General features: G+C 70.6%; 52 protein-coding genes and 2 tRNA genes (1 of these 54 running past the window's edge). 45 read left to right on the top strand and 9 right to left on the bottom strand.

Features of this window, described 5'->3' with window-relative positions; all coding sequences use genetic code 11:
• Positions 1–249: 249 nt before the first annotated feature.
• The 18 genes from AB0B90_RS37780 to AB0B90_RS37865 all read left to right on the top strand — a co-directional run bounded on the left by AB0B90_RS37780 (position 250) and on the right by AB0B90_RS37865 (position 23,389).
• Positions 250–1,542, top strand: coding sequence for a folylpolyglutamate synthase/dihydrofolate synthase family protein (locus AB0B90_RS37780; RefSeq protein WP_350946103.1), 1,293 nt, complete (start codon positions 250–252; stop codon positions 1,540–1,542).
• A 179-nt stretch (positions 1,543–1,721) separates the two neighbouring features.
• On the top strand, positions 1,722–2,060 hold the full coding sequence (locus AB0B90_RS37785) for a DUF4233 domain-containing protein (RefSeq protein ID WP_350945804.1): 339 nt from the start codon (positions 1,722–1,724) through the stop codon (positions 2,058–2,060).
• Positions 2,061–2,071: 11 nt separating this feature from the next.
• Positions 2,072–4,012, top strand: a complete 1,941-nt coding sequence (locus tag AB0B90_RS37790; protein ID WP_350945805.1) for a hypothetical protein — start codon at positions 2,072–2,074, stop codon at positions 4,010–4,012.
• A 91-nt stretch (positions 4,013–4,103) separates the two neighbouring features.
• Positions 4,104–4,514, top strand: coding sequence for a nucleoside-diphosphate kinase (ndk, locus tag AB0B90_RS37795; protein WP_350945806.1), 411 nt, complete (start codon positions 4,104–4,106; stop codon positions 4,512–4,514).
• Positions 4,515–4,706: 192 nt separating this feature from the next.
• Complete coding sequence (locus tag AB0B90_RS37800) at positions 4,707–5,738, top strand: rod shape-determining protein (RefSeq protein ID WP_350945807.1); 1,032 nt, start codon at positions 4,707–4,709, stop codon at positions 5,736–5,738.
• Positions 5,738–6,772 (top strand): rod shape-determining protein MreC, encoded by a 1,035-nt coding sequence (gene mreC, locus AB0B90_RS37805; RefSeq protein ID WP_362926685.1) that lies wholly within the window; start codon positions 5,738–5,740, stop codon positions 6,770–6,772. The genes AB0B90_RS37800 and mreC overlap by 1 nt, the downstream gene beginning before the upstream one ends.
• Before the next feature lie 4 nt (positions 6,773–6,776).
• Positions 6,777–7,304 carry a rod shape-determining protein MreD gene (gene mreD, locus AB0B90_RS37810; RefSeq protein WP_362926687.1) on the top strand — a complete coding sequence of 176 codons (528 nt, stop codon included), beginning with the start codon at positions 6,777–6,779 and terminating at the stop codon, positions 7,302–7,304.
• A 109-nt stretch (positions 7,305–7,413) separates the two neighbouring features.
• Positions 7,414–9,477, top strand: coding sequence for a penicillin-binding protein 2 (gene mrdA / locus AB0B90_RS37815; protein WP_350945810.1), 2,064 nt, complete (start codon positions 7,414–7,416; stop codon positions 9,475–9,477).
• Between the two features lie 112 nt (positions 9,478–9,589).
• On the top strand, positions 9,590–10,681 hold the full coding sequence (gene rodA, locus AB0B90_RS37820; protein ID WP_350945811.1) for a rod shape-determining protein RodA: 1,092 nt from the start codon (positions 9,590–9,592) through the stop codon (positions 10,679–10,681).
• A gap of 78 nt (positions 10,682–10,759) precedes the next feature.
• Complete coding sequence (locus AB0B90_RS37825; protein ID WP_350945812.1) at positions 10,760–12,670, top strand: TIGR03960 family B12-binding radical SAM protein; 1,911 nt, start codon at positions 10,760–10,762, stop codon at positions 12,668–12,670.
• A 101-nt stretch (positions 12,671–12,771) separates the two neighbouring features.
• The gene (locus AB0B90_RS37830) at positions 12,772–13,551 is read left to right on the top strand and encodes a TIGR03936 family radical SAM-associated protein (RefSeq protein ID WP_350945813.1); all 780 of its coding nucleotides are present in this window, start codon (positions 12,772–12,774) and stop codon (positions 13,549–13,551) included.
• 97 nt (positions 13,552–13,648) lie between these two features.
• Positions 13,649–16,450, top strand: coding sequence for an Rne/Rng family ribonuclease (locus AB0B90_RS37835; protein ID WP_350945814.1), 2,802 nt, complete (start codon positions 13,649–13,651; stop codon positions 16,448–16,450).
• A gap of 208 nt (positions 16,451–16,658) precedes the next feature.
• Positions 16,659–16,961 (top strand): 50S ribosomal protein L21, encoded by a 303-nt coding sequence (gene rplU / locus AB0B90_RS37840; RefSeq protein ID WP_030924785.1) that lies wholly within the window; start codon positions 16,659–16,661, stop codon positions 16,959–16,961.
• Positions 16,962–16,980: 19 nt separating this feature from the next.
• Entirely contained in the window at positions 16,981–17,238 is a 258-nt protein-coding gene (gene rpmA, locus AB0B90_RS37845; protein WP_030924780.1) for a 50S ribosomal protein L27, read from the top strand.
• 105 nt (positions 17,239–17,343) lie between these two features.
• On the top strand, positions 17,344–18,696 hold the full coding sequence (obgE, locus tag AB0B90_RS37850; protein ID WP_350945815.1) for a GTPase ObgE: 1,353 nt from the start codon (positions 17,344–17,346) through the stop codon (positions 18,694–18,696).
• A gap of 109 nt (positions 18,697–18,805) precedes the next feature.
• Positions 18,806–19,930 (top strand): glutamate 5-kinase, encoded by a 1,125-nt coding sequence (gene proB, locus AB0B90_RS37855; protein WP_350945816.1) that lies wholly within the window; start codon positions 18,806–18,808, stop codon positions 19,928–19,930.
• A 16-nt stretch (positions 19,931–19,946) separates the two neighbouring features.
• The gene (locus tag AB0B90_RS37860) at positions 19,947–21,236 is read left to right on the top strand and encodes a glutamate-5-semialdehyde dehydrogenase (protein WP_350945817.1); all 1,290 of its coding nucleotides are present in this window, start codon (positions 19,947–19,949) and stop codon (positions 21,234–21,236) included.
• 281 nt (positions 21,237–21,517) lie between these two features.
• The gene (locus AB0B90_RS37865; RefSeq protein WP_350945818.1) at positions 21,518–23,389 is read left to right on the top strand and encodes a protein kinase; all 1,872 of its coding nucleotides are present in this window, start codon (positions 21,518–21,520) and stop codon (positions 23,387–23,389) included.
• Between the two features lie 91 nt (positions 23,390–23,480).
• Here the strand turns inward: AB0B90_RS37865 and AB0B90_RS37870 are convergent, their stop codons facing one another.
• Positions 23,481–24,506 (bottom strand): M48 family metallopeptidase, encoded by a 1,026-nt coding sequence (locus AB0B90_RS37870; protein WP_350945819.1) that lies wholly within the window; start codon positions 24,504–24,506, stop codon positions 23,481–23,483.
• A 74-nt stretch (positions 24,507–24,580) separates the two neighbouring features.
• On the opposite strand from AB0B90_RS37870, the gene nadD reads away from it, so the two are divergent.
• The 6 genes from nadD to AB0B90_RS37900 all read left to right on the top strand — a co-directional run bounded on the left by nadD (position 24,581) and on the right by AB0B90_RS37900 (position 28,174).
• Positions 24,581–25,219 (top strand): nicotinate-nucleotide adenylyltransferase, encoded by a 639-nt coding sequence (gene nadD / locus AB0B90_RS37875; RefSeq protein ID WP_350945820.1) that lies wholly within the window; start codon positions 24,581–24,583, stop codon positions 25,217–25,219.
• Positions 25,220–25,511: 292 nt separating this feature from the next.
• Complete coding sequence (rsfS, locus tag AB0B90_RS37880; RefSeq protein WP_350945821.1) at positions 25,512–25,919, top strand: ribosome silencing factor; 408 nt, start codon at positions 25,512–25,514, stop codon at positions 25,917–25,919.
• Positions 25,916–26,548 (top strand): histidine phosphatase family protein, encoded by a 633-nt coding sequence (locus tag AB0B90_RS37885; RefSeq protein ID WP_350945822.1) that lies wholly within the window; start codon positions 25,916–25,918, stop codon positions 26,546–26,548. The genes rsfS and AB0B90_RS37885 overlap by 4 nt, the downstream gene beginning before the upstream one ends.
• A 126-nt stretch (positions 26,549–26,674) precedes the next feature.
• Positions 26,675–26,747 (top strand) — tRNA-Ala (locus tag AB0B90_RS37890).
• Between the two features lie 154 nt (positions 26,748–26,901).
• Complete coding sequence (locus AB0B90_RS37895) at positions 26,902–27,477, top strand: helix-turn-helix domain-containing protein (protein WP_350945823.1); 576 nt, start codon at positions 26,902–26,904, stop codon at positions 27,475–27,477.
• A 334-nt stretch (positions 27,478–27,811) separates the two neighbouring features.
• Positions 27,812–28,174, top strand: coding sequence for a DoxX family protein (locus AB0B90_RS37900; protein WP_350945824.1), 363 nt, complete (start codon positions 27,812–27,814; stop codon positions 28,172–28,174).
• A 531-nt stretch (positions 28,175–28,705) separates the two neighbouring features.
• Here the strand turns inward: AB0B90_RS37900 and AB0B90_RS37905 are convergent.
• The 3 genes from AB0B90_RS37905 to AB0B90_RS37915 are packed head-to-tail and all read right to left on the bottom strand — an operon-like array spanning position 28,706 to position 31,264.
• Positions 28,706–30,046 carry an ATP-binding protein gene (locus tag AB0B90_RS37905; RefSeq protein ID WP_350945825.1) on the bottom strand — a complete coding sequence of 447 codons (1,341 nt, stop codon included), beginning with the start codon at positions 30,044–30,046 and terminating at the stop codon, positions 28,706–28,708.
• Positions 30,043–30,720, bottom strand: coding sequence for a response regulator transcription factor (locus AB0B90_RS37910; protein ID WP_350945826.1), 678 nt, complete (start codon positions 30,718–30,720; stop codon positions 30,043–30,045). The genes AB0B90_RS37905 and AB0B90_RS37910 overlap by 4 nt, the downstream gene beginning before the upstream one ends.
• Positions 30,721–30,763: 43 nt before the next feature.
• Positions 30,764–31,264 carry a hypothetical protein gene (locus AB0B90_RS37915; protein ID WP_350945827.1) on the bottom strand — a complete coding sequence of 167 codons (501 nt, stop codon included), beginning with the start codon at positions 31,262–31,264 and terminating at the stop codon, positions 30,764–30,766.
• Between AB0B90_RS37915 and AB0B90_RS37920 the strand changes: the two genes are divergently transcribed.
• Positions 31,254–31,454 carry a hypothetical protein gene (locus AB0B90_RS37920; RefSeq protein ID WP_350945828.1) on the top strand — a complete coding sequence of 67 codons (201 nt, stop codon included), beginning with the start codon at positions 31,254–31,256 and terminating at the stop codon, positions 31,452–31,454. The two genes, AB0B90_RS37915 and AB0B90_RS37920, sit on opposite strands and share 11 nt — an antisense overlap.
• A gap of 40 nt (positions 31,455–31,494) precedes the next feature.
• Here the strand turns inward: AB0B90_RS37920 and AB0B90_RS37925 are convergent, their stop codons facing one another.
• The gene (locus tag AB0B90_RS37925; protein ID WP_350945829.1) at positions 31,495–32,007 is read right to left on the bottom strand and encodes a DUF523 domain-containing protein; all 513 of its coding nucleotides are present in this window, start codon (positions 32,005–32,007) and stop codon (positions 31,495–31,497) included.
• Between the two features lie 86 nt (positions 32,008–32,093).
• Here AB0B90_RS37925 and AB0B90_RS37930 point away from each other — a divergent pair, with 86 nt between their 5' ends.
• From AB0B90_RS37930 to AB0B90_RS37975, 10 genes are all read left to right on the top strand, one after another.
• Positions 32,094–32,456: a hypothetical protein gene (locus AB0B90_RS37930; RefSeq protein ID WP_350945830.1), complete on the top strand. Its 363-nt coding sequence runs from the start codon at positions 32,094–32,096 to the stop codon at positions 32,454–32,456.
• Positions 32,453–32,833 carry a hypothetical protein gene (locus AB0B90_RS37935; RefSeq protein ID WP_350945831.1) on the top strand — a complete coding sequence of 127 codons (381 nt, stop codon included), beginning with the start codon at positions 32,453–32,455 and terminating at the stop codon, positions 32,831–32,833. The genes AB0B90_RS37930 and AB0B90_RS37935 overlap by 4 nt, the downstream gene beginning before the upstream one ends.
• A gap of 66 nt (positions 32,834–32,899) precedes the next feature.
• Positions 32,900–33,604, top strand: coding sequence for an SRPBCC family protein (locus AB0B90_RS37940; protein ID WP_350945832.1), 705 nt, complete (start codon positions 32,900–32,902; stop codon positions 33,602–33,604).
• Between the two features lie 380 nt (positions 33,605–33,984).
• The gene (locus AB0B90_RS37945) at positions 33,985–35,214 is read left to right on the top strand and encodes an MFS transporter (protein ID WP_350945833.1); all 1,230 of its coding nucleotides are present in this window, start codon (positions 33,985–33,987) and stop codon (positions 35,212–35,214) included.
• A gap of 224 nt (positions 35,215–35,438) precedes the next feature.
• Positions 35,439–36,869, top strand: coding sequence for an MFS transporter (locus AB0B90_RS37950; protein WP_350945834.1), 1,431 nt, complete (start codon positions 35,439–35,441; stop codon positions 36,867–36,869).
• Between the two features lie 19 nt (positions 36,870–36,888).
• Positions 36,889–36,961 (top strand) — tRNA-Ala (locus AB0B90_RS37955).
• A 252-nt stretch (positions 36,962–37,213) separates the two neighbouring features.
• Entirely contained in the window at positions 37,214–38,425 is a 1,212-nt protein-coding gene (locus AB0B90_RS37960) for a cytochrome P450 (RefSeq protein ID WP_362905348.1), read from the top strand.
• A 17-nt stretch (positions 38,426–38,442) separates the two neighbouring features.
• Entirely contained in the window at positions 38,443–38,637 is a 195-nt protein-coding gene (locus AB0B90_RS37965) for a ferredoxin (RefSeq protein WP_362926697.1), read from the top strand.
• 202 nt (positions 38,638–38,839) lie between these two features.
• Complete coding sequence (gene sigJ, locus AB0B90_RS37970; RefSeq protein WP_362926699.1) at positions 38,840–39,784, top strand: RNA polymerase sigma factor SigJ; 945 nt, start codon at positions 38,840–38,842, stop codon at positions 39,782–39,784.
• 103 nt (positions 39,785–39,887) lie between these two features.
• A complete protein-coding gene (locus AB0B90_RS37975; protein WP_362926701.1) occupies positions 39,888–41,069 on the top strand; it encodes an FAD-dependent oxidoreductase in 1,182 nt (393 codons plus the stop codon).
• A 179-nt stretch (positions 41,070–41,248) separates the two neighbouring features.
• Here the strand turns inward: AB0B90_RS37975 and AB0B90_RS37980 are convergent, their stop codons facing one another.
• The gene (locus AB0B90_RS37980) at positions 41,249–42,475 is read right to left on the bottom strand and encodes a serine hydrolase domain-containing protein (RefSeq protein WP_362926703.1); all 1,227 of its coding nucleotides are present in this window, start codon (positions 42,473–42,475) and stop codon (positions 41,249–41,251) included.
• 339 nt (positions 42,476–42,814) lie between these two features.
• On the opposite strand from AB0B90_RS37980, the gene AB0B90_RS37985 reads away from it, so the two are divergent.
• The 10 genes from AB0B90_RS37985 (at position 42,815) to AB0B90_RS38030 (ending at position 54,557) form a co-directional block, all read left to right on the top strand.
• Positions 42,815–45,538, top strand: a complete 2,724-nt coding sequence (locus AB0B90_RS37985; protein ID WP_362926705.1) for a family 78 glycoside hydrolase catalytic domain — start codon at positions 42,815–42,817, stop codon at positions 45,536–45,538.
• Between the two features lie 11 nt (positions 45,539–45,549).
• The gene (locus AB0B90_RS37990) at positions 45,550–46,530 is read left to right on the top strand and encodes an ABC transporter permease (protein ID WP_362926707.1); all 981 of its coding nucleotides are present in this window, start codon (positions 45,550–45,552) and stop codon (positions 46,528–46,530) included.
• Positions 46,527–47,399, top strand: coding sequence for an ABC transporter permease (locus AB0B90_RS37995; RefSeq protein ID WP_350945842.1), 873 nt, complete (start codon positions 46,527–46,529; stop codon positions 47,397–47,399). Before AB0B90_RS37990 ends, AB0B90_RS37995 begins: the two co-directional genes overlap by 4 nt.
• A complete protein-coding gene (locus AB0B90_RS38000; RefSeq protein ID WP_362926709.1) occupies positions 47,396–48,430 on the top strand; it encodes an ABC transporter ATP-binding protein in 1,035 nt (344 codons plus the stop codon). The genes AB0B90_RS37995 and AB0B90_RS38000 overlap by 4 nt, the downstream gene beginning before the upstream one ends.
• Positions 48,427–49,383: an ABC transporter ATP-binding protein gene (locus tag AB0B90_RS38005; RefSeq protein WP_350945844.1), complete on the top strand. Its 957-nt coding sequence runs from the start codon at positions 48,427–48,429 to the stop codon at positions 49,381–49,383. Before AB0B90_RS38000 ends, AB0B90_RS38005 begins: the two co-directional genes overlap by 4 nt.
• Before the next feature lie 64 nt (positions 49,384–49,447).
• Positions 49,448–51,025 carry an ABC transporter substrate-binding protein gene (locus tag AB0B90_RS38010; protein ID WP_350945845.1) on the top strand — a complete coding sequence of 526 codons (1,578 nt, stop codon included), beginning with the start codon at positions 49,448–49,450 and terminating at the stop codon, positions 51,023–51,025.
• Positions 51,026–51,063: 38 nt separating this feature from the next.
• Positions 51,064–51,900 carry an SDR family oxidoreductase gene (locus tag AB0B90_RS38015; RefSeq protein WP_362905328.1) on the top strand — a complete coding sequence of 279 codons (837 nt, stop codon included), beginning with the start codon at positions 51,064–51,066 and terminating at the stop codon, positions 51,898–51,900.
• Complete coding sequence (locus AB0B90_RS38020; RefSeq protein WP_350945847.1) at positions 51,897–52,823, top strand: NAD(P)-dependent oxidoreductase; 927 nt, start codon at positions 51,897–51,899, stop codon at positions 52,821–52,823. The genes AB0B90_RS38015 and AB0B90_RS38020 overlap by 4 nt, the downstream gene beginning before the upstream one ends.
• Positions 52,824–52,828: 5 nt before the next feature.
• On the top strand, positions 52,829–53,773 hold the full coding sequence (locus AB0B90_RS38025) for an alcohol dehydrogenase catalytic domain-containing protein (RefSeq protein WP_350945848.1): 945 nt from the start codon (positions 52,829–52,831) through the stop codon (positions 53,771–53,773).
• Between the two features lies 1 nt (position 53,774).
• On the top strand, positions 53,775–54,557 hold the full coding sequence (locus tag AB0B90_RS38030) for a hypothetical protein (RefSeq protein ID WP_362926712.1): 783 nt from the start codon (positions 53,775–53,777) through the stop codon (positions 54,555–54,557).
• A gap of 121 nt (positions 54,558–54,678) precedes the next feature.
• Here the strand turns inward: AB0B90_RS38030 and AB0B90_RS38035 are convergent, their stop codons facing one another.
• From AB0B90_RS38035 to AB0B90_RS38045, 3 genes are all read right to left on the bottom strand, one after another.
• Positions 54,679–55,536, bottom strand: coding sequence for a fumarylacetoacetate hydrolase family protein (locus tag AB0B90_RS38035; protein ID WP_350945850.1), 858 nt, complete (start codon positions 55,534–55,536; stop codon positions 54,679–54,681).
• Between the two features lie 8 nt (positions 55,537–55,544).
• Positions 55,545–56,324, bottom strand: coding sequence for an IclR family transcriptional regulator (locus tag AB0B90_RS38040; RefSeq protein ID WP_350945851.1), 780 nt, complete (start codon positions 56,322–56,324; stop codon positions 55,545–55,547).
• A 175-nt stretch (positions 56,325–56,499) separates the two neighbouring features.
• Positions 56,500–57,671 carry the 3' portion of an acyl--CoA ligase family protein gene (locus AB0B90_RS38045; RefSeq protein ID WP_362926715.1) on the bottom strand. It continues 403 nt past the right edge of the window, so 1,172 of the gene's 1,575 nt are visible here — the last part of the coding sequence; its start codon lies off the right edge, out of view — the gene reads right to left on this strand; the stop codon is at positions 56,500–56,502.

Here is a 57,671-nt window from a genome sequence, read left to right on the forward strand (position 1 = left end):
GGGACGGTGTGGGAGAGTAGGTCACCGCCGGACAATCTTTCACGTAGGGCCCTCACCGTTGGTGGGGGCCTTTCGTGCTTTCCAGGGGTCCTTTCCTTTTACGGGGAATTTCCCCTCGTGGCTTTTCCGGCGTTCCTGGCCATGGGCAGGAACGCGGCCTGCCCTGGACTCTTCATGGGCCCGTCCGGGACCAGCCCAGGACGTCAGTAGGCTGGAGACGTGGACTATCGAGCGGTTGAACAAGCGATCATGCAGCGTGGCGTCGAGTGGAGCTTCGAGCCCAGCCTCGACAGGATCGCCGCGCTCGTGGACCTGCTCGGTTCCCCGCAGCACTCCTATCCCGTCGTGCATGTGGCCGGTACGAACGGCAAGTCGAGTACGACCCGGATGATCGAAGCACTTCTGCGTGAGCGCAACCTGCGTGTCGGCCGGTTCACCAGCCCTCACCTCGTTTCCATGCGCGAGCGCATCAGCGTGGACGGCGTCCCGCTGAGCGAGGAGCGCTTCATCGAGGTGTACGAGGACATCGCGCCCTACCTGGAGATGGTCGACTCACAGGGGCGGAGGCTCTCCTTCTTCGAGACCCTCACCGCGATGGCGTTCGCCGCCTTCGCCGATGCTCCCGTGGATGTGGCGGTGATCGAGACGGGGATGGGGGGCGTCACCGACGCCACCAACGTCGCCGACGGCACCGTGGCGGTCATCACGCCCATCTCCCTCGACCATGTCGACTACCTAGGGCCCGACGTCGAGACGATCGCAGGGGAGAAGGCCGGCATCATCAAGCCCGGGGCGACCGCCGTGCTCGCGCAGCAGGAGCTTCCCGCCGCCTCGGTGCTGATGAGGCGGGCCGCCGAGGTCGGTGCCACCGTGGCACGCGAGGGGCTGGAGTTCGGCGTGCTGAGCAGGGAACTCGCCATCGGTGGGCAGTTGGTCCGGCTCAAAGGGCTCAAGGGAACCTACGAGGACATCCTGCTTCCCCTCTACGGGGCTCACCAGGCGGGCAACGCGGCCTGCGCACTTGCCGCGGTGGAGGCGCTGACCGGTGGGGATGAGCCTCTCGACGCGGAGTTGGTGCGGCAGGCGTTCCTGGGGGTGCGCTCGCCCGGCAGGCTTGAGGTGGTCCGCAGAGGGCCCACGGTGGTCGTCGACGCCGCGCACAATCCGGCGGGGATCCGGGCCAGTCTGGACGCCGTGCAGGAGTCCTTCGACTTCGCGAAGCTCATCGGAGTGGTGGCGGTGTTCGAGGACAAGGACGTCCAGGGCATCCTGGAGCTGCTGGAACCGATGATGGACGAGATCGTGGTGACCAGGAACTCCTCGCCGAGGTCCATGGATGTGGACGATCTCGCCGCGCTGGCCGAGGAGATCTTCGGCCTTGACCGGGTGCATCAGGTCGAGAGGCTGGACAGCGCGATCGACCGGGCGATCGGCATCGTCGACGCTCTGGGAGAGTTCAGCGGGGCCGGGGTTCTGATCACCGGGTCGGTGGTGACCGCCGGTGACGCGCGACTTCTGCTCAAGGCGGACGAGGCACAGTGAGCGAGCAGGACACCGCGAACGGCCAAGAGCGTGATAAGCCGAAAAACGCTCTTATTGGACAAGTCGGGCGGACGGGGCGCAGTGAGTAGACAGGTCACAGTGAGCGGGCGAGGCGGGATGAGCCGGTCGGGCGTGGCGGGTCGTCGGGCGCGGTCGTGGCGACTCCGGAAGGACAGAAGATGATCACGGTCACTCCCGGGATGAGGCGTCTCTGCGCCAGCGTGCTCGGCATGCAGGCCATAGTCGTCGGTCTGTTCACGCCGGTCGCGATCAACATCCAAGGCGTCGAACCGACCCTCGCGTTCACCGTCGGCCTCGGCCTGGCGCTCCTCTGCGTGGTGGTGATCGGCCTGCTCAGGCGGCCTTTCGCCTACCTCGCGGGAAGCGTCATCCAGGTGCTCACCATCGCCTCCGGCTTCATGGTCCCGGCGATGTTCTTCCTCGGGGTGATCTTCGCCGCGCTGTGGATCACGGCGATATTCGTCGCTCGCCGTGTCGAGGGCGTGACTTCTCGCTAAAGTCGGCCAACATGGCCGTCCCTCCCATCCAGCCGACTCGGGCGGTGCCCGCCGGGCCCACCGGCCTGGTGCGCGTGCTCCGGGTCTCCCTGATGATCGACGTTGTCCTCGGACTGCTCGTCGCGGTAGTGCTGCCGCTGGCGATCGTCGCCATTCCCAACACCATCTCGGTGGTCGCCGCCCTCCTGCCGCCGGACATCTCGCAGATAGCGATGATCAGAGCGCACGGGCTGGCGCTTCCCGCGATGGTCCTGACCGTGCCGGTGGCGGCGGTGGCCGTGCACCGGATGAGGGCGGCCCCGATGATGGTCGCCGGGCTGACCTTGCTCGCCTTCGCCGACGTCGCCGGCGGGTACGCCGGGTCAACGGCGCTGGTAGGGGTCCTGCGGGTCCTGCACGGGGTCGGAGCGGGCCTGCTGGTCCCCGCCACCCTGATGGCCGTCCGGGGGCGTTCGACGCTCCTGCGGGCCGTGTGGGCGGCCGTGTTGACGGGTAGCCTGCTGGCCGCTCAGGCGCTCGCGCTGTGGCCCCTCGACCAGGTCGACTCCTGGCGCGTCACCCTCCAGCCGTACCCGATGCTCACCGGGGTCGCGCTCGCCCTCGCCGCGCTCCATCTGGTGCTGTGGTTGAAGGAGGGCGAGGGCGGCACGGGCCCCGTTCCGGTCGTCGCCGAACGCGGACGCACGCTGTGGGTGGTCGTGCCCGCCGCGGGCGTCGCGGCCCTGGCTCTGGGCAGCACGTTCGACTGGTCACCGAATCTGGTGATCCGTGCGGCGCTGGTGTCCATCCTCGTCCTGCTCGCCCTGGCCTCCTCCGGTGTCTCGAAGGGGGCCGCCGGTAGGGCGCCGGCCTACGCGATGATCGCGGTCGGCGTCGTCGCCCTGCCCACCGCAGCCCAGATCACCTACGTCGAACTCGGAGGGCTGGGAGGACCGGGGCTGTCCGGCCTGTGGCCGGCCTTCGTGATCGCCGCGTTGGTGGGCCTCCTGTCCGCGCTGTCGGCGAACCGGCTGGGCGACGCGGCCATGCCCATGGTCACCGCGGGTGGGCTCGTGGTGATGGTCGCGGGCCTGTGCGCCGTGCGGCTGTTTCTTCCCGCCCCGGGCGGGCTCCCGCTGATCCTCCCGTTCGCGCTGCTCGCGGGCGGTGCCTCGGTGGCGCTCACCGGTGCGTTGCGATCCTGCGGCGAGGGGGCGGCGCTTCTGGCGCTGTCGCTGTTCTTCCCCGCGGTACTCGTGGGCTTTCTGCTGGGCAGTGGCGTCCAGGTCAACCGCCTGAAGGACGCCACGACCCCGCAGGCGCTGGTCGACGGGTTCGTGGACGCCCTGCACCTGTGGGCACTGCTCGGGGGCGGACTGGTGCTCGTGGTGATCGTGCTCGGCGCCGTTCTGGCTCGCCTCCTGCCAGGCACCCCGGTGAGCCCGGGGGACACCCGGGACACTCCGGCAGGTGCGGGCGGCTTCTCGCCCGCGGCGCGATCCACTTCCGGGCTGGTGCCTCCTCCCGCCGGGGAGGCCGATTCCGCCGGTGGCGCGTGGCCGGCCGCCACGGCGTCGGGACCTCCCGGAAGGGTCGGTTTTTCCAGGCAGGTCAAGCCGTCCGAGCGGGCCGGGCAGCCCGGGCGGTCCGAACAGGACGGGCAGGTGGGACACGGGGTGGTGCGGCCACGGTCCGAGGCCGCACCGAGGCCGCAGGGCCGTCCGAATCCCGAGGCGGGACCTATGGCCGCGACCGGATCCAAGGGCGGGTCCGCGGCCGTCACCGGGGGAGGGCAGGGGGTGGGCAAGGGCGGGAGACCCAGGCCCCGGCACGAGCCCGACCGTGTTCCCGAGCGCGACCCCGAGCCGGAGACGGAGGCCGAGCCGGAGAAGGTCGTCGCGCCGCCCGTGGTGGTGCCCCCGCCCGCGCCCTCGCCCGAGGACGGTCCGGGAAGTGGGCCTGCCCTCCAGTGACCTCGCCGACCACGGGTAATCGCGCGAAGGACGGTAAACTTCGCGCGATTACCGCAGTCCGCGACCCATACATGTTCAAAGGAGAACTCCAGTGTCCGAGCGCACTCTTGTCCTGATCAAGCCCGATGGTGTGGCGCGTGGTCTCATCGGCGATGTGATCGCCCGTGTCGAGCGCAAGGGGCTGAAGGTCGTGGCGCTGGAGCTGCGCACCCTGGACGTCGAGACCGCCAAGACGCACTACGCGGAGCACTCCGAGCGGCCGTTCTTCGGCGAGCTGGTGGAGTTCATCACCTCCGGCCCGCTGGTCGCGCTGGTGCTTGAGGGGCCGCGGGCCATCGAGGCCTTCCGCGGTCTCGCGGGCCTCACCGACCCCGTCAAGTCCGCGCCCGGCACCATCCGCGGCGACCACGCCCTGGAGATCGGCGAGAACGTCGTGCACGGCTCCGACTCTCCCGAGTCCGCCGCGAGGGAGATCAAGATCTTCTTCCCGGATCGCTTCTAGAACACGCGCTTTCGCCGCGATTGCCGGGCCCCGCCGTCCTTGTGGACGGCGGGGCCCGCCTTGTTCGGTTAACCCAAGATTTTGCTGCGGCAGGCCGCCTCATTGCGCTCAACGGTGGGTACGTCACGTTACGATTCGAGTGCGTTCCGTAGTTTTCGCCGACGACCTGACGGAAGGAGGCCGGCCTTCCTCATGGGCAGCAATCTTGCTTTTCTGGGCCGTGACATGGCGGTCGACCTCGGCACCGCGAACACCCTCGTGTATGTGCGGGGCCGCGGGATCGTGCTCAACGAGCCGTCCGTCGTAGCGATCAACACCGCGACGGGGAAGATCGTGGCCGTTGGTATCGAGGCCAAGCGGATGATAGGCCGCACTCCCGGCAACATCGTGGCCATCCGCCCGCTCAAGGACGGCGTCATCGCCGACTTCGACGTCACCGAGCGCATGCTGCGCTACTTCATCCAGCGGGTGCACAAGCGCCGCCACTTCGCCAAGCCGCGCATCATCATCGCCGTGCCGAGCGGGATCACCGGTGTCGAGCAGCGAGCGGTCAAGGAGGCCGGTTACCAGGCGGGTGCGCGCAGGGTCTACATCGTCGAGGAGCCCATGGCGGCCGCGATCGGCGCCGGGCTTCCCGTGCACGAGCCCACCGGCAACATGGTGATCGACATAGGCGGCGGGACCACCGAGGTGGCGATCATCTCGATGGGCGGTGTGGTCACCAGCCAGTCGATCAGGGTGGGCGGCGACGAGCTCGATCAGGCGATCATCACCTTCGCGAAGAAGGAATACTCGCTGATGCTCGGTGAGCGCACCTCCGAGGAGATCAAGATGGCGATCGGTTCCGCGTGCACGCTCCCCGAGGAGAGCCACGCCGAGATCCGGGGCCGCGACCTGGTCAGCGGCCTGCCCAAGACGATCGTGGTATCGGCCGCGGAGATCCGCAAGGCCATCGAGGAGCCGCTGAACGTGATCGTCGACGCGGTCAAGACCACGCTCGACAAATGCCCGCCCGAGCTTTCCGGAGACCTGATGGACCGCGGGATCGCCCTCACCGGGGGCGGTGCGCTTCTCAAGGGCATGGACGAGCGGCTGAAGGCGGAGACGGGCATGCCGATTCACCTCGTCGACAACGCCCTCGACTCCGTCGCGCTCGGCTCGGGCAAGTGTGTCGAGGACTTCGACGCCCTGCAGCAGGTCCTGGTCCCCGAGCCGCGGCACTGATGAAGGACACCCGCAGGGCACGGGTCAACCTGGGGCTGCTGCTCGCCTCCGCACTCGTGCTCGTGACCATCGACCACCGTTCGGTCACGGAGTCGCCGTTCGGTCCGCTCAGGACGGTCGGCACGACGTTGTTCGGCGCCGCGGAGAGCGCGGGGGCGGGACTCGTACGACCGGTCGGCGAGTTCTTCGAGGCGATGGCCGAGGCTCCCTCGGCGCGGAGCCGGATCGAGAGGCTGCACGCGGAGAACCAGCGACTCAGGCACGATCTGGCGACGCAGAGCCTCGACCGGGAGCGCTCCAGGGAGCTTCGCAGGCTGCTCGGTGTGGCGGGGACCGGCGGATACAAGATCCTGACCACCCAGGTGATCGCTCGGCGCGGCGCTCCCGGGTTCGAGGAGGCCGTCGAGCTCGACGTGGGGCGCGCCGACGGAGTGCGTCCGGAGATGACCGTTTTGAATGCCGATGGCCTGGTCGGCAGGGTGGTTCAGGTGGGTCCGTCCACCTCGACGGTGGTTCTGCTCAGTGACCCCGCCTCGGCGGCCGGGGCCAGGCTGGAGGGCAGCAACGAGATCGGGGTGGTGCACGGCGTGGGGGAGAACGGTCGCCTGGTCCGCTTCCGGCTGCTCGACTCGACCGCGCCGATCACCCCGGGGCATCGCATCGTGAGCTTTGGTTCCCAGCGCGGCGCACCGTATGTGGCGGGGGTGCCGATCGGGGTGGTGGAGCGGGTGGAGGCCACGCCGGGTGAGCTGACCCGCATCGCGTACGCGCGGCCGTCCGCGGATCTCACCTCGCTGGACGTGGTCGGGGTGGTGGTGCAGGCGCCGCAGCGCGACCCGCGTGACACGGTGCTTCCGCCGGCCCCGCGCAAGGCGAAGGTCTCGGCACCGGGGCGGTCCACGCCGCGCTCACCCGAGTCCGACGCCGAGTCCGGGCCCGGCTCCGAGGACGGCTCCGACTCCGAGGTCGACTCCACCTCTGAGTCCGGTCGGCGAGAGGCGGGGGTTCCCCGTGGCCGGCGAGAGGGGGCCTGAGGGGATGGGGCGCAACGCGATGTTCGTGGCGCTGCTTTTGGGGATCATGATCCTCCAGGTGACCGTCGTCAACAGGCTGCCGCTGCCGGGGCATGCCGCGCCGGATCTGGTGTTGCTCGCCGTGGTGGGGTACGCGCTGGCACGCGGGGCCGCAGCGGGGGCCGTCATGGGCTTCGCCGCCGGCCTCGTCAGCGACCTGCTGCCGCCCGCGGCGCATCTGCTCGGGCACAACGCGCTCGTGTTCTGCCTCATCGGCTTCATGGCGGGACGGGGGGTGGAGAGCCGGCCGGCCGCGGGGCCGCTCGCGGCGCTGGCCTGCGCGATCGCCGGTCCCGTGGTCGCCCTGGTGACCGGCGCCCTGGTGGGGGATCCGCGGGCCGGTGTGTCCATGCTCACGGCGGTGCTGCCACAGGCGATGATCTACAACCTGCTCGCCGCGCCACCGGTGGTGTGGATGGTGCGAAGGGTCGTCAAGGGGCCGGAGCCGCGCCCCATCCAGATGCCCCGCTCGGCCATGCGGAGTCGTGCATGAGATCACGTACGCGGCATCGTGCGCGGTGGGGTTCCCGGTGCGTGCGCCGCGAGGGGTTCGGCGGGGCGTGGACGGGGGGTTTCCGCGAGGTGTGCGGGGAGGAGCGGTCATGGGCCTGATGCGAGGGCGCCTGGTCGTGGTGCAGGTGATCGTGGTGTCGATGCTGGCGTTGCTCGCGGTGCGGCTCTGGCAGGTGCAGGTGGTGAGTGGCCGGGAGTACGTGGAGGCAGCGACCGAGACGCGTACGCGTGATGTCGTCGTCCCGGCGGTGCGCGGACAGATCCTCGACGCGACGGGCCGTCCACTGGTGCGCAACCGGACCACCCTGGTGGTCTCGGTCGACCGCACCCGCCTGAACCGGATGGCGGGCAACGGCGAGGAGGTGATCAAGAGGCTCGCCGCCGTGCTCGACCGCCGTCCCGGCGAGTTGCGGGAGCGGATCAGGGCGTGCGGGCCCGGGGTCGCCCGTCCGTGCTGGCCGGGATCCCCGTACCAGCCGATCCCCATCGACGTCGACGTGACCACGCGCGAGGCCCTGCAGATCCTGGAACGGCAGGAGGAGTTCCCCGGCGTCACGGCCGAGGTGCAGGCCGTGCGGGAGTATCCGCGCAAGGGCGCGGGCGCGCAGGCGCTCGGCTACCTGCAGCCGATCACGCAGGAGGAGCTGGACAAGCGCGACGGGCTCAGGGCGGCGTTCTCCGGGGTCGACCTGGTGGGCAGGGACGGACTGGAGTCGGTCTACGACGTGCCGCTGCGGGGGACGCCCGGGATGAGGCGGGTGCAGGTCGACCGGCTGGGCAAGGTCATCGGGGTGGAGCGGCACGTGCCGCCGATCCCGGGCGACACGCTCATCACCAGCATCGACGCCAGGGTGCAGACCTTGGCGGAAAAGGCGCTGGCCGAGGCGATGAAGGGCGCGCCCAAGGCAGACGGGGCGGCGGCGGTGGTGCTGGACGCGAAGACCAGCCGGGTGATCGCGCTGGCCAGCGCGCCGACGTATGATCCGGCGGTCTGGACCGGAGGCATCTCGGAGGCGGAGTACCAGCGGTTGCTGTCGGGCAAGACCGGCAAGCCACTGGTGTCGCGGGCGATCAAGGGCGAGTTCGCGCCCGGTTCGACGTTCAAGGTGTCGTCGGTGTCGGCGATGCTCAGGGACGGCTATCCACTGCACGGCAAGTACGACTGCCCGGGGTCCTACATGGTGGGCGACCGGCCGTTCAACAACTTCCGCGGCATCGGACTGGGCACCCTCGACCTGCACACGGCGCTGGTGAAGTCGTGCGACACGATCTTCTATCGGGCGGCGTACGAGCAGTGGCTGCGCGACGGCGGTCTCGATCCCAAGGGGAGGCCCAAGGAGCCGATGGCGAACATGGCGCGTGCCTACGGGTTCGGCCGCCCCACCGGCGTCGACCTGCCGGGCGAGTCGCCGGGCAGGATTCCCGACCGGGCATGGAAGAAGGCGCTCTGGGCGGTGACGAAGGAGGACAACTGCCGGCGGGCCAAGACCGGTTATCCGGAGGTGGCCAAGAGCAGCCCCAGCAGGGCGGCCTTCCTCAAACGGCTGGCGTACGAGAACTGCCTGGAGGGATTCCAGTGGCGGCCGGGTGACGCCGCCAACTTCTCCATCGGGCAGGGCGACGTGCTGGTGACGCCGCTGCAGTTGGCGGCGGCCTACGCGGCACTGGTCGGGGACGGCAGGCTGCGCAGTCCCAGGGTGGCCTGGGCGCTGGTGCGTCCCGACGGGACCAAGGTCAAGGAGATCAAGGTGCCGGTGGTGGGCAAGTTGCCGATCACGCGGGAGGAGCGGGACTACATCAAGGGGGCGTTGAGCGAGGTCGCCTCCGACGGCACCGCCGCCGGGGCCTTCGCGGGGTTTCCCATGGACAAGGTCAAGATCGGTGGGAAGACCGGCACCGCCGAGGTCTACGGCAAGGCCGACACGTCGTGGTTCGCCTCGTTCGCCCCGACGAACAACCCGCGGTTCGTGATCGTCGCCATGGTGTCCCAGGGCGGGATGGGCGGTCAGACCGCGGCTCCGGCGGTACGGAAGATCTACGAGGGCATCTACGGGTTCAAGCCTGACGGGAAACCGTCCTCCTCCATCCTGCCGGGTGGGCGCCCCGCGAGGGCTCTTCCGGTGATCGCCAAGGATGGGACGGTGTCGCGATGACCCCCGTATCGGCGGCGGTGACGTCCGCGAGTGAGGCCGCGTGAGTCGGGCGGCGCCGCCGAGGACGTCCCTCACCGGCCGGACGGTGGCGGCGGTCTCCACGGTGGGCCGGATGGACGGATTGATGCTGGTCGCCGTGGTCGCGCTCGCGGTGATCGGCACGATGCTCGTCTGGTCGTCGACCAGGACCTGGGCGCCCGGCTCCACCGGGCTGGTCAAGAAGCACATCCTCAACCTCGTCATCGGGGCCGTGCTGGCCGGCACGGCCGCGATGGTGGACCATCGCGCGCTGCGGATCTTCGCGCCGCTGATCTACGGGGTGACGCTGATCGGGCTGATCCTGGTGATCACACCGCTTGGCAGCACCGTGAACGGCGCCCACTCATGGATCATGCTGGGGGGCGGTTTCGCGTTCCAGCCCTCCGAGTTCGCCAAACTGGGGCTGGTGCTGATGCTCGCCATGCTGCTGGCCCAGCAGGCCAGGGGCACCGACCGGCCGCGCAACCTCGATGTCGTGATCGCGCTGGCGGTGTCCTCCTTCACCATGGGCCTGGTGATGCTCCAGCCCGACCTGGGCACCACGATGGTCATCGGGGTGATCACGGCCGGCACGATGGTGGTGGCGGGGGTCCGCAAGCGCTGGATCGCCGGGCTCACCCTCAGCGTGATCGGTGCTGGGGTGGCCGTGTGGCTCCTCGATGTCCTGGAGCCGTACCAGATCGCCCGGTTCACCGCGTTCCTCAACCCGGCCAGTGACCCGCGTGGCGTCGGCTACAACAGCACCCAGTCGCTGATCGCGATCGGATCGGGGGAGGTGTTCGGCAAGGGATTGTTCGGGGGTGGCCAGACCACCGGCCGTTTCGTGCCCGAGCAGCACACCGACTTCGTCTTCACGGTGGCGGGGGAGGAGTTCGGATTCCTCGGCTCGGTCACGGTGGTGGCGCTGATCGGGGTGATCCTGCTGCGGGGGGTGCGGATCGCGCGCGAGTGCGACGACCGGTTCGGCGCGCTGATGGCCGGTTCGATCGTGTGCTGGCTGGCCTTCCAGTCGTTCGTCAACATCGGGATGACGATCGGGATCATGCCGATCACGGGCCTTCCCCTGCCGTTCGTCTCCTACGGCGGTACCGCCACCTTCGCCAACATGATCGCCTTCGGGCTGCTCCAGGCGATCCATATGCGCAGGCAACCGTCGTTCAGCTGAGGAGTCCGGTGCCCGCTCCGGCCCCGGTGCGGAGTGGCCCGCCTGTGGCACCCTCTCCAGGCGGATATTCTTGACGGCATGTCTGTCGAGTCGTTGTTTCCCCGCCTGGAAGCGCTCCTGCCCAGAGTGCAGAAGCCGATCCAGTATGTGGGAGGTGAGCTCAACTCGACCGTCAAGGACTGGGACGAGAGCACGGTCCGCTGGGCGCTGATGTATCCGGACGCCTACGAGGTGGGCCTGCCCAACCAGGGTGTCCAGATCCTCTACGAGATCCTCAACGAGCTGCCGGAGACGCTGGCCGAGCGGACCTACGCGGTCTGGCCCGACCTCGAGGCGCTCATGCGTTCCGAGGGCGTGCCGCAGTTCACGGTCGACGCGCACCGGCCGGTGAGGGCGTTCGACGTGCTCGGACTCTCCTTCTCGACCGAGCTCGGCTACACCAACATGCTGACCGCGCTGGATCTGGCGGGCATCCCGCTGGAGGCGGCCGACCGGGGCGACGACGACCCGATCGTGCTGGCCGGTGGGCACGCGGCGTTCAATCCCGAGCCGATCGCCGACTTCCTCGACGCCGCCGTGCTGGGCGACGGGGAGCAGGTCGCCATCGCGATCACCGAGGTGATCCGCGAGTGGAAGAGCGAGGGCTCGCCCGGAGGGCGCGACGAGCTGCTGATGCGGCTGGCCGAGTCCGGCGGGGTCTACGTGCCGAAGTTCTACGACGTCGACTACCACGCCGACGGCCGGATCCAGCGGGTCACGCCCAACAGGTCGGGGGTGCCGTGGCGGATCCACAAGCACACCGTGATGGATCTGGACGAGTGGCCCTATCCCAAGAAGCCGCTGGTCCCGCTGGCCGAGACCGTGCACGAGCGGTTCAGTGTGGAGATCTTCCGCGGCTGCACCCGTGGGTGCCGGTTCTGCCAGGCCGGCATGATCACCCGTCCGGTGCGCGAGCGCTCGATCACCACGATCGGCGACATGGTCGAGGCGGGCGTCAAGGCCTCCGGGTTCAACGAGGTCGGCCTGTTGTCGCTCTCCTCGGCCGACCACTCCGAGATCGGCGAGGTCGCCAAGGGGCTGGCCGACCGCTACGAGGGCACCAACACCTCCCTGTCGCTGCCCTCGACCCGGGTCGACGCCTTCAACATCGACCTGGCGAACGAGTTCTCCCGCAACGGCCGCCGCTCCGGTCTGACGTTCGCCCCGGAGGGCGGCTCGGAGCGGATGCGTAAGGTGATCAACAAGATGGTCACCGAGGAAGACCTGATCAGGACCGTCACCACCGCGTACACCCAGGGTTGGCGGCAGGTGAAGCTCTACTTCATGTGTGGCCTGCCCACCGAGGAGGACGCCGACGTCCTGGGCATCGCCGATCTGGCCAAGAAGGTCATCAAGGCGGGCCGGGAGGCCACCGGGTCGCGCGACGTCCGCTGCACGGTCTCCATCGGCGGTTTCGTTCCCAAGCCGCACACTCCGTTCCAGTGGGCGGGCCAGGCCGACCACGAGACGGTCGACCGCAGGCTGAAGGCGCTGAAGGAGGCTCTGCGGGGCGACAGGGAGTACGGCCGCGCCATCGGCCTGCGCTACCACGACGGCAAGCCGTCGATCGTGGAGGGCCTGCTCTCTCGGGGTGACCGCCGGGTCGGCAAGGTCATCCGCGCGGTGTGGGCCGAGGGGGGCCGCTTCGACGGCTGGAGCGAGCACTTCTCCTACCAGCGCTGGATGGACGCCGCCGCCGCGGTGGGCGTCGACGTCGACTGGTACACCACGCGTGAGCGCGAGGAGAACGAGGTCCTGCCCTGGGACCATCTCGACGCCGGGCTCGACCGCGAGTGGCTCTGGCAGGACTGGCAGGACGCGGTCAACGACGTCGAGGTCGAGGACTGCCGCTGGACCCCGTGCTACGACTGCGGCGTCTGCCCCACGATGGGCACCGAGATCCAGATCGGGCCCACCGGGAAGAAGCTGCTGCCACTCACGGTTGTCTGAGGTGGGCGGCGCGTGAGCACCGCCTCCGGAAACGACGACCACGATTCGGGAAGGACGACACCACCCTGAAACCCGCTCCTGACGGGCCGCCGCCCGCGCCCGTGGTGCAGCGCCTGCGCGTTCGCTACGCCAAGCGCGGCCGCCTGCGCTTCACCAGTCACCGTGACATCACCCGGGCCCTCGAACGGGCGGTCCGGAGAGCCGACGTCCCGGTGGCGTTCAGCGCGGGCTTCTCGCCCCACCCGAAGATCTCCTATGTGGGAGCGGCCGCCCCCACCGGGGTCGCCAGCGAGGCCGAATACTTCGAGATCAGTGTGACGCGTGAGTGTGATCCCGGCAGGCTGCGAGCCGCTCTGGACACCTCACTGCCTCCCGGTCTCGACGTGCTCGACGTCGTCGAGGCGGGCTCCGCGAGCCTGGCCGACCGGATGGAGTGCTCGGCGTGGGAGCTGCGGCTTCGAGGAGCCGATTCCGCCCTCGCCGGGGCCGCGGTCGAGAAATTCCTCGCCACGGAACACGTCGAGGTCGAACGCCTTACGAAGAAGGGGATGCGGCGCTTCGACGCACGTGAAGCGGTGCTGAGCCTCACGGTATTTGAGGTAACAGAGACAACAGCAGGTCAGGCGTCCAGTCAGCCATGTGTCATACTTCGCATGGTTGTACGGCACGAAACTCCTGCCGTTCGACCCGACGACGTTCTCACTGGACTGCGTCTTGTGGCTGACTTCGCGCCGCCGGTGCCCCCCGAGGTGACCAGGCTGGCGCAGGGCCCGCTGGACGTTCACACCGGTGAGCCCGCCGATCCGTTCGGCCTGGACCGCGACATCACGCGCGGCGGCGAAGCGGAACCGGTGGGCAGGCACGTCGGCGGCGACATATAGGACTTGGCGCCGGGCCCCAGGCCTGGCGGACAGTGAGAGACGAGAGCTCCCGCGCGGCGCGGAGACGCGCCCGGGAGCTGAACGGGAGAGCGCCCGCATGCTCGACAACGAGCCCAACGCCGGGGTCAACAGCCCTGACGGGGACACGACAACAGAAGAGACACGACCGCCGACGACCCGTCGCAGGGCCGCGAGCAGGCCGGCCGGACCTCCACCGGAGCCGCCGGAGCCGGCCCCGGTGGTCACGGCACCGCCCGCACCGGTCGCGCAGACCGTGACGCCCGAGGTCCCCGAGACCTCCACGGTGGAGCCCACCGCGCCCGCGCCCAAGCGCGCCACCAGGCGCAAGACGGCGGTGGCGGACGGTGCGACCACCACCACGCGTCGTAGCCGTGCGAAGAAGCCGGTCGAGCCGGTCGCGGAGCCGGTCGCGGAGGTTATGACCCCTGCGACCCCCGAGACCCCTGCGATCCCCGATGCACCCGTGACGGTCTCCCCGGCGCACCCCGTGGCGCCCGTCGCCGTACCGGATCCCTTCGCCGAGGCCGAGCCCCAGGAGGCGCCCGCGGCCCCCGCCAAGCGCACCCGTACGCGCAAGAAGGCCACGCCGCGCGAGGCGCCGCCGGTCGAGGCCGAGCAGAGCGTCCACGTGCCTCCCGCCGAGGTGGAGGAGGCCGAGGCGGAGCTCCTGCCGGCCGACGAGCCGCTCGACGACGAACCCGCGGGCGAGGACATCATCGAGGAGCGTCCCGGCCTGTTCGCCGATCCCTTCGGCCTGGCCGCCAGGGAACGTTCCGAGGTGCCCTCGGTGACCTTCCAGGCGCCCGCCGCGGTGTTCCAGCCGCTGTTCCAGGCCCCCGACCCGCAGCGGGCCGCACAGCCCGCCACGCGTCCCGCGCCGGTCCAGCCCGCCACTCCCGAGCCCGAGCCCGTCGAGGCGAGGGCCGACAAGGCCGACCGGGTCGAGAAGACCGAGAGGGCCGAGCTCGCCGAGGAGCCCGAGGACGACGACTCGGAAGGCGAGGGCGACGACGACGCGGGAGGTCGCCGGCGTCGGCGCCGCAGGGGCGGCCGGGGCCGCGGCAAGGCGCGCGACCTCGACGAGACCGAGGAGACCGAGGCCGAGCAGGACGACGAGGAGCAGGCTGAGGCCGAGCAGGACGACGAGGCCGAGAGCGGCAGCTCGCGCCGCCGTCGACGCAGGCGGCGCAGGGGCACGGACGAGTCCGGCGACGTCCCCGACGACCCGCCGAACACGGTGGTGCGCATCCGCGCGCCCCGTGCCGGCCGCGGCACCTCGGTGGACGAGGTGCAGAGCGTGCGCGGCTCGACCCGCCTGGAGGCGAAGAAGCAGCGCCGCCGCGAGGGCCGTGAGCTCGGCCGCAGGCGTCCGCCGATCATCACCGAGTCGGAGTTCCTGGCCCGCAGGGAGTCCGTCGAGCGCGTGATGGTGGTCCGCCGCACCGGCGGGCGCACCCAGATCGCGGTGCTGGAGGACGGCGTCCTCGTCGAGCACTACGTCAACCGCGAGGCGAGCCAGTCGTACGTGGGCAACGTCTATCTCGGCAAGGTGCAGAACGTGCTGCCGAGCATGGAGGCCGCGTTCGTCGACATCGGCAAGGGCCGCAACGCGGTCCTGTACGCCGGAGAGGTGAACTTCGACACCGCGGGGCTGGAAGGACAGCCCAAGCGGATCGAGGTGGCGCTGAAGTCGGGCCAGTCGGTGCTGGTGCAGGTCACCAAGGACCCGATGGGCCACAAGGGCGCCCGCCTGACGAGCCAGATCAGCCTGCCGGGACGTTACCTGGTCTACGTGCCCGACGGTTCGATGACCGGTATCAGCCGCAAGCTCCCCGACAAGGAGCGCACCCGTCTCAAGAGCATCCTGAAGAAGGTCATGCCGGAGAACGCGGGGGTCATCGTCCGTACGGCCGCCGAGGGCGCCTCGGAGGACGAGCTGGCTCGCGACGTGGCCAGGCTGTCGGCGCAGTGGGAGAACATCCAGCGCAAGGCCAAGTCGGCCAGCGCGCCCGAGCTGCTCTCCTCCGAGCCCGACCTGACCGTCCGGGTGGTCCGCGACGTGTTCAACGAGGACTTCGCCTCGCTGGTCGTCGCGGGGGACGTGTGGGAGACGGTCGACGAGTACGTCCGCTACGTCGCCCCGCATCTGGCCGACCGCCTCAGCAGGTGGGAGGAGGGCGGTGACGTCTTCGCCGCGTACCGGATCGACGAGCAGATCGCCAAGGCGATGGAGCGCAAGGTCTGGCTGCCCAGCGGCGGCTCGCTGGTGATCGACAGGACCGAGGCCATGACCGTGGTCGACGTCAACACCGGCAAGTTCACCGGTCAGGGCGGCAACCTCGAGGAGACCGTCACCCGCAACAACCTGGAGGCGGCCGAGGAGATCGTCCGCCAGCTCAGGTTGCGCGACATCGGCGGCATCATCGTCATCGACTTCATCGACATGGTGCTGGAGAACAACCGTGATCTGGTGCTGCGGCGGCTGCTGGAGTGCCTGGCCCGTGACCGTACCAAGCACCAGGTGGCCGAGGTGACCTCCCTCGGTCTGGTCCAGATGACGCGCAAGCGGGTCGGCCAGGGCCTCCTGGAGGCCTTCTCGACCACCTGTGAGTGCTGCAACGGCCGCGGCCTGCACGTCTCGTCGGAACCGGTCGAGGGCAAGCCCGAGCCGCGCGGCACCCAGGGCAAGATGGCCGTGGAGAAGGCCGTCGCGGAAAAGCTGGGCAAGGACGGTAACCACGCGGTGGCGGCCGGTGACCAGTCTGGGCGTGATACGGTGACCGATGCGCTTGATGGAGTCCAGCATGAGGACGGTCAGGCAGCACAGGCTTCTGGCCGGGGGCGGCGACGCTCCCGCAAGGCCAGGTCGGCCGATTAGACCCCGTCCCGCACAGGGACGGGGCCGAAGGCCGGCACCCCCGACGTTCCGCCCGGTTCGACCAGGACACCGTCAATCCGGTACCCTGGTGAACCGGTGCGCTCATGGCGCGCCCTGTTCGCGCGCCTACCCGGTACGTCATCAATGACCACAGCCGGATGCGGGGCGCAGCATCCAGCGAGCAAGCAGTCAGAAGAAGGGTTCCGCGGTGTACGCGATCGTTCGTTGCGGCGGCAGGCAGCAGAAGGTCTCCGTCGGTGACGTCCTTGAAGTGGACAAGGTCGCCGGCGAGGTCGGTTCCACGGTTTCGCTGCCGACGGTCCTCGTCGTCAACGACGGCGACGTGACCACCGAGGCGGGCAAGTTCACGGTTGCCGCCGAGATTCTCGGTGAGACCAAGGGTCCGAAGATCCGGATTCTGAAGTACAAGAACAAGTCGGGGTACAAGAAGCGCCAGGGTCACCGTCAGCGGTACACCCAGGTGAAGATCACCGGCATCGACCAGGCCTGAGTTTCGGGAGTTTTGCGAGATGGCACACAAGAAGGGCGCGTCGTCCACTCGGAACGGCCGCGACTCCAACGCCCAGCGGCTCGGTGTGAAGCGCTTCGGCGGTCAGCTGGTCAACGCCGGCGAGATCATCGTTCGTCAGCGCGGCACCCACTTCCACCCCGGCGACAACGTCGGCCGTGGCAGTGACGACACGCTGTTCGCGCTGGCCGCGGGCCACGTTCTGTTCGGTGTCAAGCGCGGACGCCGCGCGGTGAGCATCGTTCCGGTCGCGGAGTAGATTCGCGCCGACAGACGTTGAGGGCAGGGGTGGATCGCATTCAGCGGTCCACCCCTGTTCGCGTTTTCACCGGAATTTCCCGTAGATAGAGGTAGGAAAGTAGATATGCCGGACTTTGTGGACCAGGTGGTCCTGCACATCAAGGCCGGTGACGGGGGAAACGGCTGTGCCTCTGTCCATCGGGAGAAGTTCAAGCCGCTGGGCGGTCCCGACGGGGGCAACGGAGGCCGGGGCGGTGACGTGATCCTGGAGGTCGACGCCAACACGGCGACCCTGCTGGAGTATCACCGCCGCCCGCACCGCAAGGCCGACAACGGCAAGCAGGGGCAGGGCGCCAACCGCGACGGCGCCAACGGCGGCGACATCATCATCTCGGTGCCCGACGGCACCGTGGTCAAGAACGCCGCCACCGGCGAGGTCCTGATCGACCTGATCGGCGCGGGTACCCGCTACGTGATCGCCGAGGGCGGGCACGGCGGGCTCGGCAACGCCGCACTCGCCTCCGCCAAGCGCAAGGCCCCCGGATTCGCACTGCTCGGTGAGCCGGGCGACGAGCTCGACGTCATGCTGGAGATGAAGAGCGTCGCCGACGTGGCGCTCGTCGGATTCCCCAGTGCGGGCAAGTCCTCCCTCATCGCCGCGCTCTCCGCCGCCCGCCCGAAGATCGCCGACTACCCGTTCACCACCCTGGTCCCCAACCTCGGGGTGGTCACCGCGGGCGAGACCGTCTTCACCGTCGCGGACGTGCCGGGACTGATCCCCGGCGCCTCGGAGGGCAAGGGGCTGGGGCACGAGTTCCTGCGCCACGTCGAGCGCTGCAACACGCTCGTGCACGTGATCGACTGCGCCACGATGGAGCCGGGCCGTGACCCGATCAGCGACTACGAGGCGATCGAGGCCGAGCTGGCCGCGTACGGCAAGCTGGAGGACCGGCCGCGCCTGGCGGTGCTCAACAAGTCCGACGTGCCCGACGCCCGCGAGCTGGCGGAGATCGTGACGCCGATGCTCCAGGAGCGGGGACTGCGGGTCTTCTCGATCTCCGCGGCCACCCATGACGGCCTCAAGGAACTGACCTACGCCATGGGGGAGATGGTCGCCGCCGCGAGGGCCGCCGCTCCGATCCCGGAGCCGACCCGCCTGGTCATCAGGCCCAAGCAGCACGGTGACGCGGGATTCGCCGTCCGCAGGATCGACGACCACACCTTCCAGGTCACCGGGGTGAGGCCGGAGCGGTGGATCCGCCAGACCGACTTCACCAACGACGAGGCCGTGGGCTACCTGGCCGACCGGCTGGAGCGGCTCGGTGTCGAGGAGGAGCTCACCAAGGCCGGGGCGAAGGCCGGAGCCGAGGTGATCATCGGCTCCATGGAGAGCGGACACATCTTCGACTGGCAGCCGACGCTCAACGCCGAGGCCGTACGTCAGGGGCCGCGCGGATCGGACAACCGGCTCGGCTAGCGGGGGCCTCGCGAGGGCGCCTCGGCGCGCGTCCCGTGTGCTTCCCGCCCCGTCCGGGCGGCTCGGATAACCTGATCTTCCAAGTGATCATCTTTGAGAGGTGCGTGTCGTGGACTCTGCGCGCGAACGGATCCGTACGGCTTCGCGCCTTGTCGTGAAGGTGGGTTCGTCCTCGCTCACCACCCCGCGGGGGATGATCGACGTCGACCGGGTGGACGCCCTGGTCGACGTGCTCGCCGCCCGGCGCAAGGCCGGCACCCAGATCGTGCTGGTCTCCTCCGGCGCGATCGCGGCGGGTCTCGGTCCGCTGGGCCTGCCCGCCAGGCCGCGCGACCTCGCCACCCAGCAGGCCGCCGCCTCGGTCGGCCAGGGCGTGCTGGTGGCCCGATACACCTCCTCCTTCGCCCGGTACGGCCTGCGGGTCGGCCAGGTTCTGCTGACCGCCGACGACATGATGCGCCGCTCGCATCACGTCAACGCCGAGCGCACGCTGGCCCGGCTGCTGGAGCTGGGCATCGTCCCCGTGGTCAACGAGAACGACACCGTGGCCACCGACGAGATCCGCTTCGGCGACAACGACCGGCTCGCCGCGCTGGTCGCCCACCTGACCAGGGCCGATGCGCTGGTGCTGCTGTCGGATGTGGACGCGCTCTACGACGGCGACCCCCGTCGTCCCGGCGCCCGCAGGCTCGCCGACGTACGCGGGCCCGAGGACCTCGTCGGGGTGGAGCTCGGCAAGGGCGGGGCGGTCGGCACCGGAGGCATGATCACCAAGGTGCAGGCCGCCAAGATCGCCACAGGGGCGGGTGTGCCCGTGGTGCTCACCGCCGCCGCGCACGCCGCCCAGGCGCTCGCGGGAACCGACGTCGGCACCTACTTCCACCCCGGCGGGCGTCACCCGGGCACCCGCCTGCTCTGGCTGGCCCACGCCACCACGGGTCGTGGACGCCTCCACCTGGACCCCGGCGCCGTCGAGGCGGTGGTGAGCCGCCGCAAGTCGCTGCTCCCGGCGGGGGTCACCTCCGTCGAGGGCGAGTTCGCGGCGGGCGATCCGGTGGACCTGTGCGGGCCGCTCGGCCGGGTGGTCGCGCGTGGCCTGGTCAACTTCGACGCGGGGGAGATTCCGGGGCTGCTCGGGCGCTCCACCCGGGAGCTGGCGGCGAGCCTGGGGCCCGAGTACGAACGAGAGCTGATCCACCGCGACGACATCGTCATACTGGAATCCCACAACTAGTTTTTTGGAGCGCGAGATGTCCGAGGACTTCCTGAAGGTGGCCTTGGCGGCCAAAGAGGCCGCCGCGGAGCTGGCCCCGCTGCCGAGGGCGCCGAAGGACGCCGCGCTCCGGGTGATGGCCGACGCGCTGGTGGCCGCGTCCGCCGAGATCGTCGCGGCCAACGCGCTCGATGTGGAGAGGGCGCGGGAGAGCGGGATCTCCGAGTACATGATCGACCGTCTTCGTCTCGACGAGGCCAGGATCGAGGCGATCGCCGAGGCGGTCCGTCAGGTCGCCGACCTGCCCGACCCCGTCGGCGAGGTGATCCGGGGCAACACGCTGCCCAACGGGCTGGAGCTGCGCCAGCTCCGGGTTCCGCTCGGCGTGATCGGCATCATCTACGAGGGCCGCCCCAATGTGACCGTGGACGCCGCGGCGCTCTGCCTCAAGAGCGGCAACGCCACCCTGCTGCGCGGCTCGTCCAGCGCGTACGAGTCGAACACGGTCCTCGTCAGGATCATGCAGGAGGCGCTGGCGGGCACCCGGGTGCCCGCCGGAGCCGTCCAGCTGGTCCCCGGGCAGAGCCGCGACTCGGCCAAGGAACTCATGAGGGCCCGCGGCCTGGTCGATGTGCTGATTCCGCGCGGCGGCGCCTCGCTGATCAACTCGGTGGTGGAGGAGTCCACCGTCCCGGTGATCGAGACCGGCGTGGGCAACTGCCACGTCTACGTCGACGCCGACGCCGATCTGGACCTCGCGATCCAGATCCTGATCAACGCCAAGGTTCAGCGGCCCTCGGTGTGCAACTCCGCCGAGACGCTCCTGGTGCACGCGGCCGTGGCCGACACCTTCGTGCCGCGAGCGCTGGCCGCGCTGGCGGCGGAGGGCGTCACGGTGCACGGTGATGCGCGCGTCGCGGCGTACGGCGACGTGGTGCCCGCCGGGGAGGAGGACTTCCGGATGGAGTACCTCTCGCTGGACATCGCCGCCGCCGTGGTCGACTCGCTGGAGGAGGCGGTCGCGCACATCAGGAAGTACGGCTCGGCGCACACCGACGCGATCGTCACGCGCTCGGTCAGCGCCTCCCGCAGGTTCGTCGCGCTGGTCGACTCCGCGGCCGTGGCGGTCAACGCCTCGACCAGGTTCACCGACGGCGGGGAGTTCGGCTTCGGCGCGGAGATCGGCATCTCCACCCAGAAGCTGCACGCGCGCGGCCCCATGGGCCTGCCGGAGCTGACCTCGACCAAGTGGGTCTACACCGGTGAAGGTCATCTGCGCACGGCCGAGGGTACGGTCCTCGCCTCACCCGAGTCCGCGTCCCGATAAGTCGCTCCCGCGGGGCCCCGGACGTCGCGACGCGGCCTTCCGGGTGCCCCGTGAGCCGTTCCTCGGGCCCGGGGCGCACCGCCCGGACCCGGCGAATCCCGCAGCCGCAGGGCCTTTCGCTCTTCCGGATCTTTCTGGGAGTCCGGCGTGCCGCCGGGAAAACGTCACACTCGCCCGCTATGGTGTGGTCTCCTATGGCTGGAGAGCAGGGAAGCGAGCGGGAGTGAGCGACCCGATAGGCGCGGCGGTCCCTGACCCATGTGGCCGACGCAGGAGGTCACGTGGGTCGTCTCGGGCGGGTCGGTCCCTATACGTTGCTGGAACGTCTTGGCCGGGGGGGAATGGGCGAGGTCTACCTCGCCTCCAGCCGCCGGGGTGACAGGGTCGCGCTCAAGGTGCTCCACGACGTCCACGACCCGGGCTCGGAGGCCCGGGTGCGTCTGGAGCGAGAGGTCCGTGCCCTGCGCAGGGTCGAGAGCCCCTACGTCGCCCGCGTCGTCGACGCCGATCTCGACGGTGACCGGCCCTACCTGGTCATGGAGCACATCGAGGGAGACACCCTCCTGGATCGGGTGCGCCGCGACGGTTGCCTGGAGGGCGCCGGCCTGCTCAGTGTCGCGCAGGGCCTCGCCATCGCCCTGTCGATCATCCACGCGGCCGGGGTCGTGCACCGCGACCTCAAACCCGCCAACGTGGTGGTCAACGGGGACGACGAGCCCGTCCTCATCGACTTCGGCATCGCCCACGTCCTGGACGCCACCCGGCTCACCCTGACCGGCACCTTCCTGGGCACCCCCGGCTACGCCGCCCCCGAACTGTTCGCGGACGAGCACGTGGGCGAGCCCGCGGACGTGCACGCCTGGGCGGCCACCGTCGCCTTCGCCGCGACCGGCCGTCCCACCTTCGGTGGAGGCACCGTCGAGGCACAGATGTACGCGATCCTCAACGGCCAGGCCGACCTTGAGGGCGTCCCGGCGGCTCTGCTGCCGTTGATCCGCGCGGCCCTGCACCGCGAGCCGGCCAAGCGCCCCACCGCGGCACTCCTCACCAGCCGCCTGGGCCGCCTGGTGAGGACGATCCCGTCCGGGGCGGGGGCGGCCAGGAAACCGGGCACCCTCGCGGGGGAGAAGCCCGGCCAGGGCAGGAAGCAGGAAGGCCGCTCCAGGTCCGGCACCAAGGGTGAGGAGCCCGTCAAGGGCGGGCGGGCGGCCAGGGCGGAGACCGGCAGAGGAAGGTCGTCCGTTCCCACGGACGGAGCGGTGCGTCCGCCCCGGTCCCCGGCCGACACGGACGGCGCGCCGCGCGGGGGGAGGGCGGTGCCCGCCGGTGAGACGGCCCGTGCGGCCCGGGTGCTCCCGGCGCCCGGTGAGACGTCCCGTGGCGGGCGCCCGGCCGCCGCGGTCGGCGAGGCGCCCCGTGGCCGCTCTGCCCCCGCGAGCGGTGAGACACCTCGCGGGGCACGCGCGGCCGCCACGACAGGTGAGACGTCCAGGACCGGGCGGGCCCCCGCGGCCGCGGAGACGTCGCGTGGCGGGCGGCCCGCCGCCGCGGCGGGCAGAGCCGTCCGGCGGCGCCAAACCGGTAAGGGGCGGGGCGGGGCGGCCGGAGAACTCCAGGGCGGGGGCAGGGCGGGGCCGTTGCCCGCGGGCAACGCGGCGCTGCTACTGCTGGCGGTGCTGGCCGTGCCGTGCGTCGTGGCCACGGTCATCTGGCCGCCGGCCACCTTCGCCGTCACCGGGCTGTTCGCCACGCTGGCCCGTACGCTGTGGGCCGGGCACTGGCTGGTCAGGAAGCGTAAGTCGGCCAGGACCCGGGCGGTCCTGCGTGTCCTGGGCTTTCCACTGACCTTCGTCGTCTCGCTGCTGACCGCCCTCGCGTGGCCGGGGCTGCCGGCGGCGGCCCTCGCCGGGGGCGCGCTCTGGCTGAGCCTCGGCGGCTCGCTGCCCCCCGACTGGTGGGCGCATCCCGCCCCGGTCGCCGTCGCCGGCGTCGTGTTCGGCGTCGTCTGCGGGGGCATCCTCGGCCGGGAGATCGAGCGGATCGGTGCCGAGCTCGTCGAACTCCGCAAGGAGGGCCTGCGCGCGCTCGCCGTACTGGGCGGGTTCGTCGCCCTGTGCTCCGCGGCCGTACGCGCGATCGCCCTCCTCGTGTAGATCTCGCTCCTGTTCGAGTATGGACTTCATGTGTGGCCGGCATGGAAAAGGGCCCGGAGCGGTCCCCGGGCCCTTTCGGTGGAGCTTCTGATTAATTTCCATCGCGGCGGGAGAAGCGGTTGAAGATGCGCTCTCCGGCGTTGACGGCGCCTTCCGCGACGTCGCGCAGGACGCCGATGAACGGGTCCTGGGACTGCGACCAGGATTCACGGTAGGAGCGGGCGGCCGCCTTGACCTCTTCGGAGATCTTCGCGTTGGCGTCGTCGGTGCGGCGGGGGTATTCACCGGCGAGGATCGTCTCGTACTCGCCGCTGCGGCGCCACTTGTCGAGCTCGGCGACACGCGAGACGGCGAACGGGTGGGTGGTGCCCAGCAGGTTGAGGACCTTGAGCAGGCCGTCACGGACGTCGCCCGCCGTGTCGTACTCCCTGGCCTGGTCGAGGAAGGCCTCGATGTTCATCTCGTGCAGGCGCGAGCCGCCGGCGAGCTTCATCAGGGCGCGCAGTGCCGCGTCGGAGTCCTGGCCGCAGAGCAGGCCGCCTCGGTCGGCGGAGAGCTCGGACTTGCGGTGCCACTCCTCCAGGCCGGCCACGATCGCGCGCAGGCCGATGTAGCCGAGCGGGATCCAGGCCACACGGGTGGCGAGACGGGTCAGGATGTCGAGCATGGTCCGGTAGACCGCGTGGCCCGACAGGATGTGGGCGGTCTCGTGGCCGATGACGAAGCGCTGCTCCTCTGAGTCCATCAGGTCGAGGAGACCGGTCGTGACGACGATGAACGGGTCGTCGAAACCGATCGCCTTCGCCTGCACCAGAGGGCTCTGCTGCACGTAGACCTCGGGAATGCGGTGGAGGTCGAGCGTGTAGGCGGCGTCGCGGCCCATGTCGTGCAGCGAGCGGAACTGGGTCTCGCTGGTGCGCACGGCCGAGGCGAGGTAGATCAGGCGCAGGCGGCGCTCGCTGACCAGGCCGGACATCTGCTTGAGCACCGTGTCGAACCCGCTGAGCGACCGGAGGGCGACCAGCGCGGACCGATCGGCAGGATGTTCGTAGGCGCGCGAGCTGATGCCGGGAAGCTGCACGCGGTTGCGATCCGGGGTGGTGGTCATGTCCGGCATGCTACGTCGGGTCCGCCTGCCACGCGCGGGGGGTGATTAAAAGCTGTGTACGGCTTGCACGTATGGTCCGTTTCATGATGAACGTGCCTACGGGCAAGGGGAAGCGACGTCTGGGCGTCATGGGCGGGACCTTCGACCCGATCCATCACGGTCACCTGGTCGCGGCCAGTGAGGTCGCTCACCATTTCGATCTTGACGAGGTGGTCTTCGTGCCGACGGGACAGCCGTGGCAGAAGGCCGACAAGATCGTCTCGGCCGCCGAGGACCGCTATCTCATGACGGTCATCGCCACCGCCTCCAACCCCAGGTTCTCGGTGAGCCGCGTCGACATCGACCGCCCGGGTCCCACCTTCACCATCGACACGCTCAGAGAGATCTCCGCCGCCTGGGGGCCCGATGTGGATCTCTACTTCATCACCGGGGCCGACGCGCTCGCCCAGATCCTGAGCTGGCGCGACGTCGACGAGCTGTTCACCATCGCGCACTTCGTGGGTGCCACCAGGCCCGGCCACGTCCTGCACGACCCCGGCCTGCCCGACGGCAAGGTGAGCCTGGTGGAGATCCCGGCACTGGCCATCTCGTCGTCGGAGTGTCGCCAGCGGGTGGCCTCCGGGGAGCCCATCTGGTATCTCGTCCCCGACGGCATCGTCCAGTACATCAACAAGCGCGGTCTGTACGGCGACACGGCGGCCAGACCTTCCGGTGGCCGGTGAGCGGGGGCCGATTTTGATGAAATTCGCTATGATTCGAGAAATTTGCGTGGGACGAGTATCCGCGGCTCATCCGGCATGATCGCCGACCGCGCGGGCCGTGCCCGTCCCGCCCGAGATCGACGAACGCGGCCGCGCCCGCCGAGGACGCCCCTGATCAGGGCGGCAATTCGTTTGCGGTGCGGAATCGGGTGACACACGATAGGCGTTGTCCAACAGGCGGCTCTTCAACAAGCGCCGAATCGGGCACCCTGATAGGTGACAGCGCCGACTAGCAGGAGGACTGACCCACACCGTGACAGCAACAGAAAGATCCATCCAGCTCGTCAGGCTCGCCGCCGAGGCGGCGGCGGACAAACTGGCCGACGACATTCTCGCCTACGACGTGAGCGACCAGCTCGTCATCACCGACGCGTTCGTGCTCTGCTCCGCCACCAACGACCGTCAGGTCCGCGCCATCGTCGACGAGATCGAGGACCGGCTGCGGATCGGGGCCGACGCCAAGCCCGTCCGTCGCGAGGGTGAGCGCGAGGGCCGCTGGGTCCTGCTGGACTACATCGACATCGTCGTGCACGTCCAGCACGAGGAGGACCGCACCTTCTACGCGCTGGAGCGCCTGTGGAAGGACTGCCCCTCCATCTCGCTGCCGGACAGTGTGACCCAGGTCGCCGCCCAGCGCGCCCGCGGGACGGTAGCTGAGTGAGTCGCCGCGTCGTCTGCCTCAGGCATGGCCAGACGCTGTGGAACGTCGAGCACCGCTTCCAGGGCCACAGCGACATCCCCCTTGACGAGACCGGGATCGCGCAGGCCACCCGCGCGGCCTCGCTGCTCGCCGCTCTCCGCCCGAGCAGGATTGTCTCCTCCGATCTCCAGCGCGCCTTCGACACCGCCTCGGCGCTGGGCCGCGTCACGCGCCTGGACGTCAGTGTCGACAAGGATCTGCGAGAGCGGGGCGGAGGCCAGTGGGAAGGGCTCACCCGGGAGGAGATCTCCAAGAGGTGGCCCCGGGAGTTCGCCGACTGGGAGGCGCCGGGCGGTGAGGCGGTCACCGACGTCGCCGACAGGGTCTCCTCGGCCATCCGCCGCTGGGCGGCGGAGATCGACTCCGACGGCCTGCTGGTCGTCGCCTCCCACGGGGCGGCGATCCGGCTCGGTATCGCCAAGCTCATGAACCTGCCGCAGGAGCTCTGGCCCGCCCTGGGAGGTCTCGGAAACTGCTCGTGGTCGGTGCTGGAGGAGGGGCGTAAGGGCTGGCGTCTGCTGGAGCACAACGCGGGGACCCTCCCCGAGCCGGTCAGCAGCGACGACAACCCCGAGGTCACCCAGGATTGACCTTCGGGCGGCGCGGCTTGCGCCCCGGTGGCGGGCGCGGGCCGTGTGGTCGTCGATTAGGTGAACACGCCGGTGTCCTTATATGCTTCCCGAGCGCCGCAACGAGAGCACTCGAAGCGGTGACCAGGGGCTATGGCGCAGCTGGTAGCGCGCCTCCATGGCATGGAGGAGGTCTGGGGTTCGAATCCCCATAGCTCCACCCACGGACGGGTGATCGGATCGTCGGCGCGATGAGCGCCGGTGGGAGGTCGCCCGCGATCTCCTTGACAAGGCCACCCTCCGGGTGGCCTTGTTTCGTTCAGGGGCGTGTCGCGGGCACGTCCGGGCACCGTACCTCCTGGTATGGTCGGGGCGTGAGTGCGGCGCGTGACCGTTGGTTGGACGAGGGCATCCGGGTGCTGGCCGCCGAGGGGGCCTCGGGGGTGCGCATCGACCGGATCGCCGCCCGCCTGGGATTGTCCAAGGGGTCCTTTCACCACCATTTCGATGGTGCCGAGGGATACAAGCGCGACCTGCTGGCGTACTTCGAGCGGTTGTCCGTCGAGGCGTTCGACCGGGCGATCGCCGAGGTCGAGACGCAGGGTGACGCGCGCGCCGTCCTCGGGAGGCTGACCGAGCTGATCCGGTCGCGGGATACGGGGCTCTACCGACCCCAACTGGAGGCGGCGGTACGTGCCTGGTCGATGTCGGATCCCGGTGTGCGCGCCGTGCAGGCGCGCATCGACCAGGTCAGGCTGTCGGCGTTGCAGCGCGTCTGGCGGCCCCATGTCGCGACGGACGCGGAGGCGAGACGAGCCGCGCTGCTTCCGTATCTCCTGGCCGTGGGGGCCACCGTGCTGGTCCCGCCCGTCGGTGCCGAGGAGTTGAGGGACGTCGTCGAGATGCTTCTGCCCCTGGTGCCGGAGAAGTCGATCACCGCCGCCGACTGAGACGCGACATCGATTCGCGCTCCGCGACATGGGCCGGCCGGTTTGCCGGGCCCTCCACGGCATCGCCGGTCGGGTTTCTGTGCGGTTCACGGCATCGGTCGGCTGCTTTCCCGCGCGGCTCATGACGTCGGTCGGCTGCTTTCCCGCGCGGTCCGCGCCGTTGTTCGACCGGATTTCCGGGCGGCCCACGTTCTTCTTCACCTGGGCGTTCAGCTGAGCGGGAGGAGGGACGGTGACCCGCCCGCACGGCCCGGCGTCGGAGGATCCTTGTCATCTTTCCATACCATGCCGTATGGTACGGTTCGAGTCGAGAGCGTACGAAGGGAGGACGACCTTGACGCACCTTCCTGATCCGGTGTGGCCCGTCGTGGTGCTGGCTTTCATACAGGTGGTCGACGCGATCCTGTGTGTCAGGCCGGTGGCTTTCGTCGCTCGGTGCCTGGAGGACGTGAAGTGGCCGAGAAGACACTGGTGGGTGATGTCGCCGATCAAGTTCGCGGCGGCGGCCGGCCTGCTGGCGGGCATATGGATCCCCTATCTGGGGGCGGTCACCTGCGCCGCGCTCGTCCTGTACTTCCTCGTCGCGATATCGATGCACGTGGCGGCGAGAGACTTCGGCAGGAACCTCTTCCTCAACGCCACGGGCATGCTCGTCGTCTGCCTCGCCACCGGCGTGTTCTGTTTCGTGATCCGGTGACGGCCGATCACGCGGGACGACACGCCGGCCGAGTCGGGTCAGCGGGTCAACGAGGAGGTGGGGGATGCCTGCCGTTCCCGCGTCCCCGGAAGGCGAACGTCATCCCGGTTCTTCGCGACGGAGCGCTTCGATCACAGATCATCAGAAGAGACCGCGAAGGCGAGCTTCCGGCTCGCCCGCCGTGCCGGTCGCGCCTCCTCCGTCTGGACGCGAGACCGGCGCGGCGGGGCGAGCCGGAAACCATGGACGCGGGGTGACGTCCGCGTTCCCCTTCATGATCGAGCAGCCGGAATGGGGAAACAGCCCGTTTGAGCATTGCTTAAGGGGCGCTTACGCGTGATCTAACCAATGTCCGCTCACGCGTGGTCCGGGCAACGCTTCGCACTTCGGGTGATCCGGTGGAGATCCGGCCGTTCGCCTACGCGTGCTCTGGCCGACGTCCGGAGAAGCACGTCGTGAGCCGGCCCCGTATCGGCCGTGGCGCACTCCGGCGCACTCCGGCGCGGTCCACGACACGTTCCGCCGCGCCGCTCAGCGCCTCGCGTCCCTGCGGGACCAGCGGCCGCCGACCAGACGCCGGGCGGTACGGGGGGGACGGTCGTGCGATTCGGTGCGGAACCAGAGCTGGACTCTGGCGCCGCCGAGTGAGGACGCGTCGATTCGCAGGGTGCCGCCGGAGGACTCGGCGAGCCTGCGGGCGATGTCCAGGCCGAGCCCGGTGGATCCCGCCCCGCTGGTCCCACGTCGCAGCGCCGCCTCGGGGTCGCCGATGCCGGGACCGGCGTCGGCGATCAGCACGCCGACGGTGCCCGAGCCCTGGTGCAGGGTCACCGTGAACGCCGTGCCCTCGGGGGTGTGCCGGAAGACGTTGCCGAGCAGGGCGTCCACCACGGCGCTGAGCTCTCCTGCCGCGACCGGCACCCGTGCGGGCGCCGAGGCGCCGATCAGCTCCCATGGGCGCCTCTGGTCCTCGGCGAGCGCCGACCAGAAGGCGAGCCGTTCGCGCAGCACCTCGGCGGCGTCACAGTGGACGAGCTCCGGCGCGCGGGAGGGCTGCCTCGCCGCCGCGATGATCTGATCCACCTCGGCCTCCAGGCGGCTCAGCGCGCTCCTGCTCTGCTCGGCCTCGGGTCCCAGGTGGTCCAGGCTGAGCCGGAGCGCGGTGAGGGGGGTGCGCAGGCGGTGCGACAGGTCCGCGGCCATCTCCCTTTCCGCGGCCAGCAGCTGGGTCACGCGGTCGGCCATGCTGTTGAACGCCTCGCCGGCCGCGACGAGCTCGGGCGGGCCCTCGGGCTCGATGCGGACGCTGAGGTCCCCGGCGCCCAGGGCGCTCGCCGCCCGTCCCAGCCGCCGGGCCGAGCGCACCACGCGTACGCCCAGCCGGTCGCCGACCAGGAGTGATCCGGCGACGAGCACCGCGGCCACCCCGCTCAGCACCGCCCACGACGAGGCGACGCCTCGGGTGAGGTCGGCCGGCGGGATGAAGATCTCGATGACCACGGTCCTGTCACCGTCCAGGGCGACGGGGCGCAGCAGGAGGTAGCCGGTGCCCATCTCGGCGGTGATGGCCCGGGTCAGGCGGGAGGCCGCGGCCACGGTCTCCGCGGGGGCCCTCACGGTACCGGCCGAGCCGCCGCCGGGCAGGTGGACCCCGATGCGGTCCCGTGCGCCGGTGCTGAGCAGCGCGTGGGTGAGCCGGTCGGGATCGACGGTGATGGCGAGCACGGGGACCAGCGCCGAGGCCTGCCGTTCCGCCTCGGCCATGGCCCGGCCGTGGGCGATCTCCCTGACGATGAGTCCGAGCGGGATCAGGAAGGCGAGGGCGACCATCGAGGTTCCCGCGACGGTGAGCAGGGCGAGGGTCCGCCTCACGGCGGTGTGATCAGCATGACCCCCACGCCGCGTACGGTGTGCAGGTAGCGGGGGGAGGACGCGCTCTCGCCGAGCTTGCGCCGCAGCCATGACAGGTGGACGTCGATCGTCTGGTCGTCCCCGTAGGACTGTTGCCAGACCTCGGTGAGCAGTTCCTTGCGGGAGACCACCCGGTCGGCGCGGGTGGCGAGATAGGCGAGGAGGTCGAACTCGCGCCTGGTGAGGGTGAGCGGGGCACCGTCCAGGTGGGCCTCGCGCCGGTTGAGGTCCACCGACAGGGCGCCGACGCACAGGACCGGGGGTGGGGTCGCGCTCCGCGCCCGGCGCAGCACGGCGTCCAGGCGGGCGTTCAGGTGGTCGCCGGAGAACGGTTTGACCAGGTAGTCGTCGGCCCCCGCCTGGAGGAGACGGACGATCTCCGCCTCGTTGTCCCTGGCCGTGGCCACGATGACCGGGACGCTGGAGACGCTGCGGACCATCTTGAGCGCCTCCGCCCCGTCCAGGTCGGGCAGCCCGAGGTCGAGAACCACCGCGTCCGGGGGGTTCTGGGTGATCTCTCGCAGAGCGTCGAGCGCACGCCCCGCGCTGCGTACGGCGTGCTGGCGCCTGCTGAGTTCCTGGATGATCGCGGATCGTACGTATTCATCGTCTTCGACCACTAGCACCGTCGCCATGCCATGTAACGGTAGTGAACAGTGGGACATATGACGTAATAATTCACGATATGCGGCAGACGCTGGGGTTCATAGCGGTGTGGTGCGGGGCCACCGTCCTGGCGATCTCGGTCGCCTGGTTCGGCGTCCGCGACGTGCTCCGCAGCGAGGTCTTCGAGGACGCGAGCATCGAACCCATCAACGCCGCCATCGGGCGTACGGGAGACTCGCGACTCCCCCGGGGAGCGCCCACGGGACCGCAGGTACTCGGCACGCCGACAGCGGCCTCCTCCGCGCCTTCCTCCGGGCCGGACCGGACCCCGGCGCCCCGCTCCACCGCGCCCGCACGCGGCACCGCCAGGCCGAGTTCCGCCTCCTCTCCGTCGAGGACCGCCGCGGCGCCGGCCCGCACGCGGGAGGGCGATTCCTCCCGTTCCGGGCCGCCGTCCGCGCCTCCCAGGCCGCGCGGAACCCAGGCGGCCACCTCGTCGCCCGCCACGCCCAGGGCGACGGCCACCAGGACGCGATCGATCTCCACCGAGAACCTGCGCGTGGTGAACGTCAAGGGTGGTTCGGTCTCGTTCGCCATCGAGAACGGCGTGTGCCGTCTGATCGCCGCCGCGCCCAACGCGGGCTACGAGGCCAAGGTCGCCTCGGCCACCGGCTGGATCAGGGTCGACCTCGTCCAGGGAGAGCACGGTTCCGCGGTCTTCTGCATCGGAGCGGAGGGCCGCACCGACCTGTGGGAGTACTAGGCCGCCCCTGATGGACGCCGGGGCGAGCGAGGGCCGGCCTTCAGGCGGGTCCGGGGTGCCGGTCGCCGAGTTCGCGCAGTCGCGCGGCGGCCTCGGCGACGCGCTCCTCGGAAAAGACCGCGATGCCGTGCCGTTCGAGCAGGGCGGTGGTCACCCCGTGGCCGGGCACGCGCCCGCCCCCGAAGGCGCCGTCGTAGATGACCAGGCTGCCGCAGGAGGGACTGCCCTCCTTCAGAATCGCCACCCGCACACCGTGGGTCCGCGCGGCGGCGAGCGCCGCCCGTGCGCCGGAGAGGAAGAACTCCGTGACGTCGGCACCCTCGGCGGTCAGCACCCGGGCCGCCCCGGACAGCACCGCCTCGCCTCCGGCGCCGTCCTCGATCTCCGCGGCCGGGCGCGGCACGGGCAGACCGCCCTCGACCTCGGGGCAGAACGGGACGAGCCGCCCCTGCCGCCGCCACGTGACCAGCAAGGCGTCGCCGCTCGTCTTGGCGGCCCCGTCGTAGCGGACCTTCCGTCCCATCAGGCAGGCGCTGACCAGGATCCTCTCCACGGACCCAGAGTACGTGGCGCGGAGCGGAGGGCGAGGGGGCCGGGCAGTACCCTGCTGCCCATGCTTTTCGATCCCCTGAGGTCTCGATGATCGGCCCGCTCGCGACCGGCCTCATCCTGCTGTCGCTGTTGGTCGGGATCTTCGCGCTGGTGAGCACGGCGAGGAACAGGGCGATGAGCAGACCGCTCCTCGTCGCGCTCGGAGTGCTGGAGATCGGCCTGCTCGTCCAGGCCGGGTTCGTGATCGCCGCGCTGGTGCGGGGCGAGGGGCCCGCGGAGACGGCCACGCTCATCGGCTATCTGGCGGGCAGCCTGGTGATCCCGCCGGTGGCGGCGTTCTGGGGGATCGGTGAGCGGTCGCGCTGGGGGCCCGCGGTGATCGCGGTGGCGGGTTTCGCGATTCCCGGCATGGTCGGGCGGATGCTCCAGGTCTGGCAGGGGCTGCCGTGAGCGAACCGGCGATCGGCAGCGGGCCGGGACGCGCGCTGGTGGCGGTCTACGGGGTGTTCGCCCTCGCCGCGGGGGCGCGTGCCGCCGTGCAGATCGCCACCCGGTTCCAGGAGGCTCCGCTGGCCTACGCGCTGTCGGCGTTCGCCGCGGCCGTCTACGTCGTGCTCACCGTGGCGCTGGCCAGGGGGAACAGGACCCTGGCGCTCGTCGCCTGCGGTGTCGAACTGGCCGGGGTGCTCATCGTGGGAACGCTCAGCATGGTCGACCCCGAGGCCTTCCCGCGTGCCACGGTCTGGTCGGGTTACGGGAGCGGATATCTTTTCATCCCGTTTGTGCTTCCTGTCCTGGGCCTTTACTGGCTTTTGCGGCGCCGCTAGTTAGGTCCGTGCCTCACCGGGCAGGTCTGGTCCCCGAACCGACCAAACCACAAGGGAGGCACGGTCATGAGCTCGATTGAACAGTCAGTGGACGTCAACGTTCCGATCCGGACCGCGTACAACCAGTGGACCCAGTTCGAGAGCTTTCCCGAGTTCATGGAAGGCGTCGAGTCGATCAAGCAGCTGAGTGACACGCGCACGGCGTGGGTCGTCGAGATCGCCGGGGTCCGCCGGGAGTTCGAGGCGGAGATCACCGAGCAGCACCCCGACGAGCGGGTGGCCTGGAAGTCACTGGACAAGCCGCACCAGGCGGGCGTGGTGACCTTCCACCATCTCGGTCCCGACAGCACCCGGGTCACGTTGCAGATGGAGTACGACCCCGAGGGGTTCGTCGAGACCGTCGGTGACTGGCTGCAGCTCGTCCGGCTGCGCGTCCGCGGCGACCTGGAGCGTTTCAAGACCTTCGTCGAGTCGCGCGGCGATGAGACCGGCGCGTGGCGCGGCGACGTTCCCGGCCCGCACGAGCGCGGCGGCGATGTCGCCGGCACCGGTGGGGTCACCGACCGGCCTCTGGGCGACCCGGGCCTGGGGGAGCATCGCGGCACCGGTACGGGGGGCGGTCACGGGTTCGGCGAGCCGGTGCCGCCGCGTACGGTGGGCCAGCCCTACCCGGCGGACCCGGATCTTCCTCCGCCCGGTGGTGAGCCGCTGCCCCCGGCGGGGCGCAGGCCGGGCGAGGAGCCGCCGCTCACCCCGGGGCCGCGCATCTGACGCTTGCCGACCGGGGCCGCGTGCCCGGAAACCGCCGTCCGGACCTGGGGGGACTCTCGTCCGGGGTGGGCGTCCGGTGCGGTCGGTCCCGGGCCGCGCGTCCGATCCCAAGGCGCGCTCGGTGACGCCCCAGGCGTCCGCTGCCCGAACCGTCCGGGATTCCGGGCATCCGGAGGCGGGGGGAGTCGTCCGGTGCGTGAGAAAGCCGGGCCACGATCTGTAAAGAGGATCGTGGCCCGGCTTTCATGTTGTCAGTGATTCGTCCTGCTCGGATTCGGCACGCCAGGTCAGGAACAAACTGAGGTTTCACTCCTGTTACAGTCGGGGTCAGCCAATCATCCTACGATTGGATGAAACCACTGAGGAGGACTGAAACCAGCATGAGCGTGCTCACCCATCAGACCAGGGGCCGCACCGATGGAACCACGGGCTCTCTCGCCTGGTTGCTCGTACTGGGAATCGTCCTCGCGGCACTGAACCTGCGTACCGCCGTCACGAGCGTCGGACCGGTCCTCGACCAGATAACCTCCGGCCTGGGCATGACCGCCGTCGGAGCCGGGCTGCTCACCACGCTCCCGGTGCTCATCTTCGCCTCGGTCGGCGCGGTGACGCCCGCCCTCGCGGTGAGGGTCGGAGAGCACCGCCTTCTGCTCCTCGCCCTCGTCGTCCTCGGTGCGGGCCTGCTCATCCGCTCGATGGTGGGCTCGGCCGAGGTGTTCCTCTACAGCAGTGCCCTGGCGCTGTCGGGCGGCGCGGTGGGCAACGTGCTCATCCCCAGCCTGATCAAGCGTCACTTCCCCGGCCGGGCCGGGACCATGACCACCGTCTACACCACCGCCCTCGCGGTGGGCACGATGCTCGCGGCCGCCGCGACCGTGCCCATCCAGCGGGCCACCGACGGCAACTGGCATGTTGCCCTGGGGGTGTGGGGGGCGCTCGCGGCCGTCGCCGCCATTCCGTGGCTTGCGCTCTCGCGCAGTGAGCCGGAGCGGCGCGGCATGAGCGGGGGCACGGGGGCCCGTGCCCTGCTTCGTAGCAGGCTGGCCTGGGCGGTCGCCGCCTATTTCGGCACCCAGAGCATGGTCGCCTACATCATGTTCGGCTTCCTGCCGAAGATCCTGACCGACGGCGGCTACACCACCGCGCAGGCGGGCCTGGTGCTGGGCGTCTTCACCGCGATCGGTATCCCGGTCTCGCTCCTGGTGCCCTCGATCGCGTCGCGGTTCTCCGACCAGAGGCCCGTGGTTGCCGCCTTCGTCGTCTTCTACACGGTCGGATTCCTCGGACTCTGGCTCGGTCCCTCCGGCCTGGCCTGGGTCTTCGCGAGCCTGGTGGGCGTCGGCATGGGGTCGTTCCCCCTCGCGCTCACGATGCTCGCCATGCGCACCCGCACCCCCGAGGCGACGGCCGCGCTGTCGGCCTTCGGGCAGAGTGTCGGATACCTCATCGCGGGTGCCGGGCCCCTGGTCGTCGGCGTCATGCACGAATCGACCGGCGGCTGGACGCTGCCGTTCCTGCTGCTGTTCGCGGTGGTCGCCGTCCAGTTCGTGACCGGCTGGCACGCCGGTCGCCCTGGATATCTGGAGGACGAGCGGTCCCTCGCGCGCTGATCGACCGCGCCGCCCCCGATGCGGCTCGCGCCCCTTCGGGGGCGGCGCGAGCCGCATCGGCATGAACATCGGCATGACGAGATGACGCCGATCGCGGACTCGACGCGCGTCACGCGTCCCGGCGGAAAGGCCGAGGGGGTTCGGCCGGCCGCCACCCGGTAAACAGTTGTTTACCGTCGCCCTCTACCATGCGAAGGCGGCAGTCGACAGCGGAGGAGCGGGCAGTGACGGGAACGACCCTCGCCGGACCTGGCACCACACGGCAGGGCAGACATCTCTGGCTCACCCTGATGGCGCTCTCCACCGCCGGAATGGTCGTGTCCGTGCAGCAGACCGTGGTCATTCCGCTGCTGCCCAGGCTCATGGTCACCTTCGGCGCGTCGGTGGCCGAGGTCACCTGGGTCTTCACCGCCTCGCTGCTCGCCGCGGCGGTGGCCACGCCGCTGCTTTCGCGCCTCGGGGACATGTACGGCAAGAAGCGGATGATCCTGTTCACCGTCGGCCTGCTCGTACTGGGCTCGCTGGTCTGCGCCCTGTCCGGTTCCCTCCCTGTGCTGATCGCCGGGCGGGCTCTGCAGGGCGCCTCGGCGGCACTGATCCCGCTGGCCATCGGCATGATCAGGGACACCTTCCCGCCCGGCAGGGTCATGACGGCGATCGGAGTGGTCAGCGCCACCATGGGTGTCGGCGGCAGCCTCGGCATGATCGTCACCGGCCTGATCGCCGACCGCACCCCCGATCACCACCCGGTCTTCTGGATCACGGCTGGGCTCAGCGCGCTCGCGATCGTGCTCATCGTGCTGAGTGCTCCGGGCGACGGAGCCGGCGCCGGGGGCCGCCCCGACCTCATCGGCGCGGCGCTGCTGTCGGCCTGGCTCGTCTGCCTGCTGCTGGCGATCTCCAAGGGCAACGACTGGGGCTGGAGTTCGGGAGTCGTGCTGTGGCTGTTCGCGGGCGCGGGCGGATTCTGTGCCGTCTGGGTCTTCAGTCAGCTGCGGCTCCGGGCGCCGATGGTACGGCTCCACCTGCTCGTCGGGCGTCGGTCCCTGCCGGCCAACGTGGCGTCGATGCTCCTGGGTTTCGCCATGTTCGGCTCCTTCACCCTGGTCTCAGGATTCATCCAGACGCCCTCGTCCGCCGGGTACGGCTTCGGCGGGTCGGTCCTCGACGTCGGCGTCTACGCCCTGCCCAGCACCGTGACGATGCTGCTCGCCTCCTTCACGGCGGGCCGTCTCTCCGCCCGGCTCGGTCCCGCCTACTCCCTCGCCCTCGGCGCGGGCCTGTGCGCCACCGGATTCGGCTGGTTCACCCTCTTCAACGACTCGGTGCTCCATCTGGTCGGCTCCAACGCCGTACAGGGCCTGGGGTTCGGCATCGGCTACGCCGCGCTGGGGGCCCTCGCCGTGCAGCACGTGTCCAGGGACCAGAGCGGCATCGCGAGCGGCATCAACTCCCTGGTCCGCTCCATCGGCGGCAGCCTCTCCGGCGCCGCGACCTCCGCGCTCCTCACCTCGATCACCATCGCGGGAACCTCCGTCCCCTCCCGCGACGCGTACGTGATCTCCTTTGGCATCATCACCGCGAGCGCCGCGGGCTCCGCGGCCGTCGCGCTCGCGACCGGAATGAGGGCGCGAGGACTGTCCCGAATCGGCTAGGATTTCATCTGCATCGCAAGGGGCTATGGCGCAGCTGGTAGCGCGCCTCCATGGCATGGAGGAGGTCTGGGGTTCGAATCCCCATAGCTCCACGTGTGACCGGGACCTGCGGGTCCGCCTTCAGGGGCGGCTTCCCGCAGGTCCCGTTCTCGTTCACCCGGCGGGACGACCCCCGGGTCCTCCCACTCGGAGTCCGGGTCGAGTGAGCCGTTCCTTTGCTCGCAGGTTTTTCCGGTGACCGGCGTTCGCCTTTTGTGTGGTGGCTCCGTTGCGGGCCGCCTATTTCCCGCGGTGGATATGAGACGTACGATGCGGGCGATACAGGCAGCGGGAGGAATCCTGGTATGGCTGATACGGTCGTTCCGTTCGAGCTTTTCGGCTCCGACTATTTTCGTGACCCCTATACGGCGCTTGACTGGTTGCGGGTCAACTCGCCTGTTCATCGATACGTCTTCCCGCTCGGCGACGTCCCCATGTGGGTGGTGACCAGATACGACGACGCTCAGGCCATCCTCGCCGACACGCGGTTCAGCACCGCCGAGTGGCGCGGGAGCGCCGAATTCCACGCGGCGGGATTGTCCATCGGTGGAGAGAGCATACTGGCGCAGACCATTCCGGGACTCGATCCACCGCAGCACACCCGGGTCCGGCGGTGCGCCATGAGCGCGTTCACTCCGCGAGCCGTCGAAAAATGGCGGGAGGATATCCGGCGCGTTATCGACCTGACCATCAAAGATTGGGAACCGGGCCAGGAACGGGATCTGGTGTCGGAGTTCGCGGCGCCGATTCCACCTTCGGTGATCGCGACGCGCCTCGGGTTCACCCTGGAGGGGCGGGAGGATCTCGCCCGGGACGTGGACCTGCTCATCTCCACCGACCCGGCCGAACATCCGCTGATTCCGGGGGCGCGGGAGCGTTTCTGCGAACGGGGCCGCGAGCTCGTCGCCAGGAAGCGGGCCGAACCCGGTGACGACCTCACCTCCGCCTTCATCCGCGCGGCGGACGAGGAGGGGCGGATCACCGAGGACGAACTGGTGGCGATGGTGATCATCATGATCATCGCGGGGGTCGGGACGACCAAGATGTTCATCGGCAACGCGATGCTGGCGCTGCTGGACCACCCCGACCAGCGCGCGCTGGTCACCGGGGATCCAGGCGTCCTGGGCCGGTCGGGCATCGAGGAGCTGCTGCGCTACGAGTCGCCGGTCGCCTCCGTGCCCTGGCGGTTCCCCACCGAGGCGATCAAGGTGAGGGACGTGGAGATCGCGGCCGGTGAGCCGGTGATGGTCATGATCGCGTCGGCCAACCGTGACCCGGAGGTCTTCGACGATCCGCATCGCCTCGACCTCACCCGCAGCGGGGCGCGTCACCTGGGACTCGGGCACGGTATCCACAACTGCCTCGGGGCGGCCGCCGCGCGGTTGATCAGCGAGATGGCTCTCGCCACTCTCGTCGAGCGGTTCCCGGATCTGCGGCTCGCCTGCCCCCGGGAGGAGATACGGCGTCACGAGGTGTGGGCGTTGAACGACTACCGTGCTCTGCCCGTCGTCCTGTGACGGGCCGGCGTCTGGAGGTGGACCGAACCCTGTGTTTCGGCACCGGGCTCTGTTCCGCGACGGCCCCCGGGTTGTTCACGCTCGGCGCGGATCGGATCGCCGTCGCACGCGAGGGCGAACTCACCGACCCGGACGACATCTCGCTGGCCGAGGAGGTGGCGGACTGCTGTCCCCGTGAAGCGATCATCCTTCGTTCCCGGGACGCGGGGTGAGCCGTCGCGGCCCGGTCATCTCGTGAACCCGCCGGACCCGCCGCAGGACCCGCGCCGTAGTCCTCCGGCGCGGGTCCGACGCTCACGCATCGCGTGCGGCGATCATCGAACCTCTTTTGCGTGGCGCGGCTCGCGTCGGGACAGGGCTACCTCGATTCCTGCCGTGGCGGCCGATTCGCGCCGCGCGACCTAGGATCGGGCCATGCCGTTGACCGCGAACGACGTCGGCCGGTTCGAGGCCTCCAGGCCGCGCCTGGAGGCCATCGCCTATCGCCTCCTCGGCTCCGGCGGGGAGGCCGAGGACGCCGTGCAGGAGACGTTCCTGCGCTGGCAGGCCGCCGACGTCGGCCGCATCGAGGTCCCCGAGGCATGGCTGACGAAGGTCCTCACCAACCTGTGCCTCAACCAGCTCGCCTCCGCGCGGGCGCGCCGCGAGACGTACGTGGGCCAGTGGCTTCCCGAACCGCTGCTCGCCGGAGACCCGATGCTCGGCCCGGCCGAGACCGCCGAGCAGCGCGAATCGGTCTCGTACGCGGTCCTCACCCTCATGGAGCGCCTCCACCCCAACGAGCGGGCGGTGTACGTGCTGCGGGAGGCCTTCGGCTACTCGCACCGGGAGATCGCCGAGATCCTCGACATCACCGAGGGTGCCAGCCAGCAGATCTTCCACCGGGCCAGGAAGCGCGTCGCGGACGGCAAAGCCCGAACCGAGGTCGACGAGGCCGCGACCCGGCGGATCGTCGAGGAGTTCCTGGCGGCCGCGGCCGGTGGCCAGGTCGAATCGCTCGTGCGGCTGCTCACCGAGGACGTCGTCTCGATCGGAGACGGTGGAGGAAAGGTTCCGGCCCGCGCCACGGCGTTCGAGGGCTCCGTCGCGGTCGCGAAGTTCCTGCGGGGCCTGTTCGCGTTCGGCAAGGGCGTACGCGCCGTGGTCGGCGGTGTGCCCGAGGTCTACGCCTGGACCGCCAACGGTGACCCCGCCGTCGTGGCCGTGATGAACGGCCGGGTCGTCGGTGTCATGTGCCTGGAGGTCACCGCCGAGGGCATCGCCGCGTTCCGTCACCAGGTCAATCCCGACAAGCTCGACCGCGCGACCGCGCGCTGGGCGGCCACCGATCACGGGGAGCCTCTGTTCGGCGCTTCCTGATCACTTCCGATCACTGTGTGAGGTGCTTCACATCGCGTTCCTGTCAGGAAACGGCGGGCCGCCCGGTTCAAAGGGCAAACCCGCGCGAGATGGGAGCAAGGGAATGCAGCACCGCATCATCGTTCTTGGAGCCGGATATGCCGGAGCCATCGCCGCCGGTCGCCTCGCCAGGCGGCTCCGCCGCGAGGACGTCGCGATCACCCTCGTCAACGCCGAGCCCGACTTCGTGGAACGCGTCCGCATGCACCAGCTGGCGGTCGGCCAGGATCTCAGGCCCCGGCCGTTCAGTGAGATGTTCGCGGGCACCGGCGTCGAACTGCGGATCGCGAAGGTCACCGGCGTCGACGTCGACGGCAGGACCGTCGCCGTCGTCGACGCGAACGGCGCGGAAGAACTCGCCTACGACACGCTCGTCTACGCCCTGGGCAGCGGCTGGAACTCCCAGGGGGTCCCCGGGAGCGCCGAGCACGCCTACGAGATCGCCGGCCGGCCCGGAGCACTCCGGCTGCGTGAGCGCCTGGCTCGCCTGGGCGCCGGACAGAGCGTGGTCGTCGTCGGCGGAGGTCTCACCGGCCTGGAGGCCGCGGCCGAGATCGCCGAGGCGCGTCCGGACCTCGACGTCGCGCTCGCCGTCCGCGGCGACCTCGGTGGCCACTTCTCGCCCAGGGGACGCGAGCACCTGCGGAAGGTCTTCGGCAGGCTCAAGATCACCGTGCACGAGCACGCCGTCGTCACCGGGGTCGAGGCCGAGCGCGTCACCACCGCCGACGGCAGGGGCATCCCGGCCGCGGTCACCGTGTGGACCACCGGCTTCGCCGTCCACCCGATCGCGGCGGCGACCGGCCTGAAGGTCACCGGCACCGGCCAGATCGTGGTCGACGAGACCATGCGCTCGGTCTCGCACCCGGAGGTGTACGCCGTCGGCGACGCGGCGATGGCGGCGGGCCCCGGAAACAAGCCGCTGCGGATGTCGTGCGCCTCGGGAGGGCCGACCGCGTGGCAGGCCGCCGACGCGATCGCGGCGCGCCTGACCGGCGGGAGACTCCCGAACACGCCGATCCGCTATGTCAACCAGTGCGTCTCACTGGGCCGCTGGGAGGGGCTGATCCAGTACGTCACCGCCGACGACCGTGCGGTGCGGGCGGTCCTGACCGGACGGTTCGCGGCCGCCTACAAGGAGCTGGTCTGCAGGGGCGCCGCCTGGGGCGTCGCGAACCCGACGCTCGGGCTGCCGGTTCGGCGCCGCCGTGTCACGCGGGAGCGGGCCGTGGCGGTCGGCTCGTGATCGACCGGCGAGCTCTCGGACCGCGCGGTCTCGCACCGGGCGGTGGGTGAGGGGTCGGCGTCGCGGCCCTGGCCACACCTGATCACACCTGGTCACGTCTGGCCACTGGCATCGCCCGGGGCCGGAGGCCGCGTCCCTCGGCCGGACCCGAGCCGGTTCAGGGGCGGCGGCGTCAGTGGTCAGTCCCGCAGTCCGGTGTGCGGGAGACGGCCGAGAAGGGTTCGGACGGCGGCGGTGTGGGGGGAGGGGAGGACCTGGGTCAGGAAGACGGCGGTGAGGCGGTGGTGGGGGTCGACGAGGAAGGTCGTCCCGGCCGCGCCGGACCAGCCGTACTGGCCGGGGGCGCAGGTGACGCCACGGAAGGTCGGATCCAGGTCGATGGAGAAGCCAAGGCCGAAGCCGAGGCCGTCGTAGCGACCGGGTTCGGGGATCGTCACGGCGGCCTGGGCGAGATCGACGCCGCCGGGCAGGTGGTTGGCGGTCATGAGGTTCACCGTGTGGCGCTCCAAAAGGCGGACGCCGTCGAGGGCGCCGCCGCCCAGCAGCATCTGGGTGAAGCGGTGGTAGTCGGCCATGGTCGACAGCAGCCCGCCGCCGCCGCACAGGAAACCCGAGCTCTCCAGCACCGTGTCCTCGACGTCCTCGGCGTCCTCGGCGTCCTCGGCGCGTTCGACCAGGCCGCCGCCCTCGCCGGGGGCGTACACGCGGGTGAGACGGGCGCGCTGTGCCGGGGTCGGGGTGAAGGTGGTGTCGGTCATTCCCAGTGGCGCGAAGACGCGTTCGGTGAGGAAGGCGTCCAGGCTCTGTCCGGAGACGACCTCGATCAGGCGGCCGAGAACGTCGGTGGAGACGCCGTAGTTCCAGCGGCTGCCGGGTTCGAACAGCAGCGGAAGCCCGGCCCAGGCGTCGGTGAGCTCGGCCAGATCGCGGCCCGGAGGCTGTGGTGAGCCGAGGCCCCGGGCGCGGTACATCTCGTCCAGCGGGTGGTCCAGGAAGGCACCGTAGGACAGGCCCGAGGTGTGCTGGAGCAGGTGGCGAACCCGGATGGGGCCCCGCGCCGGCTCGGTCACCGGGGCGTCCGCGTCGCCGCCGGTGAAGATCCTCATGTCGCGGAAGGCCGGTAGGTGGCGTTCCAGCGGGTCGGTCAGGTCGAATCGGCCCTCCTGGTGGAGGATCATCGCGGCGACCGAGGTGACGGGTTTGGTCATCGAGTAGATCCGGAAGAGCGTGTCGTCACGGTCGTCCATGCCGTAGGAGCGGTGGTGGACGACCTGCCCGTGCCGACTCACCAGGAGTTGCCAGCCGGGGAGAAGGCCGTTGTCGACGTACTCGCGCAGTCGCTCGTCGAGGGTGGCCAGGCTCGACGGGGCGAGTCCGTGGGAGGCGGGGTTCACCGTGGTCCGCATGGGCCGTTTCCTCTCCGGACGGTGAGACGTCCCTCATCGAAGGGACCCGCGCGATGCTGCCGTACGGTGTGGCATCGAGTCAAGGCTGTGGACATATGTTCACAAATGTGAACTTGAAGGCCCCTTCTGGTCCGATTACCCGACAAATCGGGCATATGTGAAACTAGCTATCAAATATCTTCTTAGTGGATCAAACGTGTTCGGCTAGTTCACATATATGAACTTCGGTTCTCATCCTTGACAGTTCGGGGCGAGGTGGCGCACGATTCCGCTCGTGTGAACAGTGCGTTACAAAGGCGCGTTCCGGAGGGCCGTAAACCAGAAGGGCAGTTCGCGATGATGAGGCAGCAGACAAGCCCGGCGTTGAGTTCGCCGCGCACCGGGGGGCGCGTCGACCCGTTGGGCATGCCGGGCACGCCGCCACGCCTGTCCTGGTCGGTCTCGCCCGACGCCCGGATCGATCCCGGCACGTTCTTCGAGGTGTCCGTCGCCGCCTCGGAGCGCGCGTTGAGGGACGGCCCGCTGCTGTGGTCGGGCGGTGGCGAGCGCCCCTGGGTCGGCTACGGCGGCCCGGAACCCGCCTCGCGCCAGAGGCTGTACTGGACGGTCACCGCCCTGGATCGTTCCGGCCTGCGCCTGACCGGCGACGTCGCCTCCTGGGAGGTCGGGCTCACCTCCGCCGCCGACTGGCGGGCCGGATGGATCCGCGCCGAGCCGGTGGCGTTCCCGCGCGAGAGCTGGGACCCCTGCCCTTACCTGCGGCGCGAGTTCGACGTCGAGGACATGGGCTCGGTCCGGGTGTACGCGAGCGCGCTCGGCCTCTACCGCCTCTGGCTCAACGGGGTCGAGCTGACCTCCGGCGAGCTGTACCGGCCAGGCTGGACCGACTACGCCGTCCGCGTCCACCACCAGACCTTCGACGGCACGGCGGCGCTGCGGCGCGGCCGCAACACCCTCACCGCCGTCCTGGCCAAGGGCTGGTACGCGGGACGCCTCGGCCTGCTCCGCGAGCCCGGCTACTACGGCGACCGCCCGGCCTTCCTGGCGCAACTGGAGGTCGACGGCGTCCCCGTCGTGGGCACCGACGAGGAGTGGCGTACCGGCCACGGCGCGCTCCTCGCCTCCGACCTGCTGCGCGGCGAGATCCAGGACCTGCGCCAGGAGCCCGAGGGCTGGCACCTGAACGGGTTCGACGACACCGGGTGGGCTCCGGCCCTGCCCTTCACCGCAGCGCCCGAACTGGTGCTGCCGCAGCCGCACGACTCGATCACCGGTTACCGGACGCACCCCGGCAAGCTGGTCCACGCGCACGCGCGCGGCCCGGCCGTCTTCGACTTCGGGCAGAACCTGGTCGGCTGGACCAGGCTCACCACGCCCTGCGCGCCCTCCGTCGAACTGATCGTGCGGCACGGCGAGATTCTCACGCCCGACCGGCTGGTCTACCGCGACAACCTGCGCGGCGCCTTCCAGGAGGACCGCTACACCGTTCCCGACCCGGGGCCGCACCGCCTGGAGACCTCGTTCACGATGCACGGCTTCCGCTACGCCGAGGTGTGGGGGCTACCGGGGACGACGCCGTACGGCGCCTACGACGTGTTGCCGGAGACCTCGATCGAGGCGCGCTCCGTCACCGGGCTGCCCAGCAGGACGGGCTGGTTCGAGTGCTCCGACGACCGGCTGACCCGGCTGGCGAGCAACGTGGAGTGGACCGTGCGGGACAACTTCCTGGAGGCGGTGACCGACTGCCCGCAGCGGGACGAACGGCACGGCTGGCTGGGCGACGCGGGAGTGATCGCCCCGACCGCCGCCTACCACTTCGACGTCTCCGCGTTCGTGGCCAAGTTCGCGCAGGACGCGGCCGACACCCAGGACGCCGAGGGGATCATCCGCAACTACGCCCCGGCCGTGCCGCCGAGCACGCTGAGACCGGGGGCACCAGGCTGGTCCGACGGTTTCGTCCGGCTGGTGCACCTGCTCGTCCAGCGCTACGGCGAACTGGAGACCGCGCGGCGCCTGTTCGAGCCCATGACGCGCTTCCTCGGCCATGTCGACCGCGCCAACCCCGACGGCCTGCGGGTGAACCAGACCGGCGCGGACTTCGGGGACTGGCTCTCCCTGCCGGAGCGCGACGGGCTCCCGCGGCACACCGGGTTCGAGTACACCGGCGCGTACTCGACCACACCCCGGCCGATCGTCGGGACCGCGCACAGCTACCGCTCCTTCGTCCAGCTGTCGGAGATCGCCCGCCGGCTGGGCGAGGACGGCGAGGCGGCGCGGCTCGCGGCGAGGGCCGAGCGGATCCGCGAGGCGTACCTGGAGGCGTTCCTGCTGCCCGACGGCGACATCAAGGAGGCGACCCAGACCGCCTACGCCCAGGCCGTCGGGTACGGCCTGGTGCGAGGCGAGGCCGCGCGGGCGACGGCGGACCGGCTCCGCGAGAACATCGAGCGGATCGGACACGTGACCGCGGGGATCCACGGCGTCGAGCACGTGCTCCCCGTCCTGAGCGCTTACGGGCACGCCGACTTCGCCACCGGGCTGCTGCTCCGCGACCGGATGCCCGGCTGGCTCTACATGGTCGGCCAGGGCGCGACGACGATCTGGGAGAAGTGGGACGGCATCGAACCGGACGGGTCGCTGGCCACCGCCGAGATGAACTCCTTCAACCACTGCGCCCTCGGTGCGGTCGGCCGTCACCTCTTCGAGGGGGTGGCGGGCATCGACGCCACCGAGACCACCTGGACCGGCGAGGTCGCCGTGCGCGCCCGCTACACCCGCGAGCTCGACTGGGTCAGGGCCGGCTACGACAGTCCGGTCGGCCCGATCCGCAGCCACTGGAGATGGTCGGGCGAGGTCGTCGAGCACGAGCTGGAGGTGCCGGGGGCCGCGTACGCGACCGTGCACGCGCCGGTCGGCGCCGCGCTGGAAGCCGGGGACGCGACCCCGTCTACGACAGCGACCCCGGCAGCGACCCCGGCAGTGACCCCGGCAGTGACCACGACGGGACACGTCCGGCTCGGCCCCGGTCGCCACACGGTCCGCGTGCACCTGGGCCCGCGATGAGGACGCGGAGGGTGCTGCTGCGGCTGGCCCGGCTGGCGGCCGTGCTGATCGTGGTGTCGACCCTGTGCTTCCTGAGCCTCAACCTGCTGCCAGGAGACCCGGCCAGGGCGATCCTCGGCGAGTCGGGCACCCCCCAGTCGGTGGCGGCCCTGCGCCAGGAACTCGGGCTGGACCGGCCGCTCGCCGACCGCTACGTGAACTGGCTGGGCGACATCCTGCGGGGCGACTTCGGCCGCTCCTACGCCAACCGGCAGCCGGTCGCCGACATCATCCTGGCGCGGGCGCCGGTCACCGTCGAGCTCATCGTCCTCAGCCAGATCATCGCGCTCGCGGCGGCCGTGCCCCTCGCGGCGGTCGCCGCGATCAAACGGGGGACCGTGGTGGACCGCGGCATCAGCTCACTGGTGTTCGTGGCCGTCTCGGTGCCCTCCTTCGTCCTCGCGTTCGTGCTGATCTGGGTGTTCGCGATCAAGCTCGGACTGTACCCGGCCAACGGCTTCGTCCCGATCAGCGCCGGACTGGGACAGAACCTCGGCTCGCTGTTCCTGCCCGCCCTCGCGCTCGCCGCCGGTCCGGCCGCGCTCTACCAGCGGGTGCTGCGGGCCGACCTGGTCGAGACATACGGACAGGAGTTCATGAACGTGGCACGTGCCAAGGGGATCTCGCCGCTGCGGATGGCCGTGCGGCACGCGTTCCGGCCCAGCCTGCTCGGGCTCACCACCTCGATCGGAGTGGTGGCGGGCGTGCTGATCGGGTCGAGCGTGATCATCGAGAACCTGTTCAGCCTGCCCGGACTGGGGTCGATCCTGGCCCAGTCGGTCAGTGCCCGCGACTACGTCACCGTGCAGGGGGTCGTGCTGGTGGCGGCCACGTCGTTCGTACTGATCAACGCGGTCGTGGACCTGCTGTACGGCTTCATCGACCCCCGGCTGCGAAAGACGCGGACGGCCGGCCGTCAGGCCGGGCGCGCGCGGGAGGTGCCGGTCGCGTGAGCACAGGACTTCTTCCCGCCGTGGGCGCCGCGAGCACCTGGCGACGGCGGCTGCGCACCTGGCGGCTGACCGACGCGCTGTCGCTCACCTGGCTCGGGTTCCTCGCCCTCGCCGCGCTGGCCCTGCCGCTGTTCCTCCAGCTCGACACCGAGACGATGTCGTCGGCCGAACGGCTCGGCGGTCCTTCCGCCCAGCACTGGCTCGGCACCGACAACTACGGTCGTGACCTGCTCGCCCGAGCCCTGTCCGGGGCGAGGATCTCGCTCGGGATCGGGTTCGGCTCGGTCGCCGCGGCCGCCCTCATCGGAGTGCCGCTCGGCATGCTCGCGGGCTACCTGAGGGGCTGGGTGGACGCGGTCGTCTCCTTCGTGGTGGACGTGATCCTCGCCTTCCCCGGGCTGGTGCTGGCACTGGCGCTGGCCTCGTTCCTCGGGCCCTCGGTCGGCAACGTGATGATCGCGATCCTGGTGCCGATGACGCCGGTGTTCGTCCGGCTGGCCAAGGCGCAGACGATGTCGGTGGCGGGCCGGGAGTACGTCGAGGCGAGTCAGGTGATCGGCACCCGCACGTGGTCGATCGTGGTGCGTGACGTGCTGCCCAACATCCTCCAGCCCGTCATGGCGTACGCGCTGGTCAGCGTGGGTTCTGCGATCCTCATCGAGGGGGGCCTGAGCTTCCTGGGGATGGGCGTGCCGCCGGAGCAGCCCTCCTGGGGAAGCATGATCAACAGTGGCCGGATCTTCATCAGCGAGGATCCGCGCCTCGTCGCGGTGCCCTCGATGTTCATGCTGCTCACCATCCTGGGCCTGAACCTGATCGCCGACCGTTTCCTGTCCCGTTCCGACGCCGCGACGGCAGGTGTGCGATGACCCCCGACACGACCTCCGATGTCACCCCTGCCGAGACCCCGGGCGCCGGCGACGCGCTGCTGAGCATCCGGGACCTGGTCGTGGAGTTCCCGACCGGCGCCGGGACGGTCCGCGCGGTCGACCATGTGAGCCTCGAACTCGGCTACGGCGAGCGCCTGGGCATCGTCGGGGAGTCGGGGTCCGGCAAGAGCGTGCTGGCCCGCACCGCGATGGGACTCACCAGAGCGGGCACGGCCCGGATCAGCGGCCAGGTCGTGATCGCCGGGCACTCGGTGCTGGATCTCAAGGAGCGCCGCCGCCGTGCCCTGTGGGGGCGCGAGGTCGCGATGGTCTTCCAGGATCCGCTGAGCGCGCTGCACCCGATCACGCCGATCGGCGAGCAGATCGCCGAGGCGGTCCGCCGCGACCCCGAGGTGACCCGCCGCCAGGCCGCGGCGCGGGCCGTCGAGCTGCTGGAGACCGTGGGCATCCCGCAGGCCGCCCGGCGCGTCCACTCCCGCGCCCATGAGCTGTCCGGCGGAATGCGCCAGCGGGTGGCCATCGCGATGGCCGTCGCCTGCCGCCCCAAGCTCCTGTTCGCCGACGAGCCGACCACCGCGCTGGACGTCACCGTGCAGGCCCGCATCCTCGACCTGTTCGACGAGCTGTGCGCGAGCTTCGGGATCGGGCTGGTGATGGTCAGCCACGACCTCGGCGTCGTCGGCCGCCACACCGACCAGGTCGCCGTGATGTACGCCGGAAGGATCGCCGAGCGAGGGCCGGTGGGTGCCGTCTTCGCCCGGCCGAGCATGCACTACACCAGCTCGCTCATGGCCGCGATCCCGCGGCACCGCGCGACGGAGCAGTCCCTGCCGCGGCCGATACCCGGGCAGCCGCCCAACCTGCTGAACCCACCCCCCGGCTGCCGTTTCGGCCCCCGGTGCGGGCACGCCTCGGCACGCTGCCGCGACGAGCAGCCGCCGCTGCTCGCGCTCGGCGACGTCCCCGGCCACGAGTACGCCTGCTGGCACCCGGGAAAGGCGAGCCGATGACGGAAGGCAAGCAGCCGATCTTCACGTTGGAGAACGGCTCCGTGCGGTACGGCAACGGACCCGAAGCCGTCTCGGACGTCTCGGTGCGGCTCTATCGGGGAGAGATCCTCGGCCTGGTCGGGGAGTCCGGCTGCGGGAAGTCCACCACGGCGCGGGCGATGCTCGGGCTGGTACCGCTGAGCAGCGGCCGGCTGACACTGCACGGCACGCCGGTGGGCGTCCACGAGCGGCGGCTGCGGGCGTCGGTGCAGGCGATCTTCCAGAACCCGGCCGCGTCGTTCAACCCGAAGAGGTCGTTGCTCGACTCGGTCGCCGAGCCGCTGCGGGTGCACGGCCAGGGCACGCGGCAGGAACGGCGCACACGGGCGCTGGCCGAGCTCGACCGGGTCGGCGTCACCGAGCAGATGGCGCTCCGCCGCCCCAACGAGGTCTCCGGCGGCCAGTGCCAGCGGGCCGCGATCGCGCGGGCCACGATCCTGCGGCCCGAGGTGCTCGTCTGCGACGAACCGGTCTCCGCGCTGGACGTCTCCATCCAGGCGCAGATCCTGGAACTGCTGGCCGAACTGCGCACCGAGCAGGGCCTGGCCATGCTGTTCATCTCCCACGACCTCGGCGTGGTCGCGTCCCTGTGCGACCGGACCGCCGTGATGTACGCCGGGCGGGTCGTCGAGCGGGGCACCGCACCGGACATCGCCAACAGTCCCCGCCACCCCTACTCGGTCGCCCTCCAGGACGCCGTGCCCTCGCTGGAGCCGGACGACGACCCCGCACCCAGGATCCGCACCAGGACCGGGAGCGACGACGTGGACGGCCGGCTTCTGCCGGGCTGCCGCTTCGCCGCGCTGTGCCCCTCCGTCACCTCGGTGTGCACGACCACCCCGCCCCCGCTGGACGAACTGTCCCCGCGGCACGAGGTCGCCTGCCACCACCCGTTCGAGCCCGCCGTCCGCTGACCACCGCTCTTCCCCTTTTGAGAAAGAAGGCAAGGCAATGCGCGTCCCATACAGGGGTAGCCGTGTGAGCAGGGCGATCGCCCTGCTCATCGCGCCCGTCACCGTGGTCACCCTGGCCGCCTGCACGGTGCAGAGCGGCACCGCCGCCTCTCCTTCGGGAGCCGCCGCCGACGCCGCCCCGAAGGCGGGGGGCACCCTCACCGTCGCCGCCGGGGCCGACCTGACCACGCTGGACCCCTCCAAGGGCTCCGCCAACACGATGGCGCTGATCGGCTCGGCGGTCTACGACACGCTGATGACGGTGCCGAAGATCGGTGACCGGCCGGAGCCGAACCTGGCCAGGTCCCTGGTCGAGAGCGACGACAAGATGAGCTGGGAGATGACGCTGCCCACGGGCGTCAAATTCAGCGACGGCACGCCTTTCGACGCCGAGGCGGTGAAGTTCAACCTCGACCGCAACAGGGCCGAGGGCTCGACCGCCGCCGCGCTGCTGTCCTCCGTCGACTCCGTCGCGGTGAAGGACGACAGCACCGTCGTCATCAAGATGAAGAAGCCCTTCAGCAACCTGCCGTACGTGTTCTCCTACGACGGTTCCGGCACCGCCGGGTACGTGGCCTCCCCGACGGCGTTGAAGAAGCACGGCGACGACTACACCGCGCACGCCGCCGGGGCCGGGCCGTACAAGCTCCAGTCGTGGTCGCCGGGCAGCCCGGTGGAACTGGTCCGCAACCCCGAGTACTGGAACAAGGACAAGCAGGCGTACCTGGACAAGGTCGTGGTCAAGACCATCGCCGACCCGCAGAGTGCCTACCAGGCGCTGCTGGCCGGGGACATCGACCTGATGGCGACCACCTCCTCGACGCTGATGAAGACGGCGACGACGAACACCCAGGTCAACTTCGTCCAGGGCGTCGGCGGTGACCAGGACAGCATCATCCTCAACGTGACCAGGCCCCCCTTCGACGACGAGCGGGTCCGCCAGGCGGTGTCGAAGGCGCTCAACCGCCAGGAGATCGTCGACCTGACCACCGAGGGACTGGGCAGGCCGGCCGTGAGCCTCTTCCCCGAGGGCAACCCCTTCCACGGCACCGAGGCCGTCCCGGAGTACGACCTCGCGGGGGCCAAGGAGCTGATCGCGGCGTACGAGAGCGAGACGGGGAAGAAGGCCTCCTTCACCTACACCTGCAACAACGCCCGGGCGGCGAGTGACGTCATCGTCTCCCAGCTCAAGGCGGCCGGATTCGACGTGAAGCTGGACGCGCTGGAGAGTTCCGCCTGGCTGGCGCAGTTCTTCGGCAAGAAGTACGGGGCGATCTGCTGGACGATGGCCGGATTCCTCACCCCCGACCTGCTGCCGTACCGGTTCCTGCACTCGGGCGGCGACCTGAACACCGGCGGGTTCAAGGACGACGCCTTCGACGAGAAGGTCGAGGCGGCCCGTGTCGCCGGGAGCCCCGAGGAGCAGAAGAAGCTGTGGAACGAGGCGGACGCCGTCCTGACCACCAAGCTCCCGTGGGTGTGGACGACCAGCACGCCGATCGGCTTCATCTGGTCCAAGCGGGTGCACAGCGTCGACCTCGACGAGCCGAGCCGGCTGCGCTACAGCGTGCCGAGCTTCCTGAACGCGTGGGTGTCGGACTGACCTCGCGACCGGACGCCTGACCGAAGGGGAGGACGAAGATGGACTGGACCGATCGTGTCGGCGTCGTGACCGGCGCCGCGTCGGGTATCGGCGCGGCCACGGCTCTGCGCTTCGCCGCGCGCGGCATGCACGTGATCGGGTTCGACGTCGACGAGACCGGCCTGGCCGCCACTCGCGAGGCGATCGAGCGGATGGGCGGCACGGCGAGTGCCGAGGTGGTCGACGTCGGCGACGGCGAGGCGGTGCGCCGCGCCGTCGCCGGCATCGAGGCCGCGCACGGCCGCCTCGACGCGGTGGTCAACTGCGCGGTGAACTTCCTGGCCAGGGGCCTGGACGTGACGGCGGCCGACTGGGAGCGGGTGCTCCGCGTCAACGTGCAGGGCATCGGCAACGTGGTGCAGGCGGCGCATCCGCTGCTGGCCCGCTCCGGGGCGGGCGCGATCGTGAACACCGCCAGTGTCTCGGCCCACGTCGCGCAGCCGGCGCGCTGGACCTACAACGCGACCAAGGGCGCCATCTTGACCCTGACCAAGTGCATGGCGATGGACCTCGCCCCGGACGGCATCCGGGTCAACGCGGTCAGCCCCGGCTGGATCTGGACCCCCGAGGTGAGCCGGGCCGCGAACGGCGACCGGGCCGCCGTCGAACCGGTCTGGGGCCGTTTCCACCTGCTTGGCCGCCTGGGCGAGCCGGACGAGGTGGCCCGCGCCATCGCCTTCCTGTGCTCCAGCGACGCCAGCTTCATCACCGGCGCGGAACTGCCCGTGGACGGCGGCTATCTGGCCATGGGCCCCGAAGGCCTGGGCGAGAACTCCAGCTTCGCCGGATCGGCTCCGGCGACGCGCATCGACAGCGATTCGAGGGACCCGCGTTGAACACGCACATCGTCATCACCGACACCAACCTGGGGGACGGCTCCATCGAGCGCGGAGTCCTGGTCCCCGAGTTCGAGGTGAGCCACCACGACGCCAGAAGCGAGGAGGAGGTGCTCAAGGTCGGCGCGGACGCCGACGGCCTGCTGGTGCAGTGGGCGCCGCTGACCGAGCGGGTCCTGTCCGGCCTGCCCCGGCTGCGCGCGGTCGTGCGGTACGGGATCGGCCTGGACAACATCGACCTCGCCGCCGCCGCCCGGCTGGGCATCGAGGTCCGCAACGTGGACGACTACTGCCTGGCGGAGGTGGCCGACCACGCGGTCGCGTCGATCTACGCCCACAACCGCAGGCTCGTCGCGGCGAGCCGGTCCTACACCGTGCGGGGGTGGACCACCGAGGGCATCGCCGCGCCGCTGTGCCCCGGTGAGGACCCGGTGGGCATCGCCGGGTTCGGGCGGATCGGCCGTGAGGTCGCCCGCCGCGCCACCGCGCTCGGCTTCCCCGTGCACGTGTGGGATCCGTACGTCGCCGACCTGCCCCCGGACGTCACCGGGCACGCGACGCCGGCCGGCCTCGCCGCGGCCGTCAACCACCTCACGCTGCACATGCCCTCGACCGAGCAGACCCGCGGCATCGTCGACCGGACGGTGCTGGAGGCGCTCGGCCCGGCCGGGCATCTGGTCAACACCGCCAGGGGAGCCCTGGTGGAGGAGTCCGCGCTGCTGGCCGCGCTGGAGGCGGGCACGCTGGGCTTCGCCTCGCTGGACGTGCTGGCGGGGGAGCCGCCGTCGGGGATCTCGGCGGAGCTGGCCGGGCACGACCGCGTGCTGGTGACCCCGCATGTCGCCTACCTCTCGACGAGGTCGCTGCCGCTGCTGCAGCGGCGGGCCGCCGAGATCATGCGTGACCTGCTGAAGGCGGGCTGAGCACGGTGCGCGCTCTCGTCTACACCAAGCCGAGCACCGTCGAGCTGCTCGATGTCGCCGACCCCCGGCCGATCGACGGTGAGGCCCTCGTCCAGGTCCGCGCGGTCGGCATCTGCGGCAGCGAGCTGCACGGCATCCGCGACAGCGGTTTCCGGCGGCCACCGCTGATCATGGGCCACGAGTTCGCCGGGACCACCCCCGACGGCCGCCGGGTCACGGTCAACCCCCTGCTCAGCTGCGGGGTGTGCGACCTGTGCCTGCTGGGCCGCGATCATCTCTGCCGTGAGCGGGCCATCCTGGGCATCCACCGGGCGGGGGCGTTCGCGGAGTACGTCTGCGTACCCGAGAAGGCCCTGCATCCGATCGAGCCGTCCATGTCGTTCGAGACGGCGGCGATGATCGAGCCCCTCGCCAACGGCGTGCACGCGCTGAACCTCGCCCGCCCGGCCGAGGGCGCCCGCGTCGCCGTGCTGGGCGCCGGCACGATCGGCCTGGTCTCCATGCTCGCGGCCAGGCGGTTCTCCGACCAGGTGGTGGTCTGCGACCTGTCGCGGGAGCGGCTGGAGGTGGCCGAGCGCCTGGGTGCGACCGCCGTCACCACCTCTCTGCGGGGCGAGTTCGACATCGTCGTGGACGCCGTCGGCGCGGCGGTGACGCACCGCGTGTCGGTGCAGCACCTGCGCCCGGGCGGCACCGCCGTGTGGGTGGGGCTGCTCAGCAGCGACGCCGCCTTCGACGGACAGAAGATCGTCCGTGAGGAGAAGCGTGTCGTCGGCTCGTACTGCTACACGGCGGCCGAGTTCGCCGACGCCGTGAGGCTCGCGGGGAGCCTCACGCTGGACTGGGCGTCCTGTTTCGACCTGGCCGACGGCGCGGCCATCTTCGGCGAGCTGATGGAAGGACGACAGGATGTCGTCAAGGCGCTGCTGCGCCCGTGGGGAGGGGAGTGAGATGTTCGGTGTACGTCTGCTTCATCTGGGCGACGGAGACGTTCCGGGTCCCGAGGTGTACTGGATGTCGGACTGGGACCGGTGGTATCGGCTCGCCTTCCAGGCCGTGCTGATCCAGGGCGAGGGGGTCACCGCGCTCGTCGGCACGGGACCGGCCGAGGACCTCGGCCCGATGAACGAGCAGTGGGCCGGTTTCCTCGGCGAGCGCGCGGCGATGCGGCGTGAGCCCGGCCAGTGGCTGCCCGACCAGCTGGCCGCGCACGGTGTCGCACCGGAGGATGTCACCCACGTCCTGCTGACGCCGCTGCAGCTTTACACCACCTCGAACGTCCCGTTGTTCCCGAACGCGCGGTTCTGCCTGACCGAGCGTGGCTGGACCCATTTCCACCGCACCAAGCGGCACCCGCACGACGACCGCTGGGCCTGCCTGCCGCCGGACGTGCTCGGCTATCTCACCCACGACGCGTGGGACCGGGTCCGGCTGCTCGCCGACGAGGACGAGGTGGTGCCGGGGATCCGTACCTGGTGGACCGGCTCGCACCATCGCGCCTCCATGGCCGTGGAGATCGACAGCACGGCGGGCGTGGTCACGGTGACCGACGCCTACTTCACCCGCCGCAACCTCGACACCGACCAGCCCATCGGGATCTGCGAGAACATCTACGAGGCGATGGCGGCCCACGAGCGGGTCCGCAGGGTGGCCGACGTGCCGCTGACCATCTACGACGCCGACCAGCTCACCCGCTACCCGGACGGCGTCGTCGCGGAGCTCCCCGGCTCGTGAACGCGGGAGGCCCGGCACCGCGACCGATCGCGCGGTGCCGGGCCTGCCGGGTCGTCTTCTCCGTGTCGTTTTTCCGTGCCGCGACCGGTCGCGGGGCCGTCCGCCCGTGCCCTGACGTCGCTCAGGACACGGGCCGGTAGTCCACCACCTTCTGCTCCTGCCGGCCCAGCCCGTCGATCTCCACGCTCACCACGTCGCCGGCCCTGAGGTAGGGGAAGCGGCCGGAGAGACCGACGCCCTCGGGGGTTCCGGTGCTGATGACGTCGCCGGGCAGCAGCAGCATGTGGTTGCTCAGGTGCACGATGAGCTCGGGCACCGAGAAGATCATGTCGGCGGTGCTGGAGTCCTGCCGGGGCTCGCCGTTGACCCAGGAGCGCAGCCGCAGCCGGTCGGGCCGGATCTCGGCCGCGGGCCGCAGCACCGGGCCGAGCGGGTTGAACGTCTCGGCGCACTTGCCCTTGGACCACTGGCCGCCCGACACCTCGATCTGGAACGCCCGCTCCGACAGGTCGTTGGAGAGCGCGTAGCCCGCCACGTAGTCGAGGGCCTCGGCCGGGTCGCTCAGATAGCGCGGGGTGCGCTTCATCACCACGGCGAGCTCGACCTCCCAGTCGGTCTTGACCGAACCGGGAGGGAGGATCACCTCGTCGCCGGGGCCGACCACGCAACCCGGGTGCTTCAGGAAGACCACGGGGTGCTCCGGCGGGGCCGCGCCGGACTCGGCCGCGTGGGCGGCGTAGTTCATCCCGATGCACACCACGGCGGCGGGCCGCGCGACGGGCGATCCGATCCGCTGCCCGGTCGTGTCGATCTCGGTGAGCTCACCCGTGGCCAGGGCGGCGGCGACCCGCTCGATGCCGTCGGCCGCGAAGAACGCGCCGTCGAGGTCGGCGGTGAGCGAGGTGAGGTCGTACTCGCGCCCCTCGTGCCGTACGGCGGGGCGTTCTGACCCGGCCGGGCCGAACCGGAAGAGTTCCATGTGAGTCCTTACGCGTTGCCGCCCGCGCCGACCTGGTAGCCCATGCGCAGCGAGAGCTGGTGAGCGGTCGAGCGGACGTTGTCGATGGTCGTGGCGATGAGCGCCGGCGTCTTGCGCATCTCGGGGATCGAGACGCTGATCGCGGCGCGGCCGCCTCCCCGGTGGCCGCTGAAGGGCGCGGCGATGCAGAACACGCCGGGGGTGTACTCGGAGTTGTCGGTCGCGTAGCCGTTCTCGCGTACCTCGTGCACGGCGGCGAGCAGGTGGGGCAGCGACGTGATGGTCTGAGGGGTGTACTGGACGAAGCGGACCTCGGCGAACCGTTCCCCGATCTCCTCGTCGCGGAGCTGGCTGAGCAGGGCCTTGCCGATCCCGGTGGCGTAGGCCGGCAGCCGGATGCCGACGCGGGAGGCGAGGCGCAGCTGCTGGTCGGGGTCGACCTTGGCGATGTAGACGTTGTCCGTGCCGTCGAGCGTGGCCAGCTGGACGGTCTCGTTCAGGGTGTCCCGCAGCGCCTCCATGTACGGCAGCGCCGCCTGCTCCAGGTCGGAGACCGCGACGTAGCTCTGGCCCGCCTGCCACAGCCGGATGCCGACGCGAAAGCGCCGGGTCTCGGCGTCCTGTTCCAGGAACCCCCTGGTGGCCATCGTGACGAGCAGCGTGTAGGTGCTGCTCTTCGGGATCTCCAGCAGGCGCTGGATCTCGGTCAGGGTGAGGCCGTCGCGATGGTCGGTCAGCAGGTCCAGAATGGCGAGGGTGCGGTCCGCCGACTTGACAAGTGGGTTCATGGCGATGGAAGGCCGTTCATGTAGGTAAACCGAGGTTCGGCTAGTGGCACCTTACCCGCTTCGCTGACGGGTGGGGAAAGCTCCGGTCGACCGCCCGGTGCGGCGGTTCGCGCTCGGGGGACGCCCGGCTGTGCCGCTCGCTCCGCGCGGTGGTCCGCGTCCTCGACCGGCGGTGTCAGCGGGCATTGGCCCGGGCACGCAACGGCACCTTGCGGATCTTGCCGGAGGACGTCTTGGGCAGTTCCCCGAACTCGAACCTGTCCGGCGCCTTGAACGCGGCGATCCGGCCGCGTACGTGCGCGCGCAGCTCCTCCGCGGTGGCCTCCGCGCCGGGGCGCAGGGTCACGAAGGCGAAGGGACGCTCGCCCCAGCGATCGTCGGGAACGCCGACCACCGCCGCCTCCAGGACCGCCGGATGACTGGCCAGGGCCGCCTCGACCTCGATCGAGGAGATGTTCTCCCCGCCGGAGACGATGATGTCCTTGGCGCGGTCACGCAGTTGCAGGTAGCCGTCCGGATGCAGCACGCCGAGGTCGCCGGTGCGGAACCAGCCGTCGGGCGCGGCGGCCCGGGTGGCCTCCTCGTCCCGGTAGTAGCCGAGCATCACCGTGTTGCCCCGCAGCGCGACCTCGCCGATCGTCTCCCCGTCCCGGGGCACGTCCCGGCCTTCGGCGTCGAGGACGCGCATCGCGCACGAGACCAGGTTCGAGACGCCCTGGCGGGCGCGGAGCAGTGCCTGCTCGCCGATCGGCAGGGCCGACCACTCGGGCCGCCAGTCGCAGATGGCCGCGGGGCCGAACGTCTCGGTCAGGCCGTACAGGTGGGTGACGTCGAAGCCGGCCCTGGCGCAGCCCTGGAGCAGGGTGGGCGACGGCGGCGCGCCGCCGACCGCGACCGTCACCCGATGGCCGTCGGGTGACGCGGGGGCGGTCTCGACCAGGGAGATCAGCACCGTGGGCGCGGCGCACAGCATGGTGACCCGCTCGGCGGCGATCAGTCGCCACACCTGGTGCGGGTCGGCTCCGCGCAGGCAGACGTGGACCCCGCCGACGGCCGTGACGGCCCAGGGGAACGCCCAGCCGTTGCAGTGGAACATCGGCAGCGTCCAGAGGTAGACGGCCTCCTGGGTGAGGCGGAAGTGGGCGACCATGGCCAGCGCTTGGAGGTAGGCGCCCCGGTGGTGGTACATGACCCCTTTGGGATGGCCGGTGGTTCCGCTGGTGTAGTTGAGGGCCATCAGCGCGTGCTCGTCCGTCACGGGCACCCGGTGTGGCGCGGCGTCGGCGCGCAGCCGCTCGTACTCCAGCGGGCCCACGGCTCTCAGGTCTTCCAGCGGTTCGGCGACCG

The sequence above is a fragment of the Streptosporangium sp. NPDC049078 genome (assembly GCF_040648855.1).
Taxonomy (GTDB): Bacteria; Actinomycetota; Actinomycetes; order Streptosporangiales; family Streptosporangiaceae; genus Streptosporangium.

Coding starts and splice junctions, on each gene's coding strand:
- AB0B90_RS37780 (WP_350946103.1), top strand. CDS start 250: ATGCAGCGTGGCGTCGAGTGGAGCTTCGAGCCCAGCCTCGACAGGATC.
- AB0B90_RS37785 (WP_350945804.1), top strand. CDS start 1,722: ATGATCACGGTCACTCCCGGGATGAGGCGTCTCTGCGCCAGCGTGCTC.
- AB0B90_RS37790 (WP_350945805.1), top strand. CDS start 2,072: ATGGCCGTCCCTCCCATCCAGCCGACTCGGGCGGTGCCCGCCGGGCCC.
- AB0B90_RS37800 (WP_350945807.1), top strand. CDS start 4,707: ATGGGCAGCAATCTTGCTTTTCTGGGCCGTGACATGGCGGTCGACCTC.
- mreC (WP_362926685.1), top strand. CDS start 5,738: ATGAAGGACACCCGCAGGGCACGGGTCAACCTGGGGCTGCTGCTCGCC.
- mreD (WP_362926687.1), top strand. CDS start 6,777: ATGGGGCGCAACGCGATGTTCGTGGCGCTGCTTTTGGGGATCATGATC.
- mrdA (WP_350945810.1), top strand. CDS start 7,414: ATGGGCCTGATGCGAGGGCGCCTGGTCGTGGTGCAGGTGATCGTGGTG.
- rodA (WP_350945811.1), top strand. CDS start 9,590: ATGGACGGATTGATGCTGGTCGCCGTGGTCGCGCTCGCGGTGATCGGC.
- AB0B90_RS37825 (WP_350945812.1), top strand. CDS start 10,760: ATGTCTGTCGAGTCGTTGTTTCCCCGCCTGGAAGCGCTCCTGCCCAGA.
- AB0B90_RS37835 (WP_350945814.1), top strand. CDS start 13,649: ATGCTCGACAACGAGCCCAACGCCGGGGTCAACAGCCCTGACGGGGAC.
- rpmA (WP_030924780.1), top strand. CDS start 16,981: ATGGCACACAAGAAGGGCGCGTCGTCCACTCGGAACGGCCGCGACTCC.
- obgE (WP_350945815.1), top strand. CDS start 17,344: ATGCCGGACTTTGTGGACCAGGTGGTCCTGCACATCAAGGCCGGTGAC.
- AB0B90_RS37860 (WP_350945817.1), top strand. CDS start 19,947: ATGTCCGAGGACTTCCTGAAGGTGGCCTTGGCGGCCAAAGAGGCCGCC.
- AB0B90_RS37870 (WP_350945819.1), bottom strand. CDS start 24,506: ATGCCGGACATGACCACCACCCCGGATCGCAACCGCGTGCAGCTTCCC.
- nadD (WP_350945820.1), top strand. CDS start 24,581: ATGATGAACGTGCCTACGGGCAAGGGGAAGCGACGTCTGGGCGTCATG.
- AB0B90_RS37910 (WP_350945826.1), bottom strand. CDS start 30,720: ATGGCGACGGTGCTAGTGGTCGAAGACGATGAATACGTACGATCCGCG.
- AB0B90_RS37930 (WP_350945830.1), top strand. CDS start 32,094: ATGATCGGCCCGCTCGCGACCGGCCTCATCCTGCTGTCGCTGTTGGTC.
- AB0B90_RS37940 (WP_350945832.1), top strand. CDS start 32,900: ATGAGCTCGATTGAACAGTCAGTGGACGTCAACGTTCCGATCCGGACC.
- AB0B90_RS37945 (WP_350945833.1), top strand. CDS start 33,985: ATGAGCGTGCTCACCCATCAGACCAGGGGCCGCACCGATGGAACCACG.
- AB0B90_RS37960 (WP_362905348.1), top strand. CDS start 37,214: ATGGCTGATACGGTCGTTCCGTTCGAGCTTTTCGGCTCCGACTATTTT.
- sigJ (WP_362926699.1), top strand. CDS start 38,840: ATGCCGTTGACCGCGAACGACGTCGGCCGGTTCGAGGCCTCCAGGCCG.
- AB0B90_RS37975 (WP_362926701.1), top strand. CDS start 39,888: ATGCAGCACCGCATCATCGTTCTTGGAGCCGGATATGCCGGAGCCATC.
- AB0B90_RS37980 (WP_362926703.1), bottom strand. CDS start 42,475: ATGCGGACCACGGTGAACCCCGCCTCCCACGGACTCGCCCCGTCGAGC.
- AB0B90_RS37985 (WP_362926705.1), top strand. CDS start 42,815: ATGAGGCAGCAGACAAGCCCGGCGTTGAGTTCGCCGCGCACCGGGGGG.
- AB0B90_RS38000 (WP_362926709.1), top strand. CDS start 47,396: ATGACCCCCGACACGACCTCCGATGTCACCCCTGCCGAGACCCCGGGC.
- AB0B90_RS38005 (WP_350945844.1), top strand. CDS start 48,427: ATGACGGAAGGCAAGCAGCCGATCTTCACGTTGGAGAACGGCTCCGTG.
- AB0B90_RS38015 (WP_362905328.1), top strand. CDS start 51,064: ATGGACTGGACCGATCGTGTCGGCGTCGTGACCGGCGCCGCGTCGGGT.
- AB0B90_RS38030 (WP_362926712.1), top strand. CDS start 53,775: ATGTTCGGTGTACGTCTGCTTCATCTGGGCGACGGAGACGTTCCGGGT.
- AB0B90_RS38035 (WP_350945850.1), bottom strand. CDS start 55,536: ATGGAACTCTTCCGGTTCGGCCCGGCCGGGTCAGAACGCCCCGCCGTA.
- AB0B90_RS38040 (WP_350945851.1), bottom strand. CDS start 56,324: ATGAACCCACTTGTCAAGTCGGCGGACCGCACCCTCGCCATTCTGGAC.